The organism is Streptomyces sp. NPDC006384 (assembly GCF_042870695.1).
GTDB lineage: Bacteria > Actinomycetota > Actinomycetes > Streptomycetales > Streptomycetaceae > Streptomyces.
This window is the reverse complement of the sequence record NZ_JBIAHR010000023.1, coordinates 1-57,671: the sequence shown is the minus strand read 5'-3', so window position 1 is coordinate 57,671 and position 57,671 is coordinate 1. Positions and strand designations below refer to the sequence as shown.

Annotated in this window: 50 protein-coding genes and 1 pseudogene (1 of these 51 running past the window's edge); 42 read left to right on the top strand and 9 right to left on the bottom strand. The window is 72.1% G+C overall.

The genetic code is table 11. The features are described from left to right. The 13 genes from ACFYOJ_RS27540 to ACFYOJ_RS27480 all read left to right on the top strand — a co-directional run. On the top strand, positions 1-2,170 hold the 3' portion of the coding sequence (locus tag ACFYOJ_RS27540) for a lantibiotic dehydratase (RefSeq protein WP_356555882.1). It extends 953 nt beyond the left edge of the window; the window shows 2,170 of its 3,123 coding nt (coding positions 954-3,123); its start codon lies beyond the left edge, outside the window; it ends in the stop codon at positions 2,168-2,170. A gap of 74 nt (positions 2,171-2,244) precedes the next feature. Continuing rightward, positions 2,245-4,137, top strand: coding sequence for a glycoside hydrolase family 15 protein (locus ACFYOJ_RS27535; RefSeq protein WP_356555884.1), 1,893 nt, complete (start codon positions 2,245-2,247; stop codon positions 4,135-4,137). A gap of 531 nt (positions 4,138-4,668) precedes the next feature. After that, entirely contained in the window at positions 4,669-5,010 is a 342-nt protein-coding gene (locus ACFYOJ_RS27530) for a hypothetical protein (RefSeq protein WP_356555886.1), read from the top strand. A gap of 78 nt (positions 5,011-5,088) precedes the next feature. Continuing rightward, a complete protein-coding gene (locus ACFYOJ_RS27525; RefSeq protein ID WP_356555888.1) occupies positions 5,089-5,994 on the top strand; it encodes a helix-turn-helix domain-containing protein in 906 nt (301 codons plus the stop codon). Next, positions 5,991-6,311, top strand: a complete 321-nt coding sequence (locus ACFYOJ_RS27520) for a hypothetical protein (RefSeq protein WP_356555890.1) — start codon at positions 5,991-5,993, stop codon at positions 6,309-6,311. The genes ACFYOJ_RS27525 and ACFYOJ_RS27520 overlap by 4 nt, the downstream gene beginning before the upstream one ends. A gap of 2 nt (positions 6,312-6,313) precedes the next feature. Next, the gene (locus ACFYOJ_RS27515; protein ID WP_356555892.1) at positions 6,314-7,186 is read left to right on the top strand and encodes a Scr1 family TA system antitoxin-like transcriptional regulator; all 873 of its coding nucleotides are present in this window, start codon (positions 6,314-6,316) and stop codon (positions 7,184-7,186) included. Between the two features lie 406 nt (positions 7,187-7,592). After that, positions 7,593-7,910: a recombinase family protein gene (locus tag ACFYOJ_RS27510; protein ID WP_356555893.1), complete on the top strand. Its 318-nt coding sequence runs from the start codon at positions 7,593-7,595 to the stop codon at positions 7,908-7,910. Next, positions 7,907-8,209, top strand: coding sequence for a helix-turn-helix domain-containing protein (locus tag ACFYOJ_RS27505; protein ID WP_356555895.1), 303 nt, complete (start codon positions 7,907-7,909; stop codon positions 8,207-8,209). The genes ACFYOJ_RS27510 and ACFYOJ_RS27505 overlap by 4 nt, the downstream gene beginning before the upstream one ends. Next, entirely contained in the window at positions 8,206-8,817 is a 612-nt protein-coding gene (locus ACFYOJ_RS27500) for a DUF6624 domain-containing protein (protein ID WP_356555897.1), read from the top strand. The genes ACFYOJ_RS27505 and ACFYOJ_RS27500 overlap by 4 nt, the downstream gene beginning before the upstream one ends. Before the next feature lie 62 nt (positions 8,818-8,879). Beyond that, complete coding sequence (locus ACFYOJ_RS27495; RefSeq protein WP_356555898.1) at positions 8,880-9,821, top strand: endonuclease/exonuclease/phosphatase family protein; 942 nt, start codon at positions 8,880-8,882, stop codon at positions 9,819-9,821. Positions 9,822-9,875: 54 nt separating this feature from the next. Continuing rightward, positions 9,876-10,769 (top strand): endonuclease/exonuclease/phosphatase family protein, encoded by an 894-nt coding sequence (locus ACFYOJ_RS27490; RefSeq protein ID WP_356555900.1) that lies wholly within the window; start codon positions 9,876-9,878, stop codon positions 10,767-10,769. A 25-nt stretch (positions 10,770-10,794) separates the two neighbouring features. After that, positions 10,795-11,691: an endonuclease/exonuclease/phosphatase family protein gene (locus ACFYOJ_RS27485; protein ID WP_356555902.1), complete on the top strand. Its 897-nt coding sequence runs from the start codon at positions 10,795-10,797 to the stop codon at positions 11,689-11,691. A gap of 32 nt (positions 11,692-11,723) precedes the next feature. Beyond that, positions 11,724-12,362, top strand: coding sequence for a DUF6302 family protein (locus tag ACFYOJ_RS27480; protein WP_356555904.1), 639 nt, complete (start codon positions 11,724-11,726; stop codon positions 12,360-12,362). Between the two features lie 110 nt (positions 12,363-12,472). Here ACFYOJ_RS27480 and ACFYOJ_RS27475 read toward each other — a convergent pair whose 3' ends face one another. Then, on the bottom strand, positions 12,473-13,762 hold the full coding sequence (locus tag ACFYOJ_RS27475) for a Twin-arginine translocation pathway signal (RefSeq protein ID WP_356555905.1): 1,290 nt from the start codon (positions 13,760-13,762) through the stop codon (positions 12,473-12,475). A gap of 966 nt (positions 13,763-14,728) precedes the next feature. Between ACFYOJ_RS27475 and ACFYOJ_RS27470 the strand changes: the two genes are divergently transcribed. From ACFYOJ_RS27470 to ACFYOJ_RS27430, 9 genes are all read left to right on the top strand, one after another. Continuing rightward, a complete protein-coding gene (locus ACFYOJ_RS27470; protein WP_356555906.1) occupies positions 14,729-15,592 on the top strand; it encodes an XRE family transcriptional regulator in 864 nt (287 codons plus the stop codon). 189 nt (positions 15,593-15,781) lie between these two features. Beyond that, the gene (locus tag ACFYOJ_RS27465) at positions 15,782-17,329 is read left to right on the top strand and encodes a condensation domain-containing protein (protein ID WP_356555907.1); all 1,548 of its coding nucleotides are present in this window, start codon (positions 15,782-15,784) and stop codon (positions 17,327-17,329) included. Between the two features lie 78 nt (positions 17,330-17,407). Beyond that, the gene (locus tag ACFYOJ_RS27460) at positions 17,408-18,415 is read left to right on the top strand and encodes an NDP-sugar synthase (protein ID WP_356555909.1); all 1,008 of its coding nucleotides are present in this window, start codon (positions 17,408-17,410) and stop codon (positions 18,413-18,415) included. Further along, positions 18,412-19,968, top strand: coding sequence for an AMP-binding protein (locus ACFYOJ_RS27455; protein ID WP_356555910.1), 1,557 nt, complete (start codon positions 18,412-18,414; stop codon positions 19,966-19,968). Before ACFYOJ_RS27460 ends, ACFYOJ_RS27455 begins: the two co-directional genes overlap by 4 nt. Further along, entirely contained in the window at positions 19,968-21,851 is a 1,884-nt protein-coding gene (locus ACFYOJ_RS27450) for a thiamine pyrophosphate-dependent enzyme (RefSeq protein WP_356555912.1), read from the top strand. Before ACFYOJ_RS27455 ends, ACFYOJ_RS27450 begins: the two co-directional genes overlap by 1 nt. After that, positions 21,848-22,984: a 3-dehydroquinate synthase family protein gene (locus ACFYOJ_RS27445; RefSeq protein WP_356555913.1), complete on the top strand. Its 1,137-nt coding sequence runs from the start codon at positions 21,848-21,850 to the stop codon at positions 22,982-22,984. Before ACFYOJ_RS27450 ends, ACFYOJ_RS27445 begins: the two co-directional genes overlap by 4 nt. Continuing rightward, positions 22,981-23,985 carry a BadF/BadG/BcrA/BcrD ATPase family protein gene (locus ACFYOJ_RS27440; RefSeq protein WP_356555915.1) on the top strand — a complete coding sequence of 335 codons (1,005 nt, stop codon included), beginning with the start codon at positions 22,981-22,983 and terminating at the stop codon, positions 23,983-23,985. The genes ACFYOJ_RS27445 and ACFYOJ_RS27440 overlap by 4 nt, the downstream gene beginning before the upstream one ends. Further along, entirely contained in the window at positions 23,982-24,827 is an 846-nt protein-coding gene (locus ACFYOJ_RS27435) for an inositol monophosphatase family protein (RefSeq protein WP_356555916.1), read from the top strand. Before ACFYOJ_RS27440 ends, ACFYOJ_RS27435 begins: the two co-directional genes overlap by 4 nt. 13 nt (positions 24,828-24,840) lie before the next feature. Next, a complete protein-coding gene (locus tag ACFYOJ_RS27430) occupies positions 24,841-26,187 on the top strand; it encodes a hypothetical protein (protein ID WP_356555918.1) in 1,347 nt (448 codons plus the stop codon). On the opposite strand, the gene ACFYOJ_RS27425 is transcribed toward ACFYOJ_RS27430, so the two are convergent. The 4 genes from ACFYOJ_RS27425 to ACFYOJ_RS27410 form a co-directional block, all read right to left on the bottom strand. Next, complete coding sequence (locus tag ACFYOJ_RS27425; protein WP_356555920.1) at positions 26,171-26,722, bottom strand: NUDIX hydrolase; 552 nt, start codon at positions 26,720-26,722, stop codon at positions 26,171-26,173. The genes ACFYOJ_RS27430 and ACFYOJ_RS27425 overlap by 17 nt on opposite strands. A gap of 105 nt (positions 26,723-26,827) precedes the next feature. Next, a complete protein-coding gene (locus tag ACFYOJ_RS27420; RefSeq protein WP_356555922.1) occupies positions 26,828-27,502 on the bottom strand; it encodes a hypothetical protein in 675 nt (224 codons plus the stop codon). After that, positions 27,499-28,092 carry a hypothetical protein gene (locus ACFYOJ_RS27415; protein ID WP_356555924.1) on the bottom strand — a complete coding sequence of 198 codons (594 nt, stop codon included), beginning with the start codon at positions 28,090-28,092 and terminating at the stop codon, positions 27,499-27,501. The genes ACFYOJ_RS27420 and ACFYOJ_RS27415 overlap by 4 nt, the downstream gene beginning before the upstream one ends. Next, positions 28,089-28,784: a hypothetical protein gene (locus ACFYOJ_RS27410; RefSeq protein WP_356555926.1), complete on the bottom strand. Its 696-nt coding sequence runs from the start codon at positions 28,782-28,784 to the stop codon at positions 28,089-28,091. The genes ACFYOJ_RS27415 and ACFYOJ_RS27410 overlap by 4 nt, the downstream gene beginning before the upstream one ends. Before the next feature lie 80 nt (positions 28,785-28,864). Here ACFYOJ_RS27410 and ACFYOJ_RS27405 point away from each other — a divergent pair, with 80 nt between their 5' ends. Continuing rightward, positions 28,865-29,644, top strand: a complete 780-nt coding sequence (locus ACFYOJ_RS27405; protein ID WP_356555928.1) for an isoprenyl transferase — start codon at positions 28,865-28,867, stop codon at positions 29,642-29,644. 2 nt (positions 29,645-29,646) lie between these two features. Here the strand turns inward: ACFYOJ_RS27405 and ACFYOJ_RS27400 are convergent, their stop codons facing one another. The 4 genes from ACFYOJ_RS27400 to ACFYOJ_RS27385 all read right to left on the bottom strand — a co-directional run bounded on the left by ACFYOJ_RS27400 (position 29,647) and on the right by ACFYOJ_RS27385 (position 33,186). Further along, positions 29,647-30,492 carry a hypothetical protein gene (locus ACFYOJ_RS27400; RefSeq protein WP_356555930.1) on the bottom strand — a complete coding sequence of 282 codons (846 nt, stop codon included), beginning with the start codon at positions 30,490-30,492 and terminating at the stop codon, positions 29,647-29,649. Beyond that, a complete protein-coding gene (gene uppS / locus ACFYOJ_RS27395; RefSeq protein WP_356555932.1) occupies positions 30,489-31,178 on the bottom strand; it encodes a polyprenyl diphosphate synthase in 690 nt (229 codons plus the stop codon). Before uppS ends, ACFYOJ_RS27400 begins: the two co-directional genes overlap by 4 nt. Further along, entirely contained in the window at positions 31,175-32,263 is a 1,089-nt protein-coding gene (locus ACFYOJ_RS27390) for a polyprenyl synthetase family protein (RefSeq protein ID WP_356555934.1), read from the bottom strand. The genes uppS and ACFYOJ_RS27390 overlap by 4 nt, the downstream gene beginning before the upstream one ends. A gap of 194 nt (positions 32,264-32,457) precedes the next feature. Beyond that, on the bottom strand, positions 32,458-33,186 hold the full coding sequence (locus tag ACFYOJ_RS27385; protein ID WP_356555936.1) for an SDR family oxidoreductase: 729 nt from the start codon (positions 33,184-33,186) through the stop codon (positions 32,458-32,460). Between the two features lie 654 nt (positions 33,187-33,840). On the opposite strand from ACFYOJ_RS27385, the gene ACFYOJ_RS27380 reads away from it, so the two are divergent. The 19 genes and pseudogenes from ACFYOJ_RS27380 to ACFYOJ_RS27290 form a co-directional block, all read left to right on the top strand. Further along, positions 33,841-33,972, top strand: a complete 132-nt coding sequence (locus ACFYOJ_RS27380; protein WP_356555937.1) for a hypothetical protein — start codon at positions 33,841-33,843, stop codon at positions 33,970-33,972. Further along, positions 33,969-36,059, top strand: coding sequence for an aminotransferase class III-fold pyridoxal phosphate-dependent enzyme (locus ACFYOJ_RS27375; protein ID WP_356555939.1), 2,091 nt, complete (start codon positions 33,969-33,971; stop codon positions 36,057-36,059). The genes ACFYOJ_RS27380 and ACFYOJ_RS27375 overlap by 4 nt, the downstream gene beginning before the upstream one ends. Further along, positions 36,056-36,805, top strand: a complete 750-nt coding sequence (locus ACFYOJ_RS27370) for a hypothetical protein (RefSeq protein ID WP_356555940.1) — start codon at positions 36,056-36,058, stop codon at positions 36,803-36,805. Before ACFYOJ_RS27375 ends, ACFYOJ_RS27370 begins: the two co-directional genes overlap by 4 nt. Then, on the top strand, positions 36,802-38,049 hold the full coding sequence (locus tag ACFYOJ_RS27365; protein ID WP_356555942.1) for a hypothetical protein: 1,248 nt from the start codon (positions 36,802-36,804) through the stop codon (positions 38,047-38,049). The genes ACFYOJ_RS27370 and ACFYOJ_RS27365 overlap by 4 nt, the downstream gene beginning before the upstream one ends. Positions 38,050-38,074: 25 nt before the next feature. Beyond that, positions 38,075-38,929 (top strand): TauD/TfdA family dioxygenase, encoded by an 855-nt coding sequence (locus ACFYOJ_RS27360; RefSeq protein WP_356555944.1) that lies wholly within the window; start codon positions 38,075-38,077, stop codon positions 38,927-38,929. Positions 38,930-38,955: 26 nt separating this feature from the next. Then, complete coding sequence (locus tag ACFYOJ_RS27355) at positions 38,956-40,278, top strand: hypothetical protein (protein ID WP_356555946.1); 1,323 nt, start codon at positions 38,956-38,958, stop codon at positions 40,276-40,278. After that, a complete protein-coding gene (locus ACFYOJ_RS27350; protein WP_356555947.1) occupies positions 40,275-41,606 on the top strand; it encodes an aminotransferase class I/II-fold pyridoxal phosphate-dependent enzyme in 1,332 nt (443 codons plus the stop codon). Before ACFYOJ_RS27355 ends, ACFYOJ_RS27350 begins: the two co-directional genes overlap by 4 nt. Further along, entirely contained in the window at positions 41,607-43,343 is a 1,737-nt protein-coding gene (locus tag ACFYOJ_RS27345) for a non-ribosomal peptide synthetase (RefSeq protein WP_356555949.1), read from the top strand. Then, positions 43,340-45,508: an HAD-IA family hydrolase gene (locus ACFYOJ_RS27340; RefSeq protein ID WP_356555951.1), complete on the top strand. Its 2,169-nt coding sequence runs from the start codon at positions 43,340-43,342 to the stop codon at positions 45,506-45,508. Before ACFYOJ_RS27345 ends, ACFYOJ_RS27340 begins: the two co-directional genes overlap by 4 nt. After that, complete coding sequence (locus tag ACFYOJ_RS27335) at positions 45,508-47,409, top strand: hypothetical protein (RefSeq protein ID WP_356555952.1); 1,902 nt, start codon at positions 45,508-45,510, stop codon at positions 47,407-47,409. Before ACFYOJ_RS27340 ends, ACFYOJ_RS27335 begins: the two co-directional genes overlap by 1 nt. Before the next feature lie 57 nt (positions 47,410-47,466). After that, positions 47,467-48,021 (top strand): AAA family ATPase, encoded by a 555-nt coding sequence (locus tag ACFYOJ_RS27330; protein WP_356555954.1) that lies wholly within the window; start codon positions 47,467-47,469, stop codon positions 48,019-48,021. Next, positions 48,018-48,902: an aminoglycoside phosphotransferase family protein gene (locus ACFYOJ_RS27325; RefSeq protein WP_356555956.1), complete on the top strand. Its 885-nt coding sequence runs from the start codon at positions 48,018-48,020 to the stop codon at positions 48,900-48,902. Before ACFYOJ_RS27330 ends, ACFYOJ_RS27325 begins: the two co-directional genes overlap by 4 nt. Further along, on the top strand, positions 48,899-51,508 hold the full coding sequence (locus tag ACFYOJ_RS27320) for a Helicase associated domain protein (protein ID WP_356555957.1): 2,610 nt from the start codon (positions 48,899-48,901) through the stop codon (positions 51,506-51,508). The genes ACFYOJ_RS27325 and ACFYOJ_RS27320 overlap by 4 nt, the downstream gene beginning before the upstream one ends. A gap of 283 nt (positions 51,509-51,791) precedes the next feature. Then, positions 51,792-52,214, top strand: a complete 423-nt coding sequence (locus ACFYOJ_RS27315) for a hypothetical protein (protein WP_356555959.1) — start codon at positions 51,792-51,794, stop codon at positions 52,212-52,214. 637 nt (positions 52,215-52,851) lie between these two features. Further along, positions 52,852-53,736, top strand: coding sequence for a phosphotransferase (locus ACFYOJ_RS27310; protein WP_356555960.1), 885 nt, complete (start codon positions 52,852-52,854; stop codon positions 53,734-53,736). Positions 53,737-53,842: 106 nt separating this feature from the next. Next, positions 53,843-55,120 (top strand): MFS transporter, encoded by a 1,278-nt coding sequence (locus tag ACFYOJ_RS27305; RefSeq protein WP_356555962.1) that lies wholly within the window; start codon positions 53,843-53,845, stop codon positions 55,118-55,120. Further along, the gene (locus ACFYOJ_RS27300; protein WP_356555964.1) at positions 55,120-55,719 is read left to right on the top strand and encodes a class I SAM-dependent methyltransferase; all 600 of its coding nucleotides are present in this window, start codon (positions 55,120-55,122) and stop codon (positions 55,717-55,719) included. The genes ACFYOJ_RS27305 and ACFYOJ_RS27300 overlap by 1 nt, the downstream gene beginning before the upstream one ends. 30 nt (positions 55,720-55,749) lie before the next feature. Continuing rightward, positions 55,750-56,907, top strand: a complete 1,158-nt coding sequence (locus ACFYOJ_RS27295) for a bifunctional class I SAM-dependent methyltransferase/NUDIX hydrolase (RefSeq protein WP_356555966.1) — start codon at positions 55,750-55,752, stop codon at positions 56,905-56,907. Between the two features lie 43 nt (positions 56,908-56,950). After that, a pseudogene (locus tag ACFYOJ_RS27290) lies at positions 56,951-57,571 on the top strand (PIG-L deacetylase family protein); the annotation flags it as partial. Between the last annotated feature and the right edge of the window lie 100 nt (positions 57,572-57,671).

The window sequence follows — 57,671 nt, the reverse complement described above, 5'->3', positions numbered from 1 at the left end:
CTCCCCGCTCGCCGTGGACGCCCGGCTGGACGCGGAGCTGGTCCTCCCCCGGGCGGTGGCCTGGGAAGCGGAAGCGGCCGCTGGTGTTCTGGCCCGGGTCACCCCCGAACCTCGAGGGACACAAGCGTGGATCCGCTACCGCGAACGCTTCCGCAAGCGGTACGGGGAGGACACGCTGGTGGTGTTGTCGGACTTGCTCGATCCGGGCTGCGGCCTCGGCCTGCCCGAGGACTTCCACGGCACCGCGCGGGCCCCCGAACCCGACAGCCTGCACCGCGACCGGCTGCTGACCACGCTCGCCCAGCGCGCCTGGGCAGCGGGAGAGGACCTCGTCCTCGACGACGACCTCATCCACCAGCTCACCGCCGTCCAGGCGCCCACGATGGCGCAGGACCTGCCGGCCCACATCGAACTGACGGCCTCGGTGTATGCCGCCAGCCTGCAGCAACTGGACGCCGGCGACTTCAGCCTCGAGGTGCGCCGCACCGGCCGCGGGTGGGGCCACTTCAGCGGCGGCCGGCTCGCCGCGCTGCTCGCCGAAGGCGACTCTCCCAGTGACCTGCTGGGGATGCTGGCCCGGCGGCCGACGACGGTGCGAGGCGCCTTACCCGTACAGGTGTCCTTCCCCTCCCTGATGCCGAGGGCCTCCTACATCACGCGCACCCCCCGCCTGGTGCCCTCCCTGATTTCCCTGTCCGAGTACCGGCGGGCAGACCCCGACCTCATCCCGCTGAGCGATCTCGCGGTGACCTGCCACGGGGGGCGGCTGCACCTCGTGTCCCTGTCGCGCGGACGCGTACTGGAGGCCGCGATCCCCCATCCCCTTCAGCTCGAATGCCAGACGCCCACGGTCGCTCGGTTCATCGACGAACTCCAGCGCGGGCAGAGCAGCCGGCTCATCGGGACCATCGGCAACCTCGATGCGTGGGACTGGGGCGCGGCTCGGCATCTGGCGTTCCAGCCGCGCGTGCGCGCCGGACGCAGCATTCTCAGCCCGGCCACCTGGCGCCTGGCCCACAGCGGCCTCCCCGCTGCCGGTGCCTCGACGGCCGAGTGGGACGAGTCCTTCGCCGCCCTGCGCGAACGGTGGAGGCTGCCGCGCCACGTCTACCTGGAACGCTTCGACAACCGGCTCCGCCTGGACCTGGATCACCCGGCACACCGAGCGCTGCTGCGCTCCCACATGGACCGGCCCCAGTTCGGCCAACTCACCCTCGCCGAGGCCGAGCCGGACGACGCGTACGGCTGGTGCGGCGGGCGGCCCCACGAGTTCGTCACCTACCTGGCGTCTTCGGCGCCCGCCCGGCCCGCACCGGTCCTGCCCAGCACGCCGATCGTCCGCCGCGACCATGCCCACCTGCCCGGCGCCTCCCGCTACCTCTGCGCCCGCCTGCACTGCCAGCCCCAGGTGCGCCGCGCGCTGCTCACCGACCACCTCCCCTCGCTGGCCGCCGACCTCCCCCACTGCGTGTGGTGGGTCACCGCCCACGACGAAGGCGACCGCCCCTACACCGAGCTGACCCTGCGCCTGCCCCACCCGGGCGACGCGGCCGAGGCCCTGACCCGGCTCGGGCAGTGGAGTGCACATCTGAACGACGCCGGCGTTGTCAGCGACGTCGCCCTCGTCCCCTACCGGCCGCACCTAGCCCTGTGGGGCGCAGGGGACGCTTTGAGCGCTGCGGAGAACACCTTCAGCGCCGACACGGCCGTCATCGCCCGCCAGATGGCCCGCCCGAACCTCCAGATCCCTCGGCCGGTACTGGCGGCAGCCAACGTCATCGCCATCGCGTCCGGCTTCCACCAGGACGTCACCGAGGGGATGAAGTGGCTGGCCGCCCAACCCAAGCCGGGCGCCGCCACGTCACATCCCCGTCCGCTACTGCACCAGGCCCGCACACTGGCCGCCCCGGACGACGGGTGGGCCGGGCTGCGCCGCATCCCGGGCGCCACCGCTCTCGTCGACGGTCCCTGGGCCCGACGCCACGAGGCACTGGCCACCTACCGCGAATTCCTGCGCGCCTCCCCTCCCGCGGACCCGGACGCCGTACTCCGCGCACTACTGACCACCCACCTGCACCACGTCGGCGAGACCACCGAAGGCACCGCGTGGCGCCTGGCCCGGGCCCTCTCCCTCGCCGGCACGCGTCCTCGCCAGCAGCAGACGCACTGATCACCCGCACCCGCACCCGCACCCGCACCCGCACCCGCACCCGCACCCGCACCCGCACCCGCACCCGCACAAAGATGTCGGCCGCCCCTGGCCGGCGGTCAAACCTGAACGGAACCTTCATGACTGCGCTCATCGAGGACCACGCTCTCGTCGGTGACATGCACACCGCCGCTCTGCTCCACCGCCGCGGCTCCGTCACCTGGCAGAGCTTTCCTGACTTCGACTCCCCCGCAGCGTTCGCCTCGCTGGTCGGCACCCCGGAGCACGGCTCGTGGGACCTGTGCCCCACCGACCCCGACGCCCAGGTGCGACGCCGGTACCTGCCGGACACCCTCGTGCTGGAGACGACCTGGACCACGCACGACGGAGAGGCGCGTGTCCTGGACTTCATGCCGACCCGGGCCCCCGGCTGCGGCAACCCCCAGCTGATCCGTGTCGTCCGAGGCGTCCGCGGCGAGGTGCAGATGTCCTCGCGGATCCTGGTCCGTTTCGCCTACGGCAAGGTCGCGCCTCGCCTGGTGCGCCACCCCCACCAGTTCGGCGGTGACCGGTACGCGGCACTCGCCGGACCGGACTCCCTCTACCTGGACTCCTCGGTACCGCTGAGCGAGCTCGCGGACGGAAACGTGGGGGCCACCTTCTGCGCCCGAGCCGGGGAACAGCAGGTCCTCGCGCTGTCCTGGCAGCCCTCCCACCTGCCCGCGCCGCCCCGGCCCGACCCCGCGGCCGCACTGGCGAGCACCATCGCGTTCTGGTCCGACTGGTCCGCCCGCAGCATCTACACGGGCCGCTATCAGGAGGCGGTGCACCGCTCGCTGATCGTCCTCAAGGCCCTCACCTACGCCCCCACCGGCGGCATGGTCGCCGCCCCCACCACATCACTGCCCGAAGAGATCGGCGGGGAACGGAACTGGGACTACCGCTACACCTGGCTGCGGGACGCCGCGATCGCGCTGAGCGTCCTGGTGCTCACCGGCCACCTCGAGGAGGCGGCCGCCTGGCGGGACTGGCTCGCCCGGGCCGTCGCCGGCGACCCCGCCACCGTGCAGATCATGTACTCGATCAAGGGCGGCCGTGACCTCCCCGAAAGCACCCTGCCCCACCTTCCCGGGTACGAAGGCTCCCAGCCGGTGCGTATCGGCAACGAAGCCGCCCACCAGCCGCAACTCGATGTGTTCGGTGAAGTCCTCGACGCCTTCCACCTCGCCGAGGAAGCCGGCCTCGCCCCCTGCGACGAGGCCTTTGCCCTCCAGAGCGCGCTCCTGGAGCAGGTCGAGACCCGCTGGCACCTGCCCGACGCGGGTATCTGGGAGGGGCGCGGCCCCGAGCGGCACTACGTGCACTCGAAGGTCATGGGCTGGGTGGCCGCCGACCGGATGGTCCGCCGGATCGAGTCCGGCCGCGCCACCGGGCCCGTCGAGAAGTGGCGCAAGCTGCGGGACGCCATCCACGCCGACGTCTGCGCCCGCGGCTACGACCCGGTCCGCAACACCTTCACCCAGTCCTACGGTTCCTCCGAACTGGACGCCTCCTTGCTGCTCATCCCCCTGGTGGGATTCCTTCCGCCGGACGACAAGAGGGTCATCGGCACCATCGAGGCGATCCAGCACGAGCTGTCTACCGGTGAGGGCCTGATCCTGCGCTACCGCACGGCGGGCGCCGCGATCGGAGCCGACGGTCTGACCGGCGACGAGGGCGCCTTCCTCGCCTGCTCGTTCTGGCTGGTCGAGGCCCTGACGATGATCGGCCGGACGGCGGAGGCGACCAGGCTGTTCGAGAAGCTCCTCGCCCTCACCAACGACGTCGGCCTGCTCGCCGAGGAGTACAACTGCGTCGCCCGACGGCAAATCGGCAACTTCCCGCAGGCCTTCAGCCACTTCGCCCTTGTCTCCGCCGCCGTCCGGCTGGACTCCTCGGAACGGACCGCGGCCCGCGACAAAGCCGTCGCACTCGACACCGCCGCCTGACCGCCGGCCGCCCGGGCACCGGCCCGGGCGGCCCCTCCCCGACCACTGACGAAAAGGACGAAGCCCAACCGTGTCCCCGGCCCCTGCTCCGGCAAACCCACCCCAGATGTGCCCGCCCCACCCTCCCCGCGGTGACGACGGCGGTGTACCTGTGACGACCAGCGCACCTGCCTCCGTGCCGTGCGCGCCGTCCTGTGGCGCCCCCTCCCTGCCGCCGGTCCTGGTCGACACGCTGCTGCGTCACCGTGGCACGCGTGCCGGACTGAGCCAGGAGAAGCCGGACCTCACCGTCGCACCCGCTGCCCCCAGTAACACCCGCGTACCGCTCTCACAGGTGCATCCGCGCGGCGGCAGGAAGGAACTCCCGGTATGACCCCGGTGACACCGAGGCGGCTAGTGGGCGCCGGCCGCCCCCTGCCGGACCCATCCGACTACACCTGGCCCCTGCCCCTGGCGTACTCCACGGCCCAGTGGGTTCCACAGTCCTGGACGCGCACTGTCGCGTGCGGTGGCTTCTGGCACGCGGTCCGCGTGCGCGCGGACATCGCCGCGCCGGCGCTCCGGCTTCTCGGCGACAGCGCCGGTCCGGTCATCGCACACGACATCGTCCGCGCCTGGTGGTTTCTTCTGCCGCCAGGCCAGGTCGAACCCGGCCGGTGGGCACCCGGGATCCGGCTGCTGCGCCCCGGCACACTGATCGCCGTTCCCCCGCCGCACACCACGACGGGCAGAGATGTCCGCTGGGTCGTCACGCCGGAGCGCGGCTTCACCCGGCTCGAACATCTGCGTGCGGCCCTGGCCGGAAGACCCCCACGACATTCCGCTGGCCTGACGCACCGCCTGCCGGACCGTGCTGCACGACGCCAGCCCTGACCTCCCGAACCCCTGCACCGCTCACCGCTGAACACACGACGTCACCTGCTGTCCTGCTTCAACCGACAGGAAAACTCCGTGAACCATTTCCCGTCTGGCGCCCACGACCACGACCACGAGCCGTTACCCGGGGACGACCGACCGCACAAGCGATGCCCGATCCCTTCCGTCCCGCACCTGGCCACGGGCGCACTGCTGCGTTACTACCGTGTTCAGGGGAACTGGTCCTACCAGCGCGTCCAGGAGCGTACGGGCATCTCGGACAGGCGGCTGCACGGCATCGAGCTGGCACGGCGCCCTCTGGAGGAGGACGTCGCCCGGACGCTGCTGGACATCTACGGAGCCGGACAAGAGGCACAGGCAGCCGCGGCGTTGCTATCGGGCGGGCACGTGCACGAGGCACGCGATCAGGTCTTCCAGCGCGGTTCGTGGGTGATGGCGCTGAAGGCGGCCGCCCAGGAAGCCGTGCTGCTCAGCACCGGTCCGCTTCGGCTCGCGTGCGACCTCGCGGCTCCTGCCGCTCCCACTCCGGGCCGCGCTCAGTATCGCTGCCGGACGTTGCTGCTGCTGCACGAGCCCGCGCTGCACCGGACCTCCGTTCAGCAACTCGCCCGCCTAATTGCCCTGGTCGAGCGCCGGTCTCTCACCGTGCGTCTCGTTCCCGGCGGCCTCAGCGTCCCCGAGGGGCTGTTGACCGAGTGGTCGCTGACGGCGGGCATCTCGGACACGAGCGCGGCAGAGTGCCAGCGTCGCCAGCTGTACGTGACGCACATCCCGGGGCAAGCGCCCTGGGCACGCAACGGAGAACCGGCACACCCGGAGCGACAGTTGATCCAGCTGGCCGCGCTCCGCGCGCGGACGCCGCTAGACAGCGTTCACCAGCTGCGGCAGGCCACTGTCCGGCCACGCATCTGGACCACCGGCGGAGGCAAGAGCCCGGCACGGTCCGCCTCGGCCGACCCGGCTGCCAGGAGGCTGGCGTGACCCCTGCGGCTTCGTTGTCCACCTCCACGGACATGTGCGCCGGCACCCTGGTCACCACCTTGGCCGGGGCGGTGACCACGCTGCTGCTGGACTGCCTGTCCTACCTCCTCAGCGCCTGGTGCGCCGCACGGATGCGCCTGGCCCCCATGTACCGCCTCCCGTCCACGCCGCGCGGCCCGATGGCCTGCCGTGTCGCCAGATTGCGCGACCACCGTGCTACCGCGCCGCCCACATCCCGGCGCACCGTCTGCGGGACGCGGCTGGCGCCCGCCGAGGCCGGTACGTCCCGTCTCCGGCCAGACGAGGAAGGCAACTAGGCATGACCAGCTCAGACGCTGCCGCCCGGGCGCTGGTCATGGACCTTCTGCCTCCCGCGAGGGTCGGACACGCCTGCGAAGGCGACACCTGCCGCGAGGCATCGGTGGCCGATGTGGTCGTCGGCGCCGGCCTGCGCGCCGCACGCGCACAGGCCGGCGTGTCCGCGGCCCGGGCCGCAGCCTGTGTCGGTCTGCGCGAAGCCCGCATCACCCGCCTGGAGGCAGCCCAGACGGTCTGGTCCGCAAAGCAGGTGATCGCTCTGGCCCGCCTGTACCAGATGCCGGACGGGCAGGTGGAGGAGCTGAGACAGTTACTCGGTCCCGGGCATCATCACAGTCTGCCTGACCTCGGCGCGCACCCGGGGCCGCGGCTGGCCGCGCTGGAGTCCCGAGCCGTCAGGATTCGTGTCGCTGCCCAGAGCGTGCCGCTGTTCTTCTACGGATGGGGCGGCAATGGCGCGTATCTCACGGACTGCCCGGCTGCCGGGCCGCCGGCAGTGCGGCCACGTCCGTGGCCCGATTGCCCCGTCACCCTCATATGGGACGAACTCACCCTCGGGCGCGGCTACATAGACGCGCCGCGCACCGTCGCGCGGCTGAGGCACCTGGCCGACATGGTCGAGGCCGGAGCGCTCACCGTCCGCATCCTGATCCCCGACTACCACCAGCCCTTCGAGCCCGTGGGCAGCGAACTCACCTTCGGTGACGACACGACCGTCTGCGTCAGTGAAGAGCTGTTCCTGGTGATGTATAGCAACGGACCGCGAGCCCGCGCGAAGAGCGCCCTGCTCGACCGGCAACTCGCAGCGGCCCTCAGCCCCGACGAGTCCCTGGCCGCATTGCGCCGTGCTGCCGAGCGTTGGAGCCGCGCATGATGCCACCCCACGTAGCCGCAGACCGCCGTAGTCAGCAAACGGCCTCGCGATGCGCTACGCGCATGCGCCGCCAAGGCCACAGTCCAGTCCACTGCCGCCGTCATCGACCACTGCCGCCAGGAGCACGTGTGCGCACCCCGGCCTCCCCTTACCGACTGACCGTCGACGCCGACAGCAGCAACTTCACGGTCACCGCCCGCCGCACAGGCATGGCCCGCCGCCCGTCTGCCTCCCGGCAGACCTCCGCACGGTTGCAACCGGTGTCGTCGTGGCACGAGTGCGCGGTTGCTGGGGGCCCGGCGTGACCACTGTGCCTACGGCTTTGCACCGTGACACCGCGGCCTCTCGCCTGGGCTTGCTGCGACGCGCGCAACTGGAAAACGTCCTGCGAGGTGTAGCGGGCGAGATGCGGATCGCTTTGTACGTTCTGGTCGGCGCAGAGCAGGATCCCGCCCCCCGTCTCGCCTCCGCGCAGGCCTTCGCAGCCCGGCGGGGCTGGACGGTCGTGCACCGCACCTTCGACCTCACGGGACCGACCGACCCGACCACACGGCCCCAGCTCGCCCGGCTGCTCGCCGCAGCCCGACGCCGGGAGATTCACGGCATCCTCGCCGCCTCACGGGTCGACATCAGCAACGACGACAGGGAGTACGAGGCAATGCTCGAGCACATCCGGACCCTGGGCGCCGGACTCGCCCTCGCACGCGAGGAGAACGTCCTGTGACCGCACCGAATACGCACGCGGCTGCCGCAACGACACGGAGCCCGGAGTCGAGCCCTCCCCCGGGACGCCTCGATCTGCCCTTCATCCCGACAGGCAGGAAGCTCACCGGCGCCGCGCGGGAGAAGTTCGCGAAGCAGGTTGTGACTGCTTACCTCACCCCGGGTCGCAAGGTCACCATTCGGGAGATCTGCGAGGCGACGAACCGGTCCGCCGGCGCCATCCACACCATCCTGCGCGAAGCTGGGACCACCAAACGAGGGCGCCGCACCTCCGGCACGGACGAGCAGGCGAGCTCGTGAACGAGCCCCGCGAGCCCGAGCCGGGCTACCCCGCTCTCGCGGAGGACCTGCTGGGCCGCGCGCAGCGCGCCAGAGAGCACTGGCGCACGCCCGGCGCCGAACGTCTCGGCATGACGCCGGACACGCTCGCGGCCCTCGCCCAGACCCAGCATGACAACGCCGTCGGCCTGAAGCGGATCGTCGAACGGCTCGGGCAGTGGCCGGGCCACAGCACCGTAGGGCTACAGGCGTGCCAGGCTGCCGTGGACATCGCGGTGCACAGCGACCACGACCCGGCGTTCCAGCGGACGCTGCTGGGTCTGCTCCAAAAAGCCGTGAACACCGGCGAGGCCACCAGCGCCCAGCTCGCCCACCTCCACGACCGCTGCCTCGTCAACGCCGGACAGGCCCAGGTGTACGGAACCCAGCATTGGTACCGCCCCGACGGCCTCCTGCAACCGCACCCGATCACCGATCCCGCCCGGCTCGACACCCGCCGGGCCAGCGTCGGCCTGCCGTCGTACGCCGAGCAGGCCCGCCGTCTGCGCGAGCGGCACCGCCCGATCGGCTCCTTATCCGCTCCCGCCGCAGTCCAGTTCGCCCCCGAGCCCGAAAGGCGCGCGGCATGAGCACCGCCACCCTCCGCACGCACCGGTCCTGCAACCCACCATCGGTCCAAGGAGATGACCACGTGTCCCGCGTCACGCCCGCCCTGGACACCGACGTGATCCGCATCGCGTGCTGGAACGTCGAGCACAACGGCCTGCCCGGCCACACCGGCGGCGACGCCCGCCGCCGGCATCTGGCACACGAGGTCCTGCGCGCGCACCGGCCGCACATCGTGCTGCGTCAGGAGCTGACACTCGCGCACCTCGACGGCAAGCGCCCCCTGCACGAGGAGGGCAAGGCGCTCGGCCTGTCGGCGGTGATGGCCCCGGGCACCCCGGAAAGCCCCAACCCGACCGGTGTCCTGTTCGACCCCGCCCTGTTCGCCCTGCACGCGGAGTACACACACGTCACGAACGGCTGGCACCCGATCTGCAACCCCGTCCTCACGCTGCGCGGCGACACCGAGGCCACCAGGCCTCTGTCCCTGGCGTCGTTCCACTTATGCTCCTACGACCCTGCCACCCGCGAGACCGAGGCCAAGCGCCTGGTCACCCTCGGCGGCCAGAAACGCACCGCCGTCATCGGCGGGGACTGCAACTCCTACCCGCACCGCGTCGCTGACGAGAACGTGCCGCTTCCCGACTGGACCCAGGTGAAGGACCCCGCGCACTTCGAACACCGCACGATCCGCACCCCAGCCGGCCGGGTCTCCGACACGATCCCCGACGAGATCCTCGCCAGCACCAAGCCCGGAGGCGGACGCGTCTTCGTCGAACTCGGCCACCACGCCGCCACCGAACTGGGCCAACCCGGCGCCCTGGAGGCGACCGCGAACCTGTGGCGCACGGACCAAGGGCGCCGCAGCCGGATCGACCGGATGTACTGCACGCCCGACCTCGCCCCGGCCCTGCGGTCCCTGCAGGTCTACGCCGACGACGCGGTCGTCGAGGTCTCCGACCATGCCTTGGTCGTGGCCAGTTTCGACCGCACGGCCTTCCGCCGCGCCCTCACGCCCGCCCGGTGAACCACGCCGCCACGGCCCGTCAACGTCGATACCATCACCAAGGAGACACAGCCCGTGACCGATGAACTGCGCGTGGTGTGCTGGAACATCGAGCACAACGGCCGCGGCCGCAGCGGTGGCGACGACCATCGCGACCTGGCCCGCGACATCCTCGCCTCCGTCAAGCCGCACGTCGTGCTGCGCCAGGAACTGACCGGCGCGTGGGACCGCGGGAAGGCGGACCTGTACGCCGAGGCCAACCGGCTCGGCGGCCTCACGCCGTTCATGGCCGCGCCGCGGGAAGGACGCAGCCGCAACCCGGTCGGCGTGATGGTCGACCCCAACCTGTTCCTCGTCGACGGCGAGTTCGAACATGACATGCCGTGGAAGCCGATCTGCAATCCCCGCGTCCGCCTCAAGGGCTGTCCGAAGCCGATCGACCTCGCCTCGGCACACCTGTGCCACTTCGACCCGGACCTGCGCGCGACCGAGGCGCGGCGGCTCACCACCCTCGCCGACAACTCCGGCAGCGCCCTGGTGGGGATGGACGCCAACAGCTACCCGCACCAGGCGGAGCTGGAGACCGTGGCGCTCCCGGACTGGAATCAGGTCGCAGACCGGGTGCACTTCCAGCACCGCACCATCGAGCGCGCCGGCCGGCGTGTCTCGGACACCCGGCCGGACGAGATCCTCTCCGGCGGCGACCCTGTCTTCATCGACCTCGGCCTGCACGCCGCCACGGCTCTCGGCCAGCCCGGCGCGCTGACCGCGACGGCGAGCCTGAAGCGCACCGACCAGGGACCCGCCCAGCGTATTGACCGCATGTACTGCACCCCCGACCTCGCACCGGCCCTGACCGCCTTCGAGGTCCTGGCGACCGACGATGTCCGGGCGGTCTCCGACCATGCGCTGCTTCTCGCGCGGTTCGACCTCGACGTCCTCCGCCGAGTCCTCACCTCCACCCGCTGAAACCTCCATCTCTGGGGAGACCTTCGTGCTCATCAACGCGGCGATCTGCAATTTCGAGAACAACGGCGGCGGCGACCGCGACCTGTGGCAGCGCATGCACGACCGCCTGGCCTCGCTCGACCTGCATCTGCTCCTGCGGCAGGAGATGTGGGGCGCCTACGACGACGGCAACGCGCTCGCGTACGCGGCCGAAACCGTGCTGGGCATGGTCGGGTTCATCGGCCGCGAGTGCTGCACCGCCGTCTACCACGACCCGAAACTCTTCATCCCGGTCGGCGAGTACCCGAGGACCGGCCCCGTGTGGGCGCTCCCACCGACCGTGTGCAGCTTCCAGCTCGCCGGAACGGCCCCCGGCGCGGTCCCGCTGATCGTGGGCTCCTACCACCTCAACTACTGCTCCACCACGACACGCCTGGCGGAGGCCGAGTGGCTGACCAAGTGGAACGACCAGTGGGTGAAGGACGGCGACCGGTACGTCCACTACCCCGCGCTGCTCGGCGGCGACAACAACAGCTACCCCGTCGTCGGCACCCCGGGAGACCCGGCCCTGCCCGTCCTGGAGGAGATCCGCGACGAGCCCCACCGGGCGCACCGCTCCTACCTCGGGCCGGACGGCGTCCGCCGGATGGACGACCGGCCGGACGGCACCCTGCGCACCGCCGGCCTCCAGGACGTCGCCCGCCACCTCGTCGCGGCCACGGGTGACACCAGTGCGATCGCGCCCACAGTCGACGCCTGCGACACCTACGGCCCGGACGCGCGCATCGACCGGATCTACGCCAGCCAGCAGCTCCTGCCCGCCGTCCGCGAGGTCGAGGTCGTCGACATGAAGGGCCTGTCCGACCACCACACGGTCGTAGTGCGCCTGGACCGGGACACCCTCACCGACAGCCTCAACCACCCGCTCACCCGGGCGGCGTGACCGATGTCCACGATGCAAGACCCGCACCTTCCATGCCCCTCTTCCCGCTGGCGCGAATCGCCGCTCCGCTCTGCCGCCCCTCGCCCGAGGAGTGCGCTGAGGACTACGCCTGGTTCCGGGAGCGCCTCGCCGACCCGGGCCTTCTCCACTGCGCGGTCGGTGTGAAGGTGGATGGCGCCGTGCTCCTCGCGGTGCCCGCCGGCGGCAGCCGCAGCGGCGGCTACGTGTCGGTGGGCACCGTGGCCGACGCCGTGCGCATCTGGGCGGCCCTGCGGGGCCGGCCCGGATTCCCGCGCGTGAGGATCGGCCTGTCGGTCCACCGCGACACCTGCCACACCGTCAACTGGGGAGCTGCCGAGCCCACGGGCGACGCCGAGCGCGGTCGGCACTTCGGGTACACACAGCCTGCCATCGACGCCTTCCTCCGCCGCGTCTGCATTCACGACCAGCAGTGGGGACCAGAGACGAGCGAGCCAGCCCAGTCCCGCGGCCGGACCTGGCAGCAGGATCCGCTGCTGTCGACACTCCGTGACATCGGCGGCTGCGTGGCCGTGATCCTGATGGGCGTCCTGATCACCCTGCTTGTGTCGGTGGTCCGCGGCAACTGGTCTCTACTCGGTGACATCTCCTCATTGCTCGTCATGTACTACGACTCACAGGACAAGCGATGACCACGACCCCTTCCGCCCTCGTCCTGCACTCCGCTCCTCCGGCCATCGCGGCGGCGGTCGCCGTGCCCGCTCAAATCGTGCCTACCGCACGGAATCACGGTTGTGGACGACTACGCCGCTGTCCCGTCGGCGCGAATGGGAGCCGGGAGGGCGCGCAAGCGTTCCGCCAGTTCACTGGCCGAGCTGGCCGCCGAGGCATCGAGCAGTCGTCCCAGCCGTTTCAGACGGTCGCGGGCGGTCGCCCGGAGCCGTGGTGGAGGGATCAGGTCGAGTACACCCAGCGCTCGGTCGGCTGCCTGGTCCGGGGCGTCGCGGGCCTCGGCGAGCGCGAGGACGAGGGTGGCAGCCACCCACCCCGGTGTCTCGGCGGGCGCGGCGTTGATGGATTCACGGGCGACAGCCGCAGCCCGGTCGTAACGCTCGAGGGTCAGGTGAGCCTCGGCCACGTGGAGTCGGTGCTCGGCGCGGTCGTATCCGAAACGACCGGGCAGTTCGACGCCCGTGCGCATGATCTCGTCGCTCTCGTCGACGACATCGTCTGCCTCCTCGGCCCGGCCTGTGGCGGCAAGCGCTGGCAGCAGAGCCCATCCCAGGAGCTGGGCACGCCGCAGACCCTCGGGCGCATGCTGGAGCCCGTATTCGGCGTGTCCCCTGGCGTGCTCCCAGTCCTGGCGCACAGTCGCGACCATGGCCAGCGCGCCGCTGGCCCAGGCGGTGAGTTCTGGCTCGCGGGTGGACTCGCCGAGCGCGCCGGCCAGCGTGAGATGCGTTCGGGACCCGGCGCGGTCGTCCAGGTGGTAGGCCAGGTTGCCGAGAAGCGCCGACAGCCAGCCGACCTGTCGCCGAAGACCCTGCGCGGTCTCGCGGTCCGCTCCCGCCACCGCAGTGGAGAGCAGGTTGCGGGTCTCGCGGACCTCCTCCAGCAAGATCGCCGGAGGGTGCTTGCTGTAGTTGAGGGCGTAGTGCTCCACGGCCGCCTCGGCCAGGGCAACGAGGACGGGCGAGCCGTCCGGTGCCTCCTGGACGCCCCACTGCACGGATTCGCGGATGGCAGGCAGCCCACTGGCGGTCGTCATAGCTCCCCTTCGACTGGAGTTCGTCTCCTCACGCTGGAACTGACCGTAGTGGAGCGGGGGCGGGGAGGTGCAGGTGCTGCACCACAGGCAGCGTGTCTCCAGGGCGAGCTGATCGGGGCGGGCCCCGTACGCGCGGGAGATCATCAGGCGGTATTCGTCGCCGGGCTTCTCTTGGCCGTGCTCGTACCGACACAGCATGGCGGGCGTCAGTCGCGGCGGGAGCAGTCCGTCGGCCCGGTAGGCGGCGGCGACCTCGCGGATCGCCTGGGGCCGCGACCATCCCAGCGCCAGACGCCACGCCTCCAAGGCCGTGAGCTCCGGCAACGCCGTGCGGAGGGTGGTGACAATCCGCTCCTGGCCGTGTCCGTCGCGCTGGCATTGCGCACGGATCCGGGATGCCTCCCGTTGGATCTCCGCGCGACGACCTCGGGTGACTCCGCCCACTGCCCGGCCCTCCGCCACTTTGCCGTAGCGCTGAACCGTCCAAGCCGGGAAAGGCCTCAGACGGACATTGCGCAGATGCGTCAATGTTTCTACTCACCATCGGCAATGACGATCCGGCAGGCAACGGCGCATGGTGGAAGACATCCACCGCTCCGCTCTGAACCTCTCGGCCAGCGCCTCGGCCCGCCTCTACCTCAACCCAGGGCCCGGGGTGTACGGCGCGGCGCTGCGGTGGTCCCGTACGTGCACGCTCACCTTTCTCGACACCACGACCGTTGTTCGGATCTGCGGACGCAGCTCCTCTCTTACTCACCGGAGACGATCATGGCTGGTGGCACTGCCCACGAATCGGCGTCCCTGGCGCCGACCGGCAGGCGTAGAGGCGAACCTGCCGTCCCGCCGGGAAACGGCTCAAATGGGCCTACACGCCGGGTTCGGGAGAAGAAGCCGAATCATCAGCTACAGAGCGCCATCGAGGCATCTGGTCGCTCGTACGGGCAGATCGCCCAAGACCTCACCGACCTCGCCCGCCGGCGAGGCCACCACCAGATAGCGACAGGCCGCTCGCGAGTAGCACACTGGGTTTCAGACGGCGAGCAGCCCAAGGACCCGGTCCCGGAACTCTTGGCCGAGTTGTTCACCGGATACCTCCGGCTCAACCGCTCAGTGACCCCTGCGGACTTGGGGCTTCGATGGTCCTTGCCCGACGACGCTCCCGCTCCAGCAGCCGCCTCGCCCCAACGACTTCTGGGCATGGGGACCAGTCTCGAGGCCGTACGGTCTTACACCCGCTCCTCCCGGTTCAGCGAGTTGCGGGCTGGGGACATCGAGGACCTGGAGCTGTCCGTGGCCCAGTTCTCCGCGACCTATTCAGCCCACCCTCCGATGGAGTTGTGGGAGAAGGTCGTTCTGCACCGGGAGCGCGCCGCATCGTTCCTGACGCAGAGGCGCCATACCCTGCGCGAAGGACGGGAGCTGTCCCATCACGCCGGGATGCTCTCGGTCATCCTCGGGTGGCTCGCGCACGATCTGGGCGACCGCGGTTTCGTCGACGCGTACTGCGACGATGCGTGGGAGCAGGGACTTCAGGCCGGCGATCTGGAGATCGGTGCGTGGGCCGAGGATGTTCGCTGCACCGACGCCCTCTATTCCGGCCGGGATGTGGATGCGCTGGCCGCGGCTACCCGGGGGCTGGCCGTTGCGCCGCCGGGGAGCAGGGTGGCCCTGCGGCTGCTGGCCCAGCTGGCTCGTGTGTACGCCAAACTCGGCCAGGCCGGGCAGTTCGAGGAGACCATGCGGCGTGTGAAGCGGGAGAGTGACCGGCTGCCGCCGCACCGGGCGGGGCTCTTCGGCGTGGACGCGGCTGTGGTCACCTCCTATGGCGCGTCCTCCCTGGTGTGGCTGGGCCGGCACGAAGGGGCGCTGGAGTCTGCCCTTGAGGCGATTGAGCGATACGAGGACATGCCCCTTCCGTACCAGGCGCCGACGCGGCTGGCGATCGCACGTCTCGACCTCGCCCTCGCCCATACCTCCCTCGGCGACCCGCAGGCGGCCATCGGCGCCGCGACGGCGGCGCTGGCCGAAGGCCGGATTGTCCAGTCGGTCCGGACCCGAGCTGAGCACGTCCACTACCGGCTCGCCCTGCGGTACCCGACTACCGAGGGCCTTCCTGAGCTGCAGCAGCTTCTGAACGGCTTGCCGAAGGAGTAGGCCAGCCTTGCTGCTGCGCGCCGGGGGCCGGTGTTGCGCCTGTACCGCAACACCGACGCCTCTGGTGGCGCTACGGGGACATGCGGTCAACTCGCATCGCCGGACGAACTCCCGGCGCCGCGTGGCTGCACGGGCTCCTGACTCCCGTACGGCCACGCGGTTTTCCGTGACAGAAGGGGAGGAGCGGCTATGGCCCTGCCTGTGACGCCACCGCCGGACGAGCACAGCCTCGCGGGCATGGTGCGTTCTATCTGGGAAACGGCCCTTGGCCGCACCGTGGAGACGGACGAGGACTTCTTCGAGGCCGGGGGTGATTCGCTTACCGCGCTCGCCGTGGCCGGCGCCGTCACCCGGGCGACCGGCCGGACCGTCCCGGCCGGGTGGCTCTACCGCCACCCGCGGCTGGTGGACGCTGTCCGGTCCCTTCTGCAGGCCGCGCCGGTGGGCATCAGCGCGCCGGTGCCACTGCCGAGACAGGGGCACCATCCCCTCTCCTTCCAGCAGGAGGGGCTCTTGGACGTCATCGGCCACATCGGAGGAATCCACCGGTATCAGGTGGCCTACGCGGTCGCGCTGGACCCATCGGTGGACGCCGGCCGTCTTCAGGCTGCGTGGGAGCGGATCCCGGACCGTCATCCCGTACTCGCTACCCGCCTCGCCCGTCACGGCGGCGAGCGCGTCCAGGACGTCTCCACCGCGCCACCACCCCTGGAGACGATCACCGCCACTCGCCAGGGCGAGGTCGCGCAGGAGACGGACCGCTGGGCGTCCGCCCCGATCGCCCTTGACGACGCCCTGGTCCGCGCCGGGCTGGTACGGGGCGCGGATGGTTCTCGACTCATACTCGCGGCCCACCAGATGGTGATGGACCCCTGGTCCTGGGGCCTGCTGCTTCAGGACCTGTCCGCCCTGTACACCTCCCCGGACGCCGAGGGAGCACCCGAACTCGCGTACTCCGATTACGCCCGCTGGCAGCGCACCCACCTCACCGGAGAGACATACGCCCGGCACCTGGATTTCTGGCGAAGGACGGCCGACGGCTTCCCCGTTGACGGGGTCCGCCTGCCGGGAGGCCGGTGTGGCGCCGGGCCCGCGGGGCCCGCCGCGCGGCTGCCGGTCCACGTCCCCGACGCGCAGGTTGCCGCACTCGAAGTCCGGGCGCGGGCGGCGGGGGCGTCGCTGTTCGAGGTACTTCTCGCCCTGTTCAAGCTCGCCGTCGGCCGCTGGGCCGGTACCGACGACGTGCTGGTCGCCAGCGCCACCGCCAGCCGTACCGCGCCGGGCACGCAGGACGTCGCCGGCTTCTTCGTCAACGGCCGCTTCACCCGTACCCGCCTGCCGGCCGGGACGGCGGCGGACGTGGTCGACCGGGTCAAGCAGTCCTGGCGTGCAGCCGACGAGCATCGCGAACTCCACCTGGAGAAGACCCTCTTCGACCTGGGCCGACCGGATATGGCGAACGTGAAGTTCTCGCTCAACACCGTCCCCGGGCTCGCTCAGCTGCCGTCCCTGGGCGGACAGCGGCTGCGCGCCGTGCCGGTGACCGGCGCGGCCAGTGCACGGCGTCACCTGAGTGCTGGCCTCACCCGGGTCGGCGGCGCCGTGGCCGGTGCGGTGTCCTACCGCACCGATGTGCTCAGCCGGGATGCGGTGGCCGGCCTGCTCGGCGAGTTCGACCGGGCGCGGCGCGGGTTCGCGGCGGACCCGGATCAGCCCATCGCTCTCACGAACCACTAGTCCGCCGGTCCGCTGGACGCGGGCCGCCTGTCCTGGAGCACGCCGCCGTGCCGGGGGCGCTGGGGGAAGGACGCACCGATGAAAGCTCTCGTACTGGCCGGCGGGCAAGGCAGCCGCCTACGGCCGCTCACGCCGACACTGCCCAAACCGCTGGCCCCGGTGGCGAACCGGCCGGTCCTGTCCTGGGTGCTCGATCACCTGGATCGCGCCGGCGTCGAAGAGACCGGGGTGATCGTTCCCGTGTCCGACATGGCGCTCTACCGGCGGATCATCGGCACCAGCACGCCCGCCGGCACGCCGGTGCGGTGGCTGCCCGAGGCGGCCGCGGCGGGAACCGGAGGATGCCTGCGCCAGCAGGCCGCCTTCTTCGGCGGCGAACCGGTGCTCGTGGTGCCCGCCGACATCGTCTCCTCGGTCGACCTCGCCCGGCTCGTCGGCCACCACCACGCGGTCGGCGCCGCGGTGACCGTGGCCGCCGTCGCGCGGGACGGGACCCAGTGGGCCGGGGACGTGCTCGTGCCCGATTCCGCCCGGCCGGGCACAGCCGCCGCCTACCGGTTCAAACCGGGCGGCACCGGCCGCCTGCTGGGATCGACCGGAGCGTGGATGGTCGATCCGGACGTCCTCGACCGGATACCCGCGCACGGCGTCACCGACTTCTCCAGCCAGACCCTGCCCGGCCTGCCGGCGTCCGGGATGCTCCTGGGCCTGTTCGACGCGGGCGAGATCTACCTGAGGGACATCGGCACACCGGCCAAGCTCCTCACCGGCAATCAGGAGGCCGCCGTCGGGGCGTCCCCGCTGGAGGTGCCGTCAACTGCCGGCGCCGGAGCACTCATCGACCCGAGTGCCGATGTCGGCGAGCAGGTCCTGATCGGTGAAGGAGCCCAGGTCGCCGCGGACGTCCGTCTCACGGGCCCGGCCGTGATCGGCCCGCACGCCCGCATCGGCGCGGGAGCCCAGGTCGACGGTGCCCTCGTACTGCCGGGCGCCCGCGTCGCCGCCGGCTCCCGGGTCACCGGGGAGATCGTCGGCGACCCGGGCCGGGTGCGCGACGTGCTGCTGCGGCTGGCGGCTGAACGATGACGGGCCCGGTTGCCTCCGTCGCCGCTCAGGTCCTGGCCTGGTGCGCCCGCACGCCGGACGCCGTGGCCGTCGAACAGGGGGAGCGCCGGTGGACGTACCGGGAGCTGGAGGACGCCGTGGCCGGTGTCGCCGGCGCACTCCGGGCCGCCGGGGTGCGCCCCGGGCAGGTCGTCGCGGTCACCGCGCACCGGGGTCTTCCCCTGGCCGCCGCGTGGGTGGCGGTGCTGGCGAACCGCTGCATCCTGCTCCCCCTCGACCCCGCGCTTTCCCCGGCCGCCCGCACCGGCATGCTCTCCCGGGTCGGAGCCGCATGGGACCTGCGCGCAGGGGACGTCTACGCCCGCGCACACCCCGGTATCCCGGTGCTGTCCGTCACGGGAGAACGGCGCGCTTGTCGCCCGGCCCTCGGCCCGGTGCCGCCTCCAGGGCCGGAGGAGGCGGGGTACGTGTTCTTCACCTCGGGCAGCACCGGCAGGCCCAAGGCGATCCTGGGCCGTCACCGAAGCCTCGCCGCGTTCCTGCCGTGGCTCGCCGCCGCCCTGGGGGTCACGCCGGCCGACCGGGTCCCGCACCTGGCCGGGGCAGGCTTCGATGTGTCCCTGAGGGAGGTGCTCCTGCCGCTCACGTCCGGGGCCCGGCTGTGCCTGCCCCCGCCGGGCCCCCTGCCGCCCGGCGACGTCCTGGGCTGGCTCGCCGATGTCGGCGCGACGCTGGTGCACACGGTGCCGACCGTCGCCCGCGCCTGGCTGCACTTCGCGCCCGAGGGGATACGTCTGCCGCAGATGAGGGCTGTGCTGTTCAGCGGCGAGCCGCTGACCGACACGCTCGTCCGCCGGTGGCGCGGCCACCTCGATTACCAGGGCGTCATCGTCAACCAGTACGGGCCGACCGAGACGACCCTCATCCGCTGCTGGCACCCGCTCGACCGCCCGGTGCCCGGTATCCAGCCGCTGGGCCGCCCGATCCCCGGCAGCGAAGTGTGGATCGAGGACCCGCCCGGCGTGCGCGCCCCCGCGGGCACGGTGGGTGAAATCGTCATCCGCACCGTCTACGGCACCAGCGGCTATTTCGGCGAAGAAGCCCTCACGGCCGCCCGGTTCACCTTCGGCCCCGACGGCGAGGTCACCTACCGCACCGGCGATCTCGGCAGCGTCGACGAGCACGGCCTGCTCCGCTTCCACGGCCGCAGCGACGACCAGATCAAGATCCACGGCGTCCGGTTCCACCTCCACGGCGTGGAAGCGGCCCTCGAAGCCCAGCCCGGCATCGACCAGGCCGCCGTCACAGCCGAACCCGGCACCGACGGGGCGTCGCCGCGCCTGACCGCGCATCTGGTGCTCTCCCCCGGCCATGACCGGATTCCGGGCGGCCTGCGCGCGGCCCTCCTCGATCGCCTTCCGGCGGCCGCCGTCCCCTCCCGGCTGCTGGCCGTGGACGCGCTGCCGCGCACCGCGTCCAGCGGCAAGCTCGACCGCTCCCGCCTCACCCCTGCCCCACCCTCCGCGCCGCGCGGCATCACGCCCGCGGCCTGGCACCCCAAGGACACCTCCTGATGCCTACGTCACCCCAGTCCCAGCCGGCCCTGCAGGACCTGACGACCGTCGCGCAGGGCCTGCGCGCCTTCGTCTTCGCCGCCAACAAGCACCCGGGCGGCGCCTCCTCCGCAGTCGAGGCGATCACCGCCCTGTACTTCTCCGGAGCCACCACCCTCGCCTCGCCGGGCCAGGTCCGCGACCGGCTCATCTACTCCAAGGGGCACGCCGCCGCCCCCTGGTACGCCGCGCTGTGGACGCTCGGCGCGATGCCCGGCATGACGTGGCAGGACGCGGCCGGCTTCGGGCAGGTCGGGCACCCGGTGCCCCGCATGCCCGTCCGCGGGAGCGTGCCGGGCATGGAGATGAGCACCGGCGCGCTCGGCCAGGGCCTGTCCTTCGGGGTCGGTACCGCGCTCGCCGACCGGCGCGACGGCCTGGGCACCCGGACCTTCGTCGTGCTCGGGGACGGCGAGTGCACCGAGGGCCAGGTGTGGGAGGCGGCGATGACCGCGTCCCGTCTCGGCCTGAAGAATCTGGTGGCGCTCGTCGACGCGAACGGCTCCGGCAGCGTCATCACTCTTGACCGCGCGCAGTGGGCCGAGAGGTTCGCCGCGTTCGGCTGGCGCGCGGTGGACGTGGACGGGCACGACATCGGCGCCATCGCCCAGGAGTTGCGCGCCGGCACGGACCGGCCGACCGCGCTGATCCTCAACACCGTCAAGGGCCGGGGCCTGGCCGCCGAGGTCGAGGGCTCCAACACCCTGTCCGCCGAGGTCGGGAAACAGTACCTGCCCGACTGGGACGCCGGCGCGCTGATCGAGGCGGCCCTGGCCGTCATCGACCGCCACCACCCCCACGCCGCCCGGGCCCGCGCCTCGTCCCCCGCGCGCCGGGGCGTCACCGCGCCGGTCCGGCCTTCCCGCGCCGAGCTCCTCGTCCAGCTCACGGGGCATCCCGAGGGTGCCGAGGTCGTGGCGAAGAAGGCTCTCGGCGGGGACCTCGCCCAGGAGCTCGCCGGGCTGCCCCTGCTGTGGATGGCCCCCGACGCCATCCGCAACTCCGGCCTCCTCGACCGGATGCAGCAGGTCGGATCCTGGACGTGGGACACCCCCGGCGCGGACGTGCTGCAGTGCGCCATCGCCGAGCAGGACGCGGCCTCCCTGGCCGCCGGCGCGGCGAGCGCCGGACTGTGGCCGGTGCTGTTCTCCATGGAGGGCTTCTACTGGCGGATGCTCGACCAGATCCGCGAGTCGATCGCCTTCCCCCAGCTGCCCGTTGTGCTGGTGGGCACCTCCGGAGGCCTCGGCGACCCGCTCGGCCCCATGGTGCAGTCCGACGGCTGTCTGACGGCGCTCGCCGCCATCCCCGGGCTGGAGCTGTTCGAGGCCGCCGACATCAACACGGCCAAGGTCCTGGCGGCCGAGGCCCTCGCCTCCGGCCGCCCCGCCTACCTGCGCCTGCCGCACGAAGCCGTGCCCGTCCGCCACAGCCTCACCGAACTCGCCGCCCGCCCGACCAGCACCGGTGCCTGGACGCTCACCGACGCCGCCGACCCCGACCTCGTCCTGGTGACCGCCGGGGCGCTGCGCGAGCGAGCCCTGCACAGCGCCGAGCAGCTGCACGCCCGCGGCCACGCCGTCCGGGTGGTCGAGGTCTTCAGCCCCAGCCGCTTCTCCCGCCTCGCGGTCGACGAGCGCGCCCGGTTCCTGCCGCCCGGGGTGCGGGCCGTCAGCATCCACAACGCACCCAGCAGCGTCCTCGGCTCTCTGCTGGGCGACGACGGACTGGCCATCGGCGTCGACACCTACGGCATCGCCGGCTGGCCGCAGGACGCCCTGTACGAGGCGGCCGGCCTGACCACGGACGCGCTCGTCGACCGCATCCTCAAGGAGCTGGCGTGACCTCCTCTCACCTCGGTCTGTCCTTCCTCGACCAGGGCCCGATCCTGGTCAGGGCGCACCGGATCGACAGCTACGCCGTCCACGTGGACGAAGGTCTGCTCACCCGACTGACCGGCCTCCTCACCGACGTCCTGGACCGGCTCGGCAGCCCCGACGTGGTGATCGCCGTCGACACCGGCGCAGCCGAGCACCACCTCGGCGCCGTCACCGCCGCCGTCCTGGCCACCGGCCGGCCCTTCCAGGTGGTGCCGGTCCCGGCCGGCGAGGCGAGCAAGTCCCCGCGCGGGCTGCGCGCCCTGGTCGGGGCCCTGCACCGCCACCGTGCCTCCCGGCGCACCCTGCTGCTGGCGGTGGGCGGCGGCATGGTGTGCGACCTGGCCACCACCGCCGCCGCCGGGTACATGCGCGGCATCCCCTACGCTCTGCTGCCCACCACGGTCCTCGCCCAGGTCGACGCGGCGATCGGCGGGAAGGGCGGACTCGACGACGACGGCGCGAAGAACCTCCTGGGGGCCTTCCACCACCCCGCGGCCGTCTTCGTCGACCCGCTGCTGACCGGCACGCTGTCCGAGCGGCACGTCCGCAACGGCCTGGCCGAGGTCATCAAGGTGGCGCTCATCGACGACACGGACGACCTGTTCCATGCCCTGGAGCAGCACCCCGACCGGCTGCCGGCAGGCCAGGCGCTGACCGGGATCGTCCGGGCCGCCGTCGCCGCCAAGCTCCGCCTCCTGGCCGACGACCCTTTTGAGCAGGGCGACTTGCGGCGGCTGCTGAACCTCGGCCACTGCATCGGGCACCCCTACGAGGCCGCCACCGGCTACCGGGTCCTGCACGGCGAAGCCGTCGCCGTCGGCATGGCGGTCGCGGCCGCACACGCCCACCTGACCGGCATCGCCAGCTTGGACGAACGGGACCGCATCCTTGGCCTGCTCGACGCCTGCCGGCTTCCCGCCGTCCTGCCCGAGGCGATGCGGGAGCGCACCTGGGAGGCAATGGACACGGTCCGCCGGGTGCGCGGAGGACCGCTCCACCTCGTCCTGCCCCGCACACCCGGCCACTGCACCGTGACCGACGACATCGACCGCGCCGCCTACGACAAGGCCGTGTCCGAACTGGCGGCCCGCCCGTGAGCGACCCCGATCCGTACTGGCTGCTGATCGAGGGCGGCGGGAGCCGCACCTGGGCCGCCCGGGCCACCTTCACCGCCGTCCTCGCCGAGCGGGAGGGGCCCTCGACCAGCCCCCGCTCCGTGGGCCATACCCAGGCACACGACACCCTGGCCGGGCTGGTCCGCGCCCTCCCGGCCGGCGGACCGCTGCGGGGAGTCGTCGCCGCCCACGGCGCCGCTTCCACCCGCGCCTGCGCCGGCGAGTTCGCCGACCTGATCCGGCGGGCGCTGGCAACCGCCGGCCACCCGCCCGTGCCGGTGCTGGTCACCAACGACATCGTGCCGCTGCTGCTCGACGACGGCCCGCTGTGCGTGGTGATCTGCGGCACGGGCACCGGGTTCGCCGCCCGCAACGGCGACCGCTGGGCGCGCGCCTCCGGGCTGGAGTGGCTGCTGTCCGACGAAGGCGGCGGTCACGACCTGGCGGCCCGCGCGCTGCGGGCCGTCGTCCGGGCCCAGGACGGCCGCGGCCCCGCCACCGCGCTCGTCGACGCCGCCCGCGCATGGTGCCCGCCGAGCCCCGACGCGGGCATCGCACTCGGCGAGAGGCTCTTCCACGCCGTACACGGTGACGTCGCCCGCAAGCCGTACGTCGCCTCGTTCGCACCGTTCGTACTCGAGACGGCCCGCGCCGGCGATCGGGTGGCGTCCGGGCTCCTCGATGACGCTGCCCGGGAGCTGGTCGAAGGGGTCGAGGCGGTCTGCCGAGCCGTCGGGATAGCCATTGCGGCGCCGCCCGCGCTCGTTCTGTCCGGTTCCCTGCTCCACTCCGACGTCCTGCGCGAGCGGTTCCTCAGCCGGGCCCACGCGCGCCTCGGGGACAGGGTCGTGCCCCGGGTGGCCGCGGGCCCGGGGCCCGGCCTGGTGCACCTGCTCGGCCTGTGGCGGGACCCGGCGGCGATCACGGCCCTGGGCCGGGCCATGCCCGTGCACGCCGAACCCATCCCGGAGAGCCGGCCGTGATCGCACCGCGCGCGGACCGCCCCGAGCCGGGGCCGGGGGCGGGCGCGGACCTGGAGCTCGGGCGCGCGCTGCGTTCGGCCCTGAACACCTGCCGCCGGGACATCGCCCGCTTCCGCGCGGCCCCGGCCCCCGCGCGGGACAAGGCGAGTGTCCACGGCGGCCGCGAAGTCGTCACCGATCTCGACCTCATCCTGCAAGACCGCCTCACCACCGAGCTCGGCCGCGCGTTCCCCGGAATCCCGGTGATCGCCGAGGAGGGCCAGGCCGAGATCCCCCAGCTGCCCAACGAGTGCCTGCTCGTGGATCCGCTGGACGGCACCGCGCCGTTCCTCGCCGGCAGCAGCGACTACGCGATCGCCATCTGCCTGGTCCGCGGCGGCATCCCGGCCGAAGGGGTCATCGACCTGCCCGCCCACGACATCCGGGTTAGCGCGGCACCCGGCCACCTCCGCGTCACCGGCGACGTGACCCGGCTGCCCCACCACGGCCCCCGCACCGTCCTGACCAGCCCCGGCCACGCGGACACCGTCCAGGACCGGTTGTCCGGCACCGGCTGGTCCGTGCGCCCGGCCGCCACCGCCAGCGTGAAGATCACCTTCGTCGCTCTCGGCCGCGCACCGGCCGCCGCCTACCTGCCCCGACCCGGCAGCGGCGCCGCGCCGTGGGACTACCCGGCCGCCGCCCTCGCCGTCGCCGCGGCCGGCGGAACCGTTCACGACACCACCGGTCACGACCTGGCCCGCACCCGGCCCGCCCGGCTCGACGGCTGGCTCGCCCTTCTCCCACCGCCCGACGCGGACCTGCCGGCGCTGCTGCGCCCATCGGCCGCTCCTCACCTGTAGAAGGACTCCTTCGATGCGTTCCCTCGCCACCACCACCGACGGCTGGCGCGGCCGTCCCGGCCCGGACTGGGCCGAGCCGCAGCTCCTGGCCGCCCTCGACCACTGCGCCGCCCAGGGCGTCCTGGGCGAGCACGTCCTGGTCGGGTACGACGCCCGGGCCGGTGCCCGCGAAGTCGCGCACCTCGCCGCCGACCTGCTCGCCCACCACGGGCTGACGGCCTGCCTCGCTTCGGCACCCGGGCCCACGCCCGCGTTCGGAAGCCTCGTGCACCGCCGGTCCGACCTGACCGCGGCCGTTGTCGTCACCGCCAGCCACAACCCGCCCGGATACATCGGCATCAAGGTCCGCGACCGCTCCGGGCACGGCATCCCCTGGCCCCAGCCCCCGGCAGGCGCCGCCCTCGACCCGGGCCTGCTGGAGGTGCGCCAGCACCAGCGCGCCGATGTCCTCAGCCCCTACGTCGGCGCCGTCGGCGGCCCGCTCAGCACGGCCGTCGGCGTCTTCGACGGTGATGTCCTCCTCGATGCCGCCCACGGCGCGGTCGGCGTTCTCGCGGGGCGCCTGTCCGGCGTCCGGGTGCTGCGCGGCCGTCCGCTGCCGTTCTTCGCCGGGCAGAGCCCCGATCCCGTCCCCCGCGTCTACGCCGAACACACCGGCCGCGCCCTCCTGGACCAACTCGCCCACCGCGAGCGGGCCCTGCTGGCGATGACCGACGGCGACGGGGACCGGCTCGTGCTGTTCACCCACCGCTCCGGCTACATCCCCAGCGCCGAACAGGCCGCCGCGCTGCTGTACGCGGGACTGCCGGTGCAACGGCTGATCACCACCCACGTCGCCCCCCGTATGGCCCTGCGTGCCGCGAGGCGGGCGCAGCCCGGCCTGAAGGTCACCGAGACCAGCGTCGGCTTCAAGCACCTCGTGGCGGCATGGCGCGACCGGCCCGTCCCGGCGCTGGCGCTGGAGCCGAACGGGGCGCTCGTCCACGTCACCGGCCCGGACGGCTACTTCGAGCGGGACGCCCTCGCCGCCCTGGCCACCCTCCTGCGCACCTTCGCTTCCCTGGAGGACCTGGACGACGCGATCCAGGACGTCCGCCGGGCCCACCCGCACACCCAGCTCGTCCACACCACGCCCGCCCCGCTGACCGACGTGCTGTGTGCTCTTCCCGGGCTGCTGCCCACCTGGCGCGCCGACATAGCCGGTGAGGTCGCCCACTACGACGACGGCGCGCACGGCCACATCGCCGTGCGCGCCTCCGGCACCGAACCGGGCACCCGTCTCTACATCGAAGCCCCCGCCGAGACGGCCGAGCTGCTCACCCGCACGCTCGGCGGGCCGGCGTTCAAACTGTCTGCTTGAGCAGGCCGGCGGCCACCAGCCCGGCCAGGCCCATGTCCGCGTCAGTCAGCTGACCGCCCAGGACATGGGCCACGTACTCCTCCAGCGGCACCGTGATCGGCTCCACGAACTCGTCGCCGTCGGGCCGGGGCTCGGCGACCTTGCGGCAGCCCTGTGCGAGGACCGCGTAGCGGACGTGGGTCGCGTACGAGGCCAGGTAGGTCTGCATGACGACGGTGAGCGACCGGGCCTCAAAGCCGGTCTCTTCCAGCAGCTCGCGGGCCGCGGCGTCCTCGACGGGCTCGTCCGGCCCGACCAGGCCGCCGGGCAGTTCCTTGAGGACCTTGCCCGGGCCGGGGCGGAACTGGCGCACCAGCACTCCGCGGCCGTCGTCCGTGAGCGCCACCAGCGCCACCGTCCGCGGGCCGTTGAGGATGTCCCAGTCGCCCTCGCGGCCGTCGGGGTAGCGGTAGGTGCGGCATCCGACCTTCAGGAAGCCGGCCGGCTCCGGTCGTTCACCGACCAGGGCCCATTCCAGTGCATCTCGATCAGTCACGGTACGTATCCTATTCGGCTCGAAGAGTCACCCTGTTGGTGGAGAAGAAGGGGCGGGGGTGTTGCGCAGGGTCCGCAACACCCCCGTCCTGGACTGCGCCCGGGTTCAGGCGGCCGTGATGACGCCCTGGTCGATGAGCTGCTGCCGCATGGCGCGGTACTCGTCCATCGTGACCGGGCGCTGCCCGCGGGCGTGCTTGGGCTTGCCCGCCTGCGAGGCCTCCGGCCAGTCGTCGGCGGCGGGCAGCATGTCCAGCGCGGCATGGGACCGGTCCTTGGCACGTGACCCCCGGATGAACAGGGTGACCGTCCCGGGCAGCATGACCGTCTGGTGGATCATCGGGTGCCCGAGGGTGTACGCGGAGCCGGGGCGCTCGATGGTGATGACGCCCGGTTCGATGTCGGCGGCGGTGAACTCGCCTTCGCCGGTGCTGGTGCGGCGCCGCCACACGTGGATGTAGGCGCCTTTGAGGATCTTCACCGTGAAGGAGTACTTGTGGTCGTGCGGCACCAGCTCGCGGGTGCCGGGCGACATGTGGAGGCGGATCTGCAGCCCGCGGGCGTCGTCCTGGTAGAGGACGAGCCGGTTGATCAGCGGGTGGACTTCGCTCTCGGCCAGGCGGTGCGGGTCGTGCTCGATCTCGTGGACGAGGCGGGTCAGCAGATGCTGGTCGGCGGCGAGGCGTTCGAGGATCTCGCTGCGGACGCGGTGGCTGGCCCGCAGGTCCGTGTCGTCGACGGCCGGCAGGTCGTCGAGCCAGTTCGGGACGGCGGTCCTCATCCGGCGCTCACCTCCGTGGCCGCCTGGCCCCCGGTGAGCGCGGGCGCGATCAGGGACATGGCGGCCGTGAGCATGCGCCGGTAGGCATCGGCGTCGAGAGACGGCCCTTCCGGCGCCAGAGGGGCGCGGGCGACGACGAGCTGGACGCCTTCCGGGCTGGTCTGCGTCGTACGCAGGGTCCCCGGGTGGCAGGCGTAGATGCTCTCGGGCTGGAAAGTGCGCAGATACCAGGGGTGATCGGCCTCGGCGTCGCCTCGATGGCGGAAGCACTCCAGGTAGTGGGTGCCGGCCAGGGTGAGGGTGACGGTCTTCTCGGTCGCCTCGGCGGGAGCGGTCGTGCCGTCGGCGTGGGCCCGGAGGTAGACGGCCACGTCGTCCTCGTGGTGCAGGAGGAGGTGGGTGTGACCGTTGCCGGTGAACGAGCCCGCGGCGTTGGCGGGGGCGGCGCCGGTGATCAGGGTGAGGGCCTCGCGGGCCGCGTACGGCAGCCATCCGCCGTGGAGGATGTCGGGGCTGTCCGGGACGTCGCAGGGAGCGCTGCTCTGGTCGAGCAGCGCGGTGACGGGCGCAAGCAGGGCAAGTCGGGTCACGGGCGGGCGGGCCTTTCTGTGGTGATGATGCCGAGGCGTGTCAGATCCGCGACGCGGGCCTGGAGCCGGGCGGGGGACATGGGGGCGGAGCGCCGGTAGCGGGTGTCGTCGCGGATCTGGCGTCCGTGGTCGTCGTGGTGCGGGTCGTGCAGGTCTGATGCGGAGTGCCAGCGGTTCTGGCGAGCCGGTCCGCGCAGGAAGAGGGTGACCGAGCCGGGGAGGACGGCGGTCTGGTGGACCAGGGAGTGAAAGAGGAGGTATCCGCTGCCCGGTCCCTCGACGGTGACGGTGCCGGCGGTGAGATCGGCCGAGGTGAATGGCCCTGTCTGGGTCTGGCCGGTGCGCCGGTTCCATGTGTGGAGGTAGCCGCCGTGCAGGACGTGGACGGTGAAGGGGTACTTGTGGTCGTGCGGGATCAGTTCCAGCTCACCCATAGGGAACGCGTGCAGGCGCAGCTGCCACCGGTCCTGCCCAGTGGTGTCTTCGGCCAGGACGAGCCGGTCGACCAGCGGGTTGGTCTCGCACCTTTGCCGCCGGTCGGCGTCGTGGATGAGGGAGCACACCAGAGCGGTCAGCATCTCCCGGTCCCCGGCCAGGGCGGCCAGGACCTCCCCGCTGGCTTTCGCGCAGGCACGCGGCCGGTTCCAGTCGATCGCGTCGAGCGCGGTGGCGAGAATTGTGGATGTCAGCATCGAACCTGCTTCGGGCCGGTGAGGATGGCGATACGGTGACGCTGATCTGGCAGCGCGGGTGAACAGCGAAGGGGAGCGGCGTGACGCTCAAGGCCGTCCGGTCGGCGTTGGAGAAGGTGTACGTCAGGCGTCTGGCTGGCAAGCTGAGGGGTGCGCCCCGGCCCGCGCACGTCGGGATCATGCTCGACGGCAACCGCCGCTGGGCCCGTGGGCGGGGGCACTCCGACCCGCGTGAGGGCTACCGCGTGGGCGGCGCCAAGGTCATCGACTTCCTGCGCTGGTGCGTCGAGGCCGACCTTGAGCACGTGACCCTGTGGATGCTCTCCGACGACAACCTCAACCGGCCCGCCGAGCAGCTCGATCCGCTGCTGGAGGTCATCGAGGAGACGGTGCAGAAGGTCTGCGCCACGCCGGGCCCGTGGGAGATCGAGATCATCGGGGCCCTGGACCTGCTGCCCGGGGACTGCGCGCAGAAGCTGAAGGCCGCCGCCGCGCGGACCGCCGGCCGGGGCGGGATGCGCGTCGACGTCGCCGTCGGCTACGGCGGCCGCCGCGAGATCGTGGACGCGGTCAAGGCCGCGTTCGAGAAGCACACGTCCGCGGGCGGCGATCCGATGGAGCTGGTGGAGAAGTTCGACATCGAGCACATCTCCGAGCACCTGTACTCTTCGGCCGGGCGTGACACGACCGACTTCATCATCCGCACCTCCGGTGAGCAGCGGCTGTCCGGCTTCCTGCTGTGGCAGTCCGCCTACGCCGAGGTCCACTTCGTCGAGGTGCTGTGGCCGGCGTTCCGGCAGATCGACCTGCTGCGCGCCCTGCGGTCGTATGCGGCCCGCGAGCGCCGCTACGGCCGTTGACATCAGGCCAGATGCGCGGTGCGCGGGTCGGCGAGGATCGTCTCGACCGCTCGCTTCACTGAGCGGTCCCGGTCCTCGTCGTCGCTGTCGACCACGACGCACCGCCAGCTCTGGGCGACGTCCTCGAAAGCCTCCTGGACCCGGACCATCAGGTCCAGGTACGCCTCCCGGCCGGTGCCGCGGCCGGCCAGCCCATGGTGCTCCAGCACGCCCAGGCCGCCGCGCGCGGCGATGAGCCGGTCGTACGCGCGCTGCGGGTCGCACCGCACGAGGACCGGCACATCCCGGAAGGGGTCGGGGGCGAGGACCATGGTGGCCGACCGGAGCGCGGTGACGGCGGCGCGCCCGTGGCGTTCGTCGGACGCGATCTGGGAGGCGAGCAGGCACAGCTTGGTGACCATCTTCAGCGGATGGGTCTCCTCGATCACCGCGGTGCCCCGGTCCAGCTCCGGCCGGACGACGCTGGTGTAGTAGACGAGGCTGCCGGCGATCTCGCTCAGGGCGGCGGCGGTGATGGCCTGCGGGTCGTTAGCACTGATCCGAGCCGCGTTCAGCGTCCGCTCCAAGGCGCTGTCGCGGAGGTCTCCCGACGGGCCGGGGAGCAGCTCCCCGAGCGCCTGTCCCTCGTCGGTGCGGGCGAAGGAGTACAGCGCGCGCAGCCCCGCGTCGTAGAACGCCCGGTTGACATCGCCAGCGTGCCCTTGGGGCTGTCCGCGCAGGTAGTCGCGTCGCGACAGGATGCACACCTTCCTGCCGGCCGCTGCCAGTTCCTCGTGCAGGGCCCGCGCGATGGTGGACTTGCCCGAGCCGTCCACGCCCAGGAACGAGATGGAGGATCCAGGGGTCATCGGTATGCCTTCCGGTGTTCGGCCAGGGCCCGGGCCAGGTCGTCCCGGCTGAAGTCCGGCCAGTGGGTGCGGGTGAACCACAGCCGCGCGTCGGCGGCCGTCCAGAGCAGGAATCCGCTGCCGCGTCGTTCACCGGAGGTCCGGATGAGAAGCTCGGGGTCCGGCTGGCCGCGGCTGATGAGCTGATGGAGGTCTTCTGGTGTGATCCGTTTGGCCGCCTCTCCCGGCGAGATCCCCTCGCCGGCCCAGTCGGCGAGCAGCCGGCGGATGCCGCCGGTGATCTCGCTGCGGCCTCCGTAGGCGATGGCCAGGTTCACGGTCAGCCTGTTCGACACCTCGGCAGTGGTCGTCTCAGCGTGTCGCACGGCGGCCGCGACACGGGAGGGAAGGAGGGCGGCGTCACCCAGATGATGGATGCGCCATCGCTGCGACCACGCCAGCTGGAGGGTCGCGGCCGTGATGATCTCCATCAGGGCGTCCACCTCCGCCCTGTCACGGCGCAGGTTGTCGGTGGAGAGCATCCACAGGGTCACGAAGGAGATGCCCGCCTCCTCGCACCAGGACAGGACCTGCGGGATCTTGCCGAAGCCGATGCGGTGACCGTCGGAGGGCGACAGCCTGTGCCGCTGTGCCCAGCGCCGGTTGCCGTCGAGGACGATGCCGACGTGGCTCGGGACGGTACTCACAGCAGCCGCTCGATGCCCCAGACGGGGACGTCCCGGAAGAACGCCACGGCTTCGGCCTCGGCCCAGTCGGCCCATGTGGCCGCTTCCCGGCTGGCGAGGTCGGCGTGGTGGCGCATGGCGGTCAGCAGCGCCTGGTCGACGCGGTGGTCGCGGATGATCTGCCGGACGTTGTCCACGTCCGCCTCCGAGGCGTCCGGCCGGCCCAGGACCGACTGCAGCACCGTCCGTTCGCTGGGCGAGGCGGTCAGCAGCACCATGCGGATCGGGTAGGTGACCCGGCCGTCGCGGACGTCGGCGGTGGCCGGCTTTCCGGTGACTTCTTCGTCGCCGAACAGGCTCAGGTAGTCGTCGCGCATCTGTCCCGAGACACCAAAGGCAAAGGCGTAACGGCGCAGGCTCTCCTCGTGCTCACGGGGGTCCTGTTCCGCTGCGAGCAGGCCGAGTTGGAGCGGGGCGAGCGCGGAGGAACGGGCGGCCTTGTAGTCGCAGACGGAATGCAGCAGGTCCTCGTCCGGAACGCCGAGGAAGTCCCGCTCGAGGTCGAAAATCTGGCCGAGGAACGTGGAGGTGGCCGCGTTGAGCTGCAGTTGCATCATCAACTGGGTCATCCGCGCGGGGAGAGCGGCGTCGGCGATCACCTGCAAGGACAGCGCCAGGGCGAGATCGCCCGCGAGCAGAGCGAGCCCGAGAGCGTGCTGGGGCCGGTCCGGGATCGCGTTGCGGTAGGCGTAGTACGTGGACGGGCCACCGCGGCGCGTGGGCGCGTCGTCGATGATGTCGTCGTGGATGAGGAGGTGGACCTGGAGCAGCTCGATGCTCAGCGCGGCCGTGTCGACCGCTTCCTGACGACCCGTGCCGGGCACCAGATTCATTGCCTCGTACGCGAAGGCGACGCGCTGCCGTTTGCCTCCGCGCAGCGCCAGCTCCTCGACGCGGTCCAAGGCATCGGGAGCGAAACGGCTGAGCTGCGGCACATCCCAGCTGTCGCGCAGCGAGTGGAAGTAGGCCTCGAACAGAGCCTGGAACCGGTCGCGGTGAGCGGAGATGCGGCGCCCCATCTCGTGGGTGACCACAGTGGCGTTCATGCGCGGGAAGAGCCCTTCTGTGCACACCAGCCGGCGATTCCGTACGTGGTGGAACCGCTGATCAGGACGGAAAGTGGCCGTGCAGGCATATGCGCCCTGCGGCCACGGCCAGTGCATCCCGGTCAGGTGTTGCGCCGGTAGAGGCGGCGGTGTCGCGGTTGTCGCGCAACAGCCGGGAGGCGGGCCCGGCAGGCTCAGCGGCGTGTGCCCATCGGCCGGAGAACTGCCTGCGTGACGGCGAGGTGCGGGGGCCGGGTGACCATGTAGGCGATCGCGTCGGCGACATCCTCCGCGGTGAGCGTGGCACGGTCCCCGCGCGGCAGGCCGGCGGTCAGTGCGGTGTCGACGAGACCGGGCTCGATGACCGCCACCCTCACTCCGTGCGGTTCCAGTTCCTGCCGCAGTCCCTCGCTCCAGGAGGCGACGGCGCTCTTCGTGGCCGCGTACACCCCCGTTCCCGCCTTGGCCGCGTGCCTCGCGACGGACCCGATTGTGATCAGGTCCGCGGTCCGGCGCGGCCCGGCAGCAGCCGCTTTGAGGTGTTCGACGGCGGCTCCAGCGGTGTAGAGGGCGCCGAGCAGGTTCGTCTCAACCATGGCCTGCCACTGTTGGGCGGCGCCGTCGGTGAACGGGCCCAGGGAAGCGGTGCCGGCCGAATTCACCAGGATGTCCAGGCTGCCGAACTCGGCAGCGGCGCGCTTCACCGCGTCCCGGGCGGAGGCCGGGTCGGTGACGTCTCCGACGAGCTCGATGGCGGTGCCCCCTCTCTCAGCCACTGCAAGGCCGGTGATCTGCAGGGCTGTCTTGCTCCTCGCCATCAAGGCAACCTTGGCACCGAGTGCGGACAACTCAAGCGCCGTAGCCCGTCCGATCCCGCTCGTGGCACCGGTGACCAGGACGGATACGCCCGCCAAACAGCTCACCTGCTCCCCTCCTCCGACTCGCAGAGCCGCACCCTACGGTCTGGCCACGGGTCCCTTCTGTATCGAACGGTGTTGCGCCTGCGCCGTAACACCGTCGCATCACAACACGACGGAGCCCAAACAGCTTCCTCGGAACAGGCAACGGACGCACAAGCCAGGACCGAGGGAACTCGCCCTCCCTGGGGTTCCGGCCCCCTGCCGGTGCTGCGGATGCCCGCAGCACCGTGCTTCTTCCGGCAAGCGGCCGTTGCGCGGATACCGCAACGCGGGATGACCTAGCGGCGCAACGGCCGCCTCGGATCGACTGTCCCGCACCTCGGTTTCCATCACAGTGCTAGGGACGGGTGACCACTCCGTCATCCAGTCAGCAGGATCCGCGTCGAGCGTAGCCGTCAACCCACCGGGAATACCGGCCCGATCACCGACAACTCCCCGCAGGGAGCGCGTAGTTGCTCGGTGCCCGGTCATCCCAAGGCGGGTTGGCAGCACGTATCGACGGTTTGATGCCGGGTTCGGACAAGCCGTACAGAGCATCACCGAGACCGTTTACATTCCCTGTCACCTCGAAGGATGTCCAGTGAAGCCCATGCCCGCCCTTCCCGCCCCTTGGCGCAGACGGACGCAGTGCGCCACCTCGACGCTGCTGGCGGTGCTATGACCGGCAAGGTCCGTACGCCCACCCGCCCCGAGATTACGCGGGACCTGATCTGCCGGGTCAAAGCCGCGCGCCGTCACGTCACCGTGCGGGAGTTCACCACGGTCACGCAGAAGAGGACCGAGGTGTGAAGAAGCCGGAACAGGTGGCGCCGGCGGCCACGGCCGGACGACACCAGGGCCCGCCCGCGCGGGCCCTGGAACTGCGGGTCCTCATCGATGGGGTCGACATGGCCGGGAAGTCCACGCTGGTGCGAGCCCTGGTGGCCGAGCTGGAAGCGCGCGGTGTTCCGGCCGTCCGGCACCGAGGCATGCTCGCCGGTCTCCACCCTCTGCAGCCGCTGCTGCGGCAGTTGTCCTCCGCGCGGCAGCCGGACAGTTGGTGGACGACCACCGCGTACGTGGTCGGCGGCTTCCTGCTTGACGGACTGCTCGTCCGTCTCCTTCCCCCGCGCCCGCGAGGCTGCGTGATCGTCCAGGACGGCTACGGCGACCGGACGGTGGCTTTCGGGATGGCCGGAGGGCCCTACCTCGCGGCGGCGCTCGCGCTGCGGTGGCCCCGCGCATTCGCCCGCTTCGACCTCGCCGTCTTCCTCCACGCCTCGCACGAGGCGAGGGCCGCCCGGCTCGGCCAGGGCCGGGACCACATCGACGTCCGCGACGAACGCACCGTCCGCGACACCGCGTTCACCGAGCGGTTCCACGCCTTCCACCTCCACGGGATGGGCCGGCGGCACAACCGGCTCGTGGTCCTCGACAGCAGTCTGCGCAGTCCGGCCGACATGGCCCAGGAGATCGCCGACCTCCTCCTCGCCGAGCACGCCCGCACCGGGGCCATGCCCCGGACTTTCGTCCTCGACCACCGCTATCCGAAGGAGCGAGAAGTGACCGTTCTTGACCCGCCGCCCGCGTCCCCGGCCGGGACCGACCGCGCCTGGCACCCCTGGACCCCGATCCAGCAGCGGGAGCGGCTGACGCTCGTCTCCGGACGCGGCTGCCACGTGAGCGACGACCAGGGACGCAGCTACCTGGACATGCGCTCGGGCACCCTGAACGCGACGGTCGGCTACAGCCACCCGGCGGTGGTGGAAGCGATGCGCACGCAGGCGTCGAAGCTGATGACCTGGGACCTGGCCGAGGTGTCCACTCTGCCGGCGAGGGACCTGGCCGACCGGATCGCCGGGCTCCTGCCCGCGCCGTTGGAGTACACGCTGTTCTGCAACTCGGGGTCGGAGGCGACCGAGGCCGCGGTGAAGATCGCGCGGTTGTGGCACCGGATCGAGGGGCGTCCCGAGCGCACGGCGGTCATGTCGTTCGCCGACGGCTACCACGGAGCGACCACGGCGGCGATCGCCGCGACCGCCTCGCCGTTCCGGCGCGAGGGTGTCGGGCCCCTGCCCGAGGGTTACGCCCACCTGGCCACCCCGCGCTGTGCGGCGTGCGCGGCCGGGACGGAGCACGCCGAGTGCCACATCCCCAGCGCCGAGGAGTGGGAGGCGCAGATCCTGGCCGTCGGCGCGGAGTCGGTCGCCGCCGTCCTCGTCGAGCCGATCCTGAGCGTCGGCGGCGTCATCGTCCCCCCGGCTGGCCGGCTGGCCGAGCTGCGGGCTCTGTGTGACCGGTACGGGATCCTGCTGATCGCGGATGAGGTGGCCACCGGCCTTGGCCGTACGGGCGCGATGTTCGGTTTCGAGCACGACCTGGGCGCCGGCGGGCCGGCGCCGGACATCATCACCACGGCCAAGGGTCTGACCGGCGGGTACGCGCCGCTGGCCGCCGTGACCGTACGCGCGGACATCTACAGCGCCTTCGCCCGCGACCCGCTGCTCGGCGGGCTGCGGCATGGCCACACCACCGGCGGTCACGCGACGGCCTGCGCCGTCGCTCTCGCCGTCCTGGACGTCGTCGAGAACGACAAGCTCGTCGCGGCCGCCGCCGCCAGGGGCGCGGAACTCCTGGACGCGCTGGCCCCGCTGAAGGAGCAGCGGGCCGTGCGCGACGTGCGCGGGCGGGGTCTGCTGATCGGCGTCGAGATGGCCTCCATGGGACTGGCCGGCATCGTCGCCCGGGCCGCGCAGGAGCAGGGTGTCCTGATCCGCGCCTTCGGTCCGGTCCTGACGGTGGCTCCTCCACTGGTCATCAGCAAGGAGGAGGCCGAGCACGGCGCCCGCGTCCTGTCGGACGCGATCGGTGCCGTCACCACGGGCGGTGGGCGATGAATGGGCTCCGCGACACCGTGGTCCTTCCGCTGGCCGGGCGCGGGAGCCGGCTGGGACTGCCCACTCCGAAGGAGCTCCTGCCGATCGGGCCGGGCCGTGTGGCTCTGGACGACACCCTGGATCTGCTGGCCCCGCACACCGAGCGGCTCCGACTGGTTGCGGTCCTCGGACCGGAGCGCGAGCCGACCTTCCGCTACCTGGAGCGCCGCTGCCACGAGCTGGGGCTGCCGCTCGCCGTGGTCCGGCAGGACCCGGACTTGCCGGAATCGACCGGCGCGGTCCTGGGCACCGCCCCCTGGTACGGGCCCGCGACCCTCGTCCTCCTCGCCGACCAAGTCCTACATGCCCCGGCCCCGGGGGCCGTCGGCGAGGCCCTGGACCTGATCCACGCCGGACAGGAGTCGGTTTTCCTGGCCGCCTGGGAGAACCACTCCGAGCGCCTGGCGGCGGACGGGGCGCTGCACGTGGAGCGGGATGAGAGCGGGCTGCTGCACGTCACCGACTACGCCGACAAGCCCGGCCTGGAGAACGCGGACCGGTTCAACGCGGTCTGGTTCGGCTACGGTTTCGCCCGCCGTGCGGCGCAGGGCTTCGTCGAGGCGCTGCACCAGGCGACGCTCGGTCTGTCCGAGCACCCGCAGCAGATGGCACCCGTCCTGCGGGCGGTGGCCGTCGAGGTCGGCCCGTTCACCGACCTGGGCACGTGGCCCGCGGTGCGAGCGCACTGGGCGGGGGCGGGCGTATGAGCCGCGTCGGAATCCTCGCCGGGCCCTACCCCGTCGACGACCAGCTCGGCGGGATCGGCCTGCGTCTGTGGGAGATGGCCCAGGTCCTCGCGGACGCCGGCCACCGGGTCACCGTCTGCGCGCCGCGCGCCTCGGACTTCACCCACCCCGGCGTCAGCGTCGTCGCCGGGCGGGAGGAGGAGACCGTGGCCTCCAGCGACGCGGTGATCAGCACCGACCTGCCCGACACCCGGCTCCTGCTGGACGCCTACGAGCGCGGCACGCTTCTGATCGCGGAGAACGCGCCGCCGATCGAGCACCTGCACTTCGACGCGTTCACCGGACCCGGCGCCGAGGTCGAGGCCCTGTACCGGGACACCGTGGCACGGTGGCGGCTGCAACTGCTGCTCTCCGACCACCTGCTGGTGCGCTCGGAGGCCGAACGTGCCTCCACCCTGGGGGCCCTGGTCGCGGCGGGCCGGATGTCGGCCCTGCACCACCGTGCCGGCGCCGACCTCGCCGATCTGGTCAGCCTGGTGCCCATCGGCTACAACCGGCACTCGCTGCACACGGCCGACACTGCCGCAGCGCGCGAGGACGCGGCGTGCGAGCTGCTGTGGAACGGCGGGGTGTGGGACTACTGCCGCCCCGACCCCGTCCTGCACGCTCTCGCGGCCGACCCCACGAGCGCCTTCCGGCTGCGGCTGCTGTACGCGCCGCCGCCCGGCCGGCTTGAAGTGCTGCTCGCCGCGGCGGCCGACCTCGGCGTGACGGAGCGGGTGCTGCTGCCCGAGGAGCCGGTGGCGCACCGGGCACGCGACGGATGGGTCAAGGCCGCCCGCGCCGTGGTGATCACCGGCGAGCGCACGGCGGAGAACATGACCTGCCACCGGCTGCGGCTGCGGGATTCCGCCCTGTACCGACTACCCGTCGCCGTCGACGGCTACGGCGCCACCGGCGATCTCGTCGCTGCCCTCGGCATCGGCCCGGTCGTCGACCCCAACCACCCCCAGGCCCTGGCCGCCGCCCTGCGCCACGCGGTCGCCGACGGCCCAGACCGGGAGCGCTACCTCGCCGCCTTGGACACCGCGCGCAGCCCCCGCCACGGCCGGTTCGTCCTGGAACGCCACCTTGCCCCGCTCCTGAACCTGCTGGATTCCGGCCGCCGGGCGCCGGACCGTAGCGACCGCCGGCACCAGGACGCCATCCGCACCCTGCTCACCTGCCACCCGGGACTGCGCGAGCAGGCCCCGGCCGTCATCTGACCTCCCCCCACGAAGGGACTTCACCGTGCCCACCCCGCTGATCACCCCCGCTGCCTCCCGCCAGATGTCCGGCTTCACCACCGTCCCTGCCGACCCGATCGAGGCCAGCGCCTGGAGCCTGCCGGACGTGGCCGTACGCCGCCGCATCGCCGTCAGTTACCAGCGCCGCGGGTACGCCATCGTGCACGTGCCCGGCACCGTGCCCTCAGCCGAGCACCTGGGCGCGGTATCCGCCGCCCTGCACCTGGGCAAGGTGTTCACCCCGCCGCTATACACCACGAGCAGCCACACCGCGCCGTCCGGCGTCAGCCGGCTGACCGCCGCCTCCGGCGAGGAGCACCCCTTCCAAGGCCGGGCCGGGCAGAACATCCACTGCGACGCCACGCTCCAGAGCCTCGGGCAGATCCCCACCACCCTCATGCTGTGCGTGAGGGCGGCCGCCGCCGGCGGCGTCTCCTATCTGGTCAACCTCGTCGACGCCTACGCCGAACTGCGCCGTGTGGACCCCGAGGCCGCCGATCAACTCGCCCACGACTCCGCCCTGGTGCGCACGTCCACGTTCGCCTCCGGCCACTCCACGGCCGGGCCTGCCTTCGCCCGCGAGGCCGACGGATCCTGGATCACCCGCTACAGCCGGACGGCCACCGACACCTACCACGCCACCCCCCGCGGTGAGGAGGCCCTGGCGCGGGCCCTGGCGTTTCTCGACGCCGCCGCCCAGCCCGGCAGCGCCTTCCGTACCGACTTCACCCTCAAGCCCGGACAGGCCCTGATCCTGGCCAACGACCGTCTCGGACACGGCCGCACCGCCTTCCGCGACAACCCGGACACCCCGCGCCTGCTGCTGCGCGCCCTGTTCACCCTCCGCCCGCTCGCATGAGCCCGCACCCGTTAGGACCCTGGACCATGACCCCGTCCGTACCCAGCGGTGCCGAGCTTCTGGCCCGCGGCCTCGACGTGCTGCGCACCCACCAAGAACGCGCCCGGCGCACCCTGAGTCTCATCCCCGCCGAGAACGTCATGCCCCCGGTCGCGCGGCTGCCCTTCGTCGACGACCTCGCCGCCCGCTACATGTTCGACGAGCGCCCCGACCCGGCGGATGGCGACTGGCGCTTCCCGTCCGGCAAGGAGGCCGCCTGGCTGGAGACCGGCCTCACGGTCCCGCTGCTGCGCCGCTTGACCGGTGCCGCCGCCGTGAACGTCCGGCCGCTGTCCGGGCTGCACGCGATGCAGATGGTCATCGCCGCGCTCGGCGGGCCGACCGGCAGCACGATCGCCTGCCTCGCCCCGGCCCAGGGCGGGCACTACGCCACTGCGGACGTGGCACGGCAGATGGGCTACACCCCGGTCCACCTCCCCGGGAACGGGATGCACGAGCTGGACACCGGCGAGCTGGCCGGCTTCCTGCGCGCGCACCGCCCGAGCCTGGTCTACGTCGACCAGTGCCACGCCCTCACCGGCCTCGACATCACCCCGCTCGCCGCCGCCATCGAACAGGCCGACGTGCAGAGCGGTCTGCACGTCGACGTCTCCCACACCTTCGGCCTGGTGATGGGCGGCGCGCTGCCCAACCCGCTCACCTGCGGCGCGGACAGCCTCTCGGCCTCCACCCACAAGTCCTTCCCCGGCCCGCAGAAGGGCATCATCGCCACCCGCGAACTCGCCACCGCGCAGCGGATCACGCAGATTCAGCCCCGCATGGTGTCCAACCACCACTTCGCCGCCGTCGCCGCGCTCGGCCTCTCCCTCGCGGCCTTCGCCGACCACGCCGACTCCTACGCCCGCGCCGTGGTCACCAACGCCCAGACGCTGGGCAAGGAGCTCGCCCACGGCGGATGGGCCCTGGCCGGAGCCGAGTTCGGCTACACCCGCACCCACCAGCTGTGGGTCACCCGCACCCCCCAGCCCAGCGCCCGGGACGCCGCCGGGCGCCTGTACGAGGCCGGACTGCACGTGAACTGGCTGACCGACCTACCCGTGGACGGACCGGCCCTACGCCTGGGACTCGCGGAGGTGACGTGGCTGGGGCTGCGCGCCGAGGACATGCCGCGCCTGGCTCAGATCCTGATCGCCGCCGCCGACGGAAGCGCCCCGCCCGCTGAGCTGGCCGAACACACCGCCGCGCTGCATCCCGAGGACCCTTACCCCTTCACGCCCCGGCTCGACGAGATGGCGACGGCGAGCGCGGCGGCCGACGTGCAGGCGATCCTTTCGCAGGTGACGCGATGAGTACGCTGATCGCTCCCCTCACCGAGGACGCGCCGTGCGTGGCCGTCTACCGCGAACTACGCGAGGGCGTCTCCCGCGCCAGCGCACAGATCGGCTACGGCTACAACCTGTACCCCACCGCCCCGGCCACCCACCGGTTCCTGCACCGGGCCCTGGCGGAGTGCGCCCGGATGGGCCGTCTGCACGAGTACGGCACGTCCGCCGACGAGCGCGACCGGGCCCTGGCCGCCACCCTGGCCGGCGCCTACCTCGGTGTCGAGCTGGAGGGCGAGCAGGTCGTCTTCACCAGCGGCGCCACCGAAGGCATCGGACTGGTTACCCGGTGGCTGGCCGCGTGCGACGCCGGACTGGTGCTGCCCGCGCCCTGCTACTACGCCTTCGAGCAGACGCCGCGCCGCTGGGGCGGCACCGTCCTGGGCCGCTACCGACACGACGGCGCCGTCCACGCCACCGGCGAGAGCGCCTCGCACACCGCGCTGGTGGAGATCTTCCCCAACGGCGTCACCGGCACCCTCTACACCCCGCCCCCGCTCCATGCGGACTTCCGGGTCGTCGACGTCGTCTTCCTCGCCGGCGGCACCGGCCCGAGCCCGCATCAGGTCACCGACCGGGTCCGCGCGACCTTGTCCGGCGGGGTGTCGGACAGTGCCGTGCTGATGACGCCGTCAAAGGACCTGTGCGTCCCCGGGATCCGTCCCGGCCTGCTCATCAGCGGGAGCACTTCTCTCCTGAACGCGGTCCGCGACGACCAGTTCGACCGCACCGCCTCCACCAGCCCCCTGACCGGGCAGGTCGTCCTGCTCTACCTGACCGTCCTGCTGCTCGCCGAGGCCACCCACGACCGCGACCCGGCCGCCTTCACCCGCCGCTACCGCTGGGTCGCCCGCCAGTACGCGCACCAACAGGTCATATGCGTCCCCGCCGAGGCGGACTGCCGGGCCATCGTCGAGCACCTGGACGCGATGAGCCAGCACTTCGCCCACGGGTTCGAGCTGCTGACCGAGCACGCCGGAGACCTGCTGGAGACCGGCGACCACCTGCGCCCGGTCTCCGGGTACTCGCTGCTGCCGCGCCTGGTTGCCGACCTCGACCGCCCCGAGGAAACCGTCGCCTGGGTCAACGCCGTCGGCCGCCAGTTCGACCTCAAGCTCAACGCCCATCTCCTCTTCGGCGGCACCAAGGACTCCTGGCACCACCTCTACCCCGGGCCGCCGCTCATCCGCGTGAACGTGTCCGTCCCGCACGAAGACCTGCTGCGCACCCTGAACCTGCTGCGCGCGGCGCACCGCGGCGTCGTACTGCCCACGCCCCGGAAGGAGGCGGCGTAGATGACAGCCCTGACCGACCTGCTCACCAGGACCGCCGAACGGCACCCGGACAAGATCGCCGTCGCCGACGACGAACACGAACTCACCTACTCCGGGCTGTTCGCCGCCGCCGCGCACACTGCGGCCCGGCTGCGCGAGCAAGGGGCCGGCGATGGCCCGGTTCTGCTCGCGCTCGCCCCGGGCACCGCGTGGGTGACCGCTCTCCTCGGTGCGTGGCACGTCGGCGTCCCGGCCGTCCCCGTCGACGTGACGCACCCGCCCGAGCGGCTGCGGCAGATCGCCGCCGCCTGCCGGGCCACCACCATCCTCACCCTCACCGGTACGGCGCCCGGATGGGCCGAGGGCCTCACCGCCCTCGCCCCGGCCACCACCCCGGTACCGCTGGCGACAGCGTGGCCAGGAGTCTGCGCGGACGAGGAGGCGATCGCCTGCATCTGGCACACCAGCGGAAGCACCGGCGCCCCCAAGCCCGTTCTGGTGCCCCACCGCGCCGTCGCCGCCCGAGCGGCGGCCCTGCCGAAGTGGGCGGGCCTCACCTCCCGCGACCGGGTGGCGCAGCTGACCGCCCTCACCTTCGACGCGGTGCTCTGGGAGGTCCTGGGCGCGCTGACGGCCGGGGCCCGGCTGCAGATCGCCGCGCCGCGCGACCGCGTCCCCGGTCCGGCCCTGCCCCGTTTCCTCGCCCACCACGAGATCACCGCGTTCACCGGCACTCCGACCTGCCTGGCCGCCGCCCCGTTCACCGAACTGCCCCACCTGCGGCGCATCGTGCTGGGCGGCGAGGCACTGCACCCCGGGCCGCTGGAGCTGTGGATCAGCCGGTACGACGTCGCCAACGCCTACGGCCCGACCGAGGCGTGCGTCGACGCGATCGTCCACTGGCGCGTGCACCCGGGCGAAGACCCGGTCCCGATCGGCTTCCCGCTGCCCGGCGTACGGGCCTGGGTCCTCGACGACTACCACCAGCCGGTAGCGGCCGGTGCGGCGGGGGAGCTCTACCTCGGCGGTGAAGGCCTCGCCGCCGGCTACCTGGACAGGCCCGGCGAGACCGCGAAGGCGTTCCTCCTGCTGCGGCTGCCCGGCCCCGATGGCGTCCGGCGGCCCGAGCGGGTGTACCGGACCGGGGACGTGGTGCGGCAGCGGCCGCAGGACGGACGCTTCGTCTTCCTCGGCCGTGCCGACGACCAGCTCAACGTCGGCGGTGTCCGCCTGGAGCCGGCCGAGGTCGAACAGGCCGCCACGCAGATGCCCGGCGTGCGCGCGGCCGCGCTGCTGACCGACCGGGGGGCGAGCGGCAGACCCCGGCTGGTCCTGCACGTGGAGACCGACGACACGGGCCTGCCGGACCGGCTGCGCAGACAGTTGGCGGACCGGCTGCCGCCAGCGGCCGTCCCCGCGCTCATCACCGCGCGTCCGGCTCTGCCCCGGACCGCCTCGGGCAAGATCGACCGCCGGGCCCTCGCCACCACATCCGAGCCCGCGAGGCCGCACGAGGGCACGCAGGCGGCGGAGCCGGGGCTGCCCGAGGCCGTCGCGGGCTGGTGGCAGGAGCAGACCGGGGCTCCGGCCGACAGCGCGCGGGACTTCTTCGCCTGTGGCGGTGACTCCCTGGGCGCTCTGCTCCTGCTGCAACAGATCAACGAGAAGTACGGCACCCAGATCCCGCTCGACGCGTTCTACGCCGACCCCACCCCCCGGTTCCTCACCACCGCCCTGACGCCCGGGAGTACACCATGACCTCTTCGGTACGCGGACTGCTCGTCGACGTCGACGGCGTCCTGCGGCTGTGGCCGCGCCGCAGCGCGATCAAGGCCGCCCTGGACTGCGGCCTGCCCGAGCAAGCCGTCCGCAAGGTCGCCTACGACGGCGGCTTCGACCTGGCGCACCACGGTGTGTGGAGCCACGAGCAGTGGGTCGAGCAGGTCACCACCCGTCTGAGCGAGGAGTTCGGCGAGGCCGGGACGCGCGCCGCCAAGCTGTGGGCGGCCGACCGCGGGGACGCCGACCCGGCGATGGCCGATCTGCTGCGGCGGGCCCGCGCGGCCGGGCTGGTCACCTGTGCCCTCACCAACAACACCACCGCCGTCACAGCCGATCTGGAGCTGCACGGGCTTGCCGACGTGTTCGATCACGTCGCCAACTCCGCCGAGATCCGGGTGACCAAGCCCGCCCCCGGCGCCTACGAGGCGGCGCTGGCGCTGATGGACCTGCCGGCCGGGCAGGTCGCGTTCACCGACGACAGCCGGACCAACGTCACCGCCGCCCTCCACATGGGACTGCACGCCCACCACTACACCGGCGCCGAGGAGTTCGAGCGGTTCCTCGCCGGCCTCGGCGTCACCCTCCCCCCGGCGGCCGGCGCGCCTCCGGCCCGCGCCGCGGGCCTGCCCGCCGGGACGGCACCGCCCGCCGGCCACGCGGAAGCCGACAAGGCGACCACGGTGGCGACCCGCTACCTCACCACCGGACTGCCCCCGGCGGTGCTCGCCGCCCGCCTGGCCGTACACGACCCGACCGTGACCGTGGTGCCGCTCGGCCCCGACGCCCTGGCCACCGTCAGCGCCGCCGGAGTTCTGACCACCTGGCGGCTGCTGCCGCACGGCGCGGACCCCCGGGCCGCCGCCGGACACGTGGACGCCTGGGCGAATGGGGCCGGTGACGTGGACGCCGAACACCTGCCGCCCTGGACCCCCGCCGCCCGTACGGCCGCCGCCGGACGCGCCGACGACCTGCTCCACCACACCGGCTGGGCCCTGCACCAGCTCGCCGCCGCCGACGCCGGCGGCGACCCGCTGGCGGCCGCGACCCACCTGGACGCCGTCCGCCAGCACCTCACCGCGCTGGCCACCCTGCTCGTGCGGCACCAGCAGGCACCCTGGCCCGGCACCACGGCATCCCGCTACCTCCCCCCGGCCATCCGCGAGGCACTGACGGCCTCGCTGCGCGCGGACCCCACCACCGCAGCCGGTCTCGCCGCCGGGCTCCGGCCGCTGCTCAGTCTCCTGCGCCACCTGCGCCAGATGACCCAGCTCGTCCTGGACACCACCAGCTCCTGGCCGTGGCCGCACACCGCCGCCGCGCTCGCCCCGCTGCTCGACGGGCCCCCGGACCTGACCGCCCGCGCCCCCGAAGACCCCCTCTACACCCCGGCCCTGGCCGCGGTCTACGAGCGCCACCGCCCCCTGGCGCAGCCCATGGCCGACGCCCTGCGCTCCTGGGCCGCGAAGGAACTGCCCGGGTGCGATGTGGTGGAGCTGGGCGCGGGGACCGGGCGGATCACCCGGCAGCTCGCCGGGCACGGGCCCGCGTCCTACCGGGCCGTCGAACCGTCGACCGCCATGGCCGCCCACCTGCGGGACGCCGACCTGCCGGGTGTCGAGGTCGTCGAGGCCGACGCGCTGCTGCTGCCCCTTCCCGCCCTCGGCGCGGACGTCGTCGTCGAGCACGAGGTGCTGCAGTTCGCCGCCGATCCGCTGCTCGCCGCCGACGAGGCGCTGCGCGTCCTGCGTCCGGGCGGCCGCCTCGTCCGGCTGCTGCTGCACCCGGCCGGCCCCCACCCGCTCGCCGGCATCGACGCCGCCTACCGGCAGGCGGCGTTCACCGACGGTCCCCGGCCGTTGTTCTTCGGCAAGGGCACCGACCAGCGCATCACCGCCCACCTCGCCGCCCGCGGGCGGCCCACCCAGGACCGGACGCTGGCGGAGTTCACCCAGCACCGCACCGCCGAGCAGGCTCTTGGTGCGCTCGCGGACCGGGCCTGGCCCTACCAGCGCCAGCTCACCGACCCCGCTCACCAGGACGGTATGGCGGCCGCCCGGCAGGAAGCCGCCCGCCTGCCCGCGAGCGTGTCCGTGCCCTACGTGCTGCGCGCCCTGATCACGCCCGCCGAGGAGGAGTGCTGATGCCCCGGCTTCCCGACGGATACCGCTGGGCCTCCACCCTCGCCGACGCCGCCCGGCTGCTGGACGAGGCGACCGTGCCCGTCCTTCGGCCCGAGGATCCCGGGCGCGCCGAACGGTGGGCGGACATCCTGCACACCTACCCGGAGCCCGACCTTGGCCGGGGCGGGCCGCCGCAGGCCCGGGTGGTGAGCCTCGTGGGCCACGAGGACCTCGGCGAGCTCGTCGCCCGCGCGCTCGGCCGCCCCCACCACGTCCTCGACCCCGCCCGGCTCCACGCCCCCGGCGCTCTGGGGCCCGACGGCGGCAGCGTCCTCGTCGTCGCCCGCTCCCGCGCGCTCACCCTGAGCGTCCTGATGCCGCTCCTGGAGGCCGCGGCCCGGAACAACACCCTCGCCGGGGTTCTCACCGGCCGCGACGACGCCGCCTGCACCTTCGCCGCGGCCAAACTCCTCGCCTCCCACCCCGACCGGTCCGCCCCCGCGCGCACCGCGCTCCTGGACGGCACCACCGGACTGACCCACGTACTCACCCCCGGGCAGCCCGACCAGCGCAGCACCCTGACCGACGTCCTGGCCGGCGACTTCGCCAGCCTCCTGGTCGACGCCCACGGCTCCGCCGCGCACGCCTCCCTGGGCACCGTGACCCTGTGCGGGCTGAGCGGACCGGCCGAACACGGCCCCGACGGGCAGGTCTTGGCCGGCGGGTGCACGCCGAGCGCCTGCAAGACCGACCCGGCCGGCCGCACCCGCCCCCTCGCCCCGCACACCCTGCGCGCCCGCGTCCTGGGCCTGTTCGTGTGCAACGCGATCACCCTGGGCGAGAGTGAGCAGTACCCCTCCGACGTGAGCCTGGCCCTGGACGCCGTCGAGGGCCACCCCGGCGCGGTCCTCGGACTGGTGCGCGGCGACCTGGACACCAGCGGGCACGAACCACGCCTGACCGCCGCGAGCCTGCACTGCGGCGCCCGGCTCGGCCAGATCGCCGCGCTGCTGGACGCCGACGGCCACCGCCGGGGCATCCGCGGCCCCTCCGCACTCCTGCTCGGCGACCCCGAACAGCGACTCCACGAACCCGACACCGCGGTCGCCGCGCCCGCCTCGGCGGCCCTCGCGGCCGGCCGGCCGCCCGCTGACGCCGAGGCGCTGAGCGGCTGGCGAGTACGGCTGGCCGACGCCGAAGCCCTCGAACAGGGGCTGTACGCCTCCCTCGACCGGCGCCCCGACGCGGACCTGTCCGCCTGCGTGAAGGAGATGACCTCCTACCGGCAGACCGCCCTCAACACGCTCCTGGCCGCCGCCCGCACCCCGGACACGAGGTGGGAGGAGCGCATCGAGGAGCAGAGCCTTCAGTGGGGGCGCACCGTCCTTCAGATCCTCAGCCGTACCCGCGGCGGCGCGTTCTCCCGTCAGCTCACCGCCGCCCGCGCCCACCACCGCACCACGCACTGGACGCCCGCCTCCGCATGCGGATACTGCCGCGCGCCCCGGCAGTTCGAGCACCTGACCAGCCCGCTCGGCCTCACCGACCGGCGTACCCTGCGCTGCCCCAAGTGCGGGCCCGCCCTCAGCCTCCCGGCGACCCTGGACCCCCTCGACATCACCGTTCCGCCCGCCCTCCGCCCGGGTCAACCCGCCGAAATCCACGTCACCTTCCCCGAACAGGCCCGTGGCCTGTTCGCCGTCCATCTGCGGCCCCGCTCCACCCGGCGCGGCTCGTACGATCACGCTGACCTGACCGCCGCCGCGGGCCGACACACGATCACCCTCACCCCTCCCTCCACGGACACGCCCCTGGAACTGGACCGCCTCTGGCTCGTGCACGCGGATCGCTTCCACGTCGCCTACCACCAGCGGCGCATCCCCCTCCTGCCCCACCCCCGCACCACCGGCCACCAGCAGTAACCGGCCCGTTCGGTGTCCGGCCGGGATCAGCACCGAGAACACGAAAGAGACACACGCATGATCATCTGGATCAACGGTCCCTTCGGCGGCGGCAAGACCACCACCGCCCGCCTGCTCCACCAGCAACTCCCCACCAGCCTGATCACCGACCCCGAAGAGATCGGCTTCATCCTGCGCAACAGCATCCGCGACCACCCCAGCCGGCAGAAGGACTTCCAGGACTACCCGGCCTGGCGCACCCTGGTCGCCGGCCTCTGCATCGAGCTCGACCACCAGACCCAGGGCGGGCCGGTCATCGCGCCGATGACGCTGCTGCGCCGCGACTACGCCGAGGAGATCTTCGACGCCCTGGCCAAAGCCGGCGTCCAGGTCCACCACCTCCTCCTGCACGCCGACTCCGACACCATCCACAAGCGCATCGACGGCAGCATCGAGTTCCCCGGCGACGAGGAACGCAGCGAGAAGGTCCGCGCCTTCCGGCGCCGCAAGCTCGCGGACTACGAGCAGGCGTACGCGGCGTGGCTGGGAGAGCGGGCCGACGTGATCGACACCACCGCGCTCACCCCGGACCAGGTCGCCGCACAGGCCCTCACCTTCCTGCACCTGCTGTGAGCAGCCTCGCGATAGCGAGGATGGCCGGGGCGGCCGAGGTCATCACCGACCACAGCTGGCCCGGCACGTCCACCACGGTGCTCCGCCTGCGGGCCACCGACGGACAGCAGATGATCCTCAAGTCCAACACCAGCACCGCCAGTTTCCGGCGGGAGCTCACGGCCCTGACCCGCTGGGCCCCGGCGCTCGGCGCGAGCGCGCCTCAACTGCTCGACGTCGACGAGAACGCGCAGCTCCTGCTGATGACCGCGGTCACCGGCCATCCTTTGCAGTCCCTCACCCTTACCAGCCAGCAGGAGCGCCGCGCCTACGAGCAAGCCGGCGCCCTGCTCGCCCGCTTCCACGACACCGCGCCCCGAACCGTCCTGCCCGCCTTCGGCGCCGACCGCGCCGCGTACATTCGCGCCCAACTGGCCGCCGGCACCCGCCCCCTGACCAGTACCGACCTGGCGGTCCTCGACGAGGCACTCCACCTGCTGGAAGCCCTCCCGCCTCAGCGGGCGCAGCCCTCCCATCTCGACTTCACCAGCCGCAACATCCTGTGGAGCACCGAGGCAGAGGCGGGCGTCATCGACTTCGAGACCAGCCGCTACGAGGCCGTGGGCCGCGACTTCCTGCGGATCACCCAGCGCACCCTGTACCACCGCCCGGACCTGCGCAGCGCGTTCTACCGGGGGTACGGCCGTGAACCGGAGCGGGCCGAGAGCGAGCTGATGCGCATCTGCGCCGTCACCGACGCCGCCGCCATCGCCGTCACGGCCACCGCCCGCGGACAGCACGCCTTCGCCACCGAGGCCCGCTCCATCCTGACCGCCGCCGTACGCGCCTGGCCCGCCCCGGCGCCGGGCACCACCATCCCGCACGGACGGAGACTTTTATGACATTCCCACCGCGCGCCGCGCGAAAGCAGCTATCACCGCCACCCCCGGCTCCCACTCCGCTCTCCACCGACCTCCGACCTGACAATGCCAGGACAGCTTTATGGCCTCATCAGCAGGAAGCCGTCAACGCGCTGACGGATGCTTTCGACAAGGCCGAACGCGTCACAGCAGTCCTAGCGTGCGGAACGGGAAAGACCCGCATTGCTGCTGCCACCAATCAGGTCCTAGCCTCACGGTCGAACGTGAGCAGGGTGCTGGTGGTGGTCCCCTTCCTGGAATTGATCACGCAGACACTGAGGGAATGGCGCACAGTCCTCGGTGACGCCGGAATGGGCCGTGTCGTAGCCGTATGTTCCGACAAGGACGTTCTGCGGGAGCAGCCACATCTGCGTGCGGAGCGAGCCGCGGTAACCACCCGCGCCAGCGACCTTGCCCGACTTACGGAAGGTCCGGGCCGTGTCACGGCTGCCGTCACCTATGCGAGCCTCCCTGTAGTCGCGGCGGCCCACGACCAGCACGGACTGCCGATGTGGGACCTGATCGTCCTGGACGAAGCCCATCGCAGCGCCGGAAAGGCAGACAAAACATCCGCGATCGTCCACAGCAACGCCTTCATTCCCGCCGCGCGCCGCCAGTACATGACCGCCACCCCCAGGATCATCACGGGCGGGCGGGACGACGCCATCAGCATGGACGATCCCAAGGTCTACGGCGATGTCGCCTACCGGCTGGGCTTCTCCCGCGCGATCGAGCTGGGGCTTCTGGCCAACTACCGCATCATCGTGCCCGTCGTCACAGACGAGCACGTCCGGGCCGCAGCCGACACCGCCGACGGCGACTTCTACCAGAGCGGACGCTCTGCGGTGTCCCCAGCCGTGCTGGCCACCCAGATCGCCATCCTGCGCGCCGCTCACGAGTACGGCCTGCGCAGAATGATCACGTTTCACAACCGGGTCCTGACCGCGCGCTGGTTCGCGAACACTCTCCCGCACGCTGGGACCCACCTCGCCCCCTCCGAACGCCCCGCCGACCTCTGGGTCGGGCATGTCCACGGCTCCGAGTCCCTCGCCGAACGACAGCGGACGCTCGCCCGGCTGAGAAGTGAGGACGACTCCCTCGTCGTGATCACCAACGCGCGGGTCCTCGGCGAGGGCATCGACGTACCGGCCGTCGACTCCGTCGCCTTCGTCGACAACCGTGGTTCCGCGATCGATTGCATTCAAGCTGTCGGCCGCGCCCTGCGGCGGGGTAATCAGGTCGGTTCCAAGACCGCGTCGGTGATCGTGCCGGTCCTGCTCAAACCCGGCGAGGACCCCGAGGAGGCTCTGAACACCTCCCGGTTCGCCCCTGTGTGGCAGGTGGTGCGGGCCCTGTGCGCGCACGACGACGGGCTCAGCCAGCGGCTGGCCCAGATGCGACAGGACCTCGGCGCCCGGCCGCACCCTCCGCGGGGCCAAGGCCACCAAGGCAGTGCTCCGCTCGACGGCAAGGACCCTCTCGGGCTACCCGACTGGCTGCGGATCACCGGTATCCCCGTCCCGCCCCACTTCGCAAGCGCCATCACCGTGCAGACCGTTCGGACCTCCACACAGTCCTGGGAGGAACACTACGGCGCCGCCGTGGCGTTCCGCGACGCGCTCGGACACGTCAGCATCCCCACCGACCATGTCACCTCGTCGGGTCTGAGGCTGGGCGCCTGGTGGACCAAGCAGCGCGTCGCCCACAACGCCGGCGAACTGCTGGAGGAACGCCGGCAGCGGCTGGAGCAGATTGGCATGGTCTGGGACCAGTTCGACGCATCGTGGACAACGACCTACGAAGTGGTGAAGCGAATAGCGACCGAACAGGGGCACTTCGTCATTGATGCGAGCGTCAAGTCACCGCATGGCGTGATCGTCGCGAACTGGTGCGAGGCCCAGCGCGCCCGCCGCCGCCAAGGCAAGCTCTCCGAGCAGCGCGAACAGCTACTGGAGGCCATTGGCTTCCCATGGGATCGCTCTCAGGACCGGTGGATGCGCCGCTACCGCGAGCTGAAAGCCGTTTACGACCGCCGCAAAAGCCTGCTGCGCCTCCCGTCGGGTGATCGCGAAGCCGTCTGGCTGGAGAATCAGCGCGTAGCCCACCGAAATGGCAGGCTCGCCCCCTGGCAGATTGAACTGATGAAAGAGGTCGGAATCGACTTCTCCGACCGGCGTGACGCCGCTTGGAGAAACACTTATCACATACTGAAAGAATTCCATGCCCAACACGGACATTGCGGTGTTCCAAAAGACCTCGTGACTCCAGAGGGCGTCAATGTTCAGTCCTGGAAAAGGAGTCAGCGGAGCAGCTACAAGTCGAACACTCTGCGCGCAGAGTATAGGGAGCTGCTGGATTCTATTGGATTCTCATGGGATCCGGCCCAGGATCGCTGGAACTTGCGCTGCAAGGAACTTGCTCAATTCCATGCCGTGCACGGACATTTCAATATCCCCGCTGGACCGCTGCGTTCGTGGTTGTATCAACAGCGTAAGAAGCTCAGAGCGGCCAAGCTCTCCGAGGGCGCACAGCAGCAACTTTCAGATATCGACCCACTTTGGGCCCAGACTGATCGCGAGCAATCATGAGAGCTGCATGCCGGGTGCCACAGCCGCGCGTCGCCGACAGCGCAAAGCCGTCGGCACGCTCACCTCACGCGGGTCGCGTCGCCGTGACCGCCTCACCAGCGGGTGCTCCCGTGCCCCGCCGTGCGCCCTATTCCGGGATTGCGATCACGGCTGAGATACAGAGTGCTCGAACAGCAAGCCGGGTTGTACGTCTCCCAGCTCAGCCGCAGCAACCGCCAAGGGAGCCGCGTTGAGATCGGACAACGCTAAGGACTAGCTGGACCATCGCGAAGGGACCACGTTCATGACCGTCACGCTCGAACCGACGGACGACGCGCCCGGGTGGCAGCACGCCAGGCACGCCGAAGGCGAGACCAGCACGGGACGCTACCCGCTGACGTACGTGCCGGACACCTGGGACCTGCGATCCACTCTCGAACTGATGCTGCCCGGCATCGAGCACCGCCAGCACACCGCCGACGACGGCAGCCGCACCGTGTACATGCTGCACAAGGACGGCTCCTGGGCCCGGGCGACGGCAACAACTCGTCACGAACTGCCGACCGTGCACCAGGGCGGGCCAACCCGCCTGTGGGACGAGCTGGACCGCATTCGCACCTGGCTCGTCGTTGATGGGGACCTCCCCGTCCGAGGCGCTGCGGTGACCATCACCGCCGACGGGGCGGTCACCTTCTCGCGGAAGGGATGGACTGCCACAATCGGATGAGACCTTGCCGACTGGTTCGACCCTGGCGGCCGCCACGCAGTATTGCGCATAGGCGAGCGGTCACCCCCGTCCGCGGAAGCCCGTGCGCTGCCGTGGCCTCTACCCTCAGCGGCCGGCCCATCTCGCCGACAGACGATACCCGGCTCCGGCAGCTCATCCCGTACCAGCAGTAGTACGCCGTCGGCCGTGGGGCGTCACCTCGACGCACCACGGCCGCACTGCTGCCGGATGCCGGATGCCGGATGCCGGATGCCGGATGCCGCACAACAGCAGCATCCCTCCGCGGACGCCACCGTCGGCGATTCGGCCAACCGCTCTACTACACAGACCTGATGCGAGGGCTGGGTCCGTGCATTCTCCATGCGCCTCGACCCGCTCTATCTCGGGAAATCCGAAGCGACTCAAATACACCAGTTCGATATCCCGGCGTGGTCGTTGAGCCTCACGACCACGCCGGACGACCGTCTAGGGGAACCACGTTGACCTCGGCCGCAACGAATGAGCAGCAGGACACCGCACCGCCTCCATCCCCTCCCGCGAGCCGTCAAGGAGCACCCGTGTCCCCATTCCTCGCCGCTGCCGACGCCTTCGCCTCCCGCTCCTCGTACGCTTCACACCCGAGCACGAGGTGCACGGCGTGAGGCAGACCAAACGCCTGCCCACCACCGTGCAACGCTGGGCCGAGCAGCGAACCCGGCCGGTCGTGGCCGTACGCGACGCCTCGCACGACTGGCACCGCTCCCGGGTGTGGGAGCTGACCGGCGAGGGCGGGGCCCGCTGGTACGTGAAGGTCTCGCCCTCGGTGAAGTTCTTCACCCGCGAGACAAGGGCCTACCGGAGCGTCGTTTCCGCGCTCGGGCACAGCCGGGCGCCTCGTCTCCTCGACAGCCGCGCAGACGACCTGGCCTTGTTGCTCACGGTGGCGCTCGGTGCCCCGGCGCCGGGCATGGGCCTGACCGCCGCCGCGTGGCGGGCCGTGCACGCGCAGGCCGGCATGCTGTGCGCCCGGCTCCACGAAGCCGGTGCACTCGACGACCACGACCGGACGGAGGCCGAAGCGTCGTTGGTGGCCGCGGCCGACGGTGTGGAGAAGTACCTGGGCCGGGCCGGGGACCGGCTCACCGGGAACGAGCAGCAGCTGGTGCGCGATTACGCGGCCCAGCTCCGTCGCGTCGGACCGGTGCCGCTCGGCTACATCCACGGCGACAACCAGCCAAGGAACTGGCTGTGGTCCGAGGCGGGTCTCGCGCTCGTCGACTTCGAGCGCACCCGCCCGGCCGCCCGCGTGCAGGACCTGGTCATCCTGGCCGTTACCGAGTGGCTCGACCACCCCGACCGCCAGCAGGCATTCCTCCAGTCGTACGGGCGAGAGCTCACCAGCGCCGAACGGCAGGCGCTGCGCTGCCTGACCGCGCTGGACGCGGTCAACTGCCTGGCCTGGGGCCCGGACAACGACCATCCCGAGGTCACCGCCCGAGGCCGGCGGACCCTGGACCGGCTCATGAGGGAGGACCGGCCGTGAGCGACGTCCACCGCAGCATTACCCACGAGGTCCTGCGCCACTTCGCCGCCGGAGTTCGCTACGCCAACGTCGTCGCCCCGGAGCTGACCGGCGGCGGTGAGTCGCCGTGACGGTCGCCGCCCGGGCCGCGAAGGCCACCGCGTGGTCAAGTCCCGCTTTCCGGTCCCTGCTCGGCAGCGACGCCGTGCCCCTGTCCGGATCGGCGGTAAGCACCATCAGCCTGCCCGCGCTGGCCGTACTGGAGCTGCGCGCGTCCACCACCGAGGTCGCCGTGCTCGCGTTCTTCGGGCAGCTTCCGAGCGCGGTCGCGCTGTGGGCCGGGGCCCTGTCCGACCGGCATCCGAAGCGGCCCCAGATGATCGCCTCGGACCTGGCGGCGGTCGGCGCGCTGGTGACCATCCCGGCCGCCGCCCTCACCGACGCGCTCACCGTTGGGCAGCTGTGCGCGGTCGCGGTCGTGCTCGGGGCGGCCAAGGTGCTGCGCGACGCCGCGGCGATCAGCCTTCTGCCGGCCCTCGTCGAACCGGGCCAGCTCCACGGCGCGAACGCGAAGCTCGGCGCGGCCTCCTCGGTGGCCGACAGTGCCGGCACGAACGCCGGTGCCGTCCTGGTCGGCGCCGTCGGTCCCGCCCGCTCCGTCCTTGCCGACGTCCTGTCGTTCGTCGTCTCCGCGGTGTTCATCTGGCGCATGCGCGTCCCCGAGGCCGCCGCCGCGCCGCGCGCCCATACGAGTCTGTCCCGGGACATCGCCGACGGCGTGCGCTACGTGGCCCGGCAGCCCACGATCCGCACGGTGATCGCCGCCCTGTCGACGCTCTCCTTCGGCCTGGCGGTGATGAACACCTACTGGGCGTACTACCTGCTGGACCGGCTCGCAGCGTCCCCGTCCGCGTTCGGCGTGATCATGGGCGTCGGCGGTACCGGGGGATTGGCCGGTGCGCTGCTCGCGCCCTGGATCGCCGCCCGGATCGGCATCGGTCCCACGATCATCGTGGGGTTCGCGGTCAGCCCCCTCGCCCAGGTGCCCCTGCTGTGCGCCGGGCCCGGCCTGCGGTGGCAGATCGTCTTGGCCGCCACGCTGGCGGTGCAGCTGTTCTGGGCGACGGCATCGGGGACCAGTCAGCGTTCCCTGCGCCAGGCCGTGTGCGACCCCGCCTTCCAAGGCCGGATGCAGTCAGCAAGCACCACGCTCACCGCCGGGGCCCGCCCGCTCGCCGCCGCCACCGCCGGCGGCCTGGTCCTCCTCCTCGACGTCCGGGCCACCCTCGCCGTCGGAGCGCTCCCCCAGGTCGTACCCGTCGTCCTGTTGCTCGCCTCCCCCCTCCGCGCGCTGCGGGAGACCCCCGCCCGCGCGGCCGTGCCGCCCGTCCGCGAAGGAGCCTGATGACCACCACGTCCACCACGTCCACCACGTCCACGGCAGCCGCGGCCTACTGGGAGCCGCTCTGGTCCGAAGGCCGCCGCTACCGTCAGCTCGACGACACCGAGCACCAGCTGCTGGAGGACCACCTCGGCCCTGGCCGCGCCCGCCCGGCCCTCGACATCGGCTGCGGCGACGGCGCTCTTGCCCGACGCCTCGCCCAGCTCGGCTACCGCACGACCGGCATCGACTGCTCCCCCAGCGCCATCGCGCTCGCCGCCGCCCAGGACCCCGCGCCCGGCATCGTTCCTGTCTGGCAATGCATGGACATCACCGCCGACGACCTCAGCACCCTGCTAGAGCCGGCGTACGCGGCCATCACCTGCCGACTCGTCTACCGGTGGATCGACGACAAGGCAGCCTTCCTCAACCGAGTCCGCCGCCTCCTCGCCCCGGGCGGAACCTTCTGGGTCGTCACCGAGATCGCCGGCCGCCGCCCCGTCACCGACCCCTTGCAGAACCTCGGCATCACCCCGGCCCAGGTCGAACTCCTCACCACGGGCTGGTCCGCAGTCCACACCGCCGACCTCGACGTCCTGCGCTGCTACGCCCTGCACCCCTGACCCCCGCCCTGCAACCTGATGGAGGATCCGGTGACCACCGAGCATGACACCGTCGCGACCTGGAACACCTACGGAAACCACCAACTCGCGCGAGGACTCGAACTGCCCGAGCTGGACCGGTGGGACTGGGGCATCCCCGGCACCGGTCCCGGCACCGAGGTCTTCGGCAACGTGACCGGGCTGCGCATCCTCGACCTCGGCAGCGGCCTGGGCCGGCACGCCGCCCACCTCGCCGCCCGGGGCGCCGACGTCACCGCCGTCGACGCATCCCCCGCCCAGCACCAGCGCGCCGCCACGCGCTACCCCGACACCCCGGGCCTGCGCCTGGTGTGCGCCGACGCCGTGGCCCACCTACGGGACGCCGACCCGTACGACGTCATCTACTCCGTCTGCTCCGTCCCCTACCTGGACCCCGACCGGCTGCTGCCCGTCCTGGCCAACGGCCTCAAACCAGGCGGCCTGCTGCTTTTTTCCGCGCTGCACACCAACTCGGCCGGCACCGGGCCGTCGAACGAGGTCGCCCCGCAACCCGAGATCCTGCGGCTGCCCGGCACCACCGACGACCACCCCGTCGACATGTGGGTCCTCAGCCCGCAGCTGTGGGAGGACCTCTTGGTCCAGCACGGCCTCACCACGGAGGCGGTCACCGCGATCGACTCCGATAGACCGGACAACCACGTCTCCTACCGGCTGTACGCCGCCCGCCGCCCGCAGCGCGTGCCGAGCCGCCCCCGTACCAGCGCACCGCCACCACCGCACGCAGTGGTGGGAGTGGGCGTGATCGTGCACGGCCCGGACGGCGTCCTGCTCGGGCGGCACCGGCGCCGTACCTGGGAGCTCGCCGGCGGAACCGTCGAACCGGGCGAGACCCTCGCTCAGGCCGCCGTCCGCGAACTCCGCGAGGAAGCTGGCCTCGCGGCGGATCCCGACGACGTACGGGTGCTGGGCACACTCCTGGACCGAGTGGGCGACGTCGTCCGGGTGACAGTGCCCGTCGTCGTCACGCAGTGGTCCGGCGTCCTTCAGCAGCGCGAGGAGACCATCGGATCCTGGCGGTTCTGGCCCCTGGACGCGCTACCCGGCCCGCTCTTCGTACCGAGCGCCCAGTGCCTGACCGCCTGGAACCCGACTCTGCCGCTCGACCACCCGCCTGCCGACTTCCAGGCCTACTCTCCCGGCCGTGCCTAGCCCGGCGCCCACGCCCGACCGCGTTCGACAGGAAGGCACCATCATGCCCCCGCCCCCTATAGATGCCCGCCGCCCCTCCCTTCTGGGTGTCTTCGCTCACCCTGACGACGAGTCTCTCCTGGTCGGCGGTGTTCTCGCGCAGCACGCTGCCGCAGGCGCCGCGACCACCGTGGTTACGGCCACCTGGGCCCCCGACACCCACCGGGCCGCCGAGCTCGCGGACGCGCTCACGATCTTGGGGGCCGGGCAGCCCCGGATGCTCGGCTACGCCGACGCCCGGATCCCCCAGTCCGCTCCCGGCAAGCCCCGCCTGTGCGATGTCCCCCTCGATGACGTGGTCGGGGTCCTCGTCGGACACATCCGCGAGCTACGGCCGGACATCGTCATCACGCACGACGCGTACGGTCAACTGACGGGCCACCCCGACCACATCCACACCCACCGAGTGACCCTGCTCGCCGTACACGCCGCCGGGCTCTGCCACCTATACCCGCACGCCGGCGCGCCCTGGCAGCCCAGCGCCCTGTACGTGGCCACGCACCCGGAATCGGGCATCGCCGAACTCGGCAGACTTCTCCAGCGCGTCGGCAAGACGGCCTGTAGCACCCCCGATGAACAGGTGACCGCGACCGTCGATGTAAGCCCCTGGGCGCAGACGAAGTGGGACGTGTTCCCTGTTGAATCAGCGTGTTGAAGCTGATCTGACAGGGTGGCTCCGTGAACAAGTGGCGTGTTTTTTGGGTACCGACGAAGACGGTGATGGG

Excerpts from the sequence above, each read along its gene's own strand:
- ACFYOJ_RS27345 (WP_356555949.1), top strand. The coding sequence starts at position 41,607 with ATGACAGCCCTGACCGACCTGCTCACCAGGACCGCCGAACGGCACCCG.
- ACFYOJ_RS27450 (WP_356555912.1), top strand. The coding sequence starts at position 19,968 with ATGCCTACGTCACCCCAGTCCCAGCCGGCCCTGCAGGACCTGACGACC.
- ACFYOJ_RS27315 (WP_356555959.1), top strand. The coding sequence starts at position 51,792 with ATGACCGTCACGCTCGAACCGACGGACGACGCGCCCGGGTGGCAGCAC.
- ACFYOJ_RS27480 (WP_356555904.1), top strand. The coding sequence starts at position 11,724 with ATGCCCCTCTTCCCGCTGGCGCGAATCGCCGCTCCGCTCTGCCGCCCC.
- ACFYOJ_RS27460 (WP_356555909.1), top strand. The coding sequence starts at position 17,408 with ATGAAAGCTCTCGTACTGGCCGGCGGGCAAGGCAGCCGCCTACGGCCG.
- ACFYOJ_RS27430 (WP_356555918.1), top strand. The coding sequence starts at position 24,841 with ATGCGTTCCCTCGCCACCACCACCGACGGCTGGCGCGGCCGTCCCGGC.
- ACFYOJ_RS27355 (WP_356555946.1), top strand. The coding sequence starts at position 38,956 with ATGACCCCGTCCGTACCCAGCGGTGCCGAGCTTCTGGCCCGCGGCCTC.
- ACFYOJ_RS27410 (WP_356555926.1), bottom strand. The coding sequence starts at position 28,784 with ATGCTGACATCCACAATTCTCGCCACCGCGCTCGACGCGATCGACTGG.
- ACFYOJ_RS27330 (WP_356555954.1), top strand. The coding sequence starts at position 47,467 with ATGATCATCTGGATCAACGGTCCCTTCGGCGGCGGCAAGACCACCACC.
- ACFYOJ_RS27400 (WP_356555930.1), bottom strand. The coding sequence starts at position 30,492 with ATGACCCCTGGATCCTCCATCTCGTTCCTGGGCGTGGACGGCTCGGGC.
- ACFYOJ_RS27455 (WP_356555910.1), top strand. The coding sequence starts at position 18,412 with ATGACGGGCCCGGTTGCCTCCGTCGCCGCTCAGGTCCTGGCCTGGTGC.
- ACFYOJ_RS27335 (WP_356555952.1), top strand. The coding sequence starts at position 45,508 with ATGCCCCGGCTTCCCGACGGATACCGCTGGGCCTCCACCCTCGCCGAC.
- ACFYOJ_RS27420 (WP_356555922.1), bottom strand. The coding sequence starts at position 27,502 with ATGAGGACCGCCGTCCCGAACTGGCTCGACGACCTGCCGGCCGTCGAC.
- ACFYOJ_RS27370 (WP_356555940.1), top strand. The coding sequence starts at position 36,056 with ATGAATGGGCTCCGCGACACCGTGGTCCTTCCGCTGGCCGGGCGCGGG.
- ACFYOJ_RS27535 (WP_356555884.1), top strand. The coding sequence starts at position 2,245 with ATGTCGGCCGCCCCTGGCCGGCGGTCAAACCTGAACGGAACCTTCATG.
- ACFYOJ_RS27390 (WP_356555934.1), bottom strand. The coding sequence starts at position 32,263 with ATGAACGCCACTGTGGTCACCCACGAGATGGGGCGCCGCATCTCCGCT.
- ACFYOJ_RS27300 (WP_356555964.1), top strand. The coding sequence starts at position 55,120 with ATGACCACCACGTCCACCACGTCCACCACGTCCACGGCAGCCGCGGCC.
- ACFYOJ_RS27320 (WP_356555957.1), top strand. The coding sequence starts at position 48,899 with ATGACATTCCCACCGCGCGCCGCGCGAAAGCAGCTATCACCGCCACCC.
- ACFYOJ_RS27515 (WP_356555892.1), top strand. The coding sequence starts at position 6,314 with ATGACCAGCTCAGACGCTGCCGCCCGGGCGCTGGTCATGGACCTTCTG.
- ACFYOJ_RS27365 (WP_356555942.1), top strand. The coding sequence starts at position 36,802 with ATGAGCCGCGTCGGAATCCTCGCCGGGCCCTACCCCGTCGACGACCAG.
- ACFYOJ_RS27510 (WP_356555893.1), top strand. The coding sequence starts at position 7,593 with ATGCGGATCGCTTTGTACGTTCTGGTCGGCGCAGAGCAGGATCCCGCC.
- ACFYOJ_RS27380 (WP_356555937.1), top strand. The coding sequence starts at position 33,841 with ATGACCGGCAAGGTCCGTACGCCCACCCGCCCCGAGATTACGCGGGAC.
- ACFYOJ_RS27340 (WP_356555951.1), top strand. The coding sequence starts at position 43,340 with ATGACCTCTTCGGTACGCGGACTGCTCGTCGACGTCGACGGCGTCCTG.
- ACFYOJ_RS27465 (WP_356555907.1), top strand. The coding sequence starts at position 15,782 with ATGGCCCTGCCTGTGACGCCACCGCCGGACGAGCACAGCCTCGCGGGC.
- ACFYOJ_RS27350 (WP_356555947.1), top strand. The coding sequence starts at position 40,275 with ATGAGTACGCTGATCGCTCCCCTCACCGAGGACGCGCCGTGCGTGGCC.